The organism is Shewanella sp. SM101, from assembly GCF_025654465.1.
GTDB lineage: Bacteria > Pseudomonadota > Gammaproteobacteria > Enterobacterales > Shewanellaceae > Shewanella > Shewanella oncorhynchi.
Genome location: NZ_JAKKRH010000011.1, coordinates 1 through 57671, shown reverse-complemented (window position 1 = coordinate 57671; position 57671 = coordinate 1). Strand labels below are relative to the sequence as shown.

Here is a 57671-nt window from a genome sequence, read left to right as displayed (position 1 = left end):
AGAATCACTCAAGACGTTGATAGAGATGACTCGAATACCCCATATTCAAATATCGCCGCTAAGTGAAATAGCATTACTCTTCGAATACGTATTTATCTATCATACCGACCATACGACCAATTTCTGGTTTAGTAATGGTATCGTTAGCACCTAATGCCATCGCCTTTGCGCGGTTATCTTCACTCATTAAAGAGGAAAACATCACAATTGGCATTTGTCGATACGCCTTGGATTCTCTTAAGCGTTTCACCAAATGCATGCCATCCATGCGAGGCATCTCAACATCCGTAATAATGGCGCTGACAAAATCAGAGATAGAAGCATTATCTTGGTCAGCAAGATTCTCAAATTCCATCAGCATTTCAAGGGCATCACCACCATCTTTGGCTGTGATAATGTTGTAACCTGCGCTGCGAAGGGTATTTTCGATCATCTTACGAATAAAAGCGGAATCATCGACAATTAAAATCGTTTTCGCTTCACGTTTCGCCAGCATTTTATCATTGATCAGTACACTTCTATCGAGCGTGACATCGTACTTATCCATACTCAGTTCAGGATTAATGTCAGCAATAATTTTCTCAAAATCCAATATCATAATGAGCATGCCATCACGGCGCACTACAGCAACGACACAATCATTTTCACCCGCTTCTAAAAATTGACTCGGCGATTCAACTTGCTCCCACGACACTCTATGGATGCTACGAACACTATCGATTAAAAATCCATTAATCATCTTATTAAAATCAGTCACTATGACCACTTTGTGGGTTAAATCCTCAGGTGTCGATATTCCGAGCCAACCGGCAAGATCGACCAAAGGGATCAACTTTTCTCGCAGCGAGAACACCCCAACCATGTGCCGCTGGGCATTGGGATAATCTGACGTTTCTGGCACCCTAATGACTTCTCTCACTTTGGCGACATTAATACCGTAATGGCACACCTTATGGCCACCGTTAGGAAGTGTCTTATGTAGATGAAACTCAATAATTTCGAGTTCATTTGTGCCACTCTCAGTCAATATTTCTGATTTTTTAATTTCGCTCATATAAAGCTCTCAACCTAGCAAATCAACGTAAGAAAGGGATTGCAGTTATCAGTATAGGAAGGGATTAATGAATTAGGCACGATAGTGTGATTTTACTGCCTGATTAGCGTGATATTTTTTGGGTAACAAGCATTTTATCTATAAGCAGAAAAGCGTCACATAATCGAATCTAATGACGATTTCAGTCGTCACATTGTCAATCATCTCCAGATTAAGCATCGCCGTTGCCGACCTAAAGTAGTCTGCACATTTCCTTTAACAGCGCTTTTGTCTCTCCGCATTAGAGGTTTTGTTTTAAGAGATAAGCCGCTAGACTATTGCGCAATAAAACTATCTAGCATAGCCGTAGCCCATGCCGCAATTTAGCCCGACCTTTTATTTCCCAGTGCAAATCTACTATGAAGATACTGATTTTTCTGGCGTGGTGTATCACCCCAACTTTTTGAAATACTTCGAGCGAGCCCGTGAGCATGTGATTGGTGCTGAGCGTTTAAGTGCATTATGGCAACAAAACCAACTGGGTTTTGCTGTGTATCGTAGCGATATGCTGTGCCATGAGGGGGTGGAATTTGCCGATATTATCGATGTACGGACTAAATTTTACTTTGAGAGCAAGTATCGCACTGTGTGGCAGCAGGAGATTTGGCGCCCACAGGGTAAAAAGCCTGCGGTCACGGCAACCATTGAAATGGTGTGTATGAATCAAGCCCGTCAACTAGCGCCTATGCCGGCAGAGTTAATAGCCGTCTTAAGTGAGGGTTTTCTTTCAAGCGAACAGAACTAAAATTCTTACATACAAGTACACGCACGATTTTCTGAGCTTATTTCGACATCAGCAAAGGCAACAAAAATCACTCAAAGAAGTACAACTCAAATAGCGATAACTGGACAGTATTAAGGCTCGACTGCAAGCCTTAATACTCTTGATTTAACGAGCATTTGATTTAACGAGCGCTTACTTTAATGAGCACAAGGTTTAGATTGTATTATGTAGTTGGGCCCAGTTCATTTCGAGTTCGGCGGCACTCATGGGCTTCGCGTAATACATACCTTGTATAGTATCAACCCCCATAGCCACTAACCTATCTCTAATCTCAAGCGTTTCAATTCCTTCAACAGTTACCTCATAACCGAGTTTTTTGGCAATATTAATACTGGCTTCGAGGATGTATTCCGATGGTTTATCCTGCTCCAGATCCTTTAAAAAGGCTTTATCAATTTTGACTTCATTAACGGGTAAATGCTTTAAATAAGCTAAGGAAGAATGACCCGTACCAAAATCATCAATTGCAAGTCTAACCCCTAAGGCACGTATCTTTCCTAACGTCTCGACCGCCTTAGTCAAATCCGCCATTAAGGTGCTTTCAGTAATTTCGATCATCAAAGATTCGGGTGGGAGCTGGTAATAGGCTAATCTTGCAGCAATTTCTTGGGGTAAGGTTTCACTGTCAAGGTCCCGTGTCGACAGGTTAACTGCAACACACAATTGTATCCCCGCCGCGCGCCATTTTGCCTGCTGTGCTAAAACCTGATCGAGTGCCCATTGGCTGACTAAATCAATCATGCCAGCATATTCAGCCAAGGGAATAAATTCTCCAGGAGAAATAATCCCGAGTTCGTCATGCTCCCAACGCATCAAGGCTTCAACCTGAAAACATCGACCCGTGGCAATATCCTGTTTAGCTTGATACACCATATATACTTGATTACGTTGCAAACCTTTAGGCAAACTATCGATAATTTTCAGTTCCCTTAACTGACGAATATCATCATTTTGGGCATAGTAAGCAATCACACTACGAGAATGGCGGGCTTTCTTCAGCGCCAAATCGACTCGACGTAGCATCTGACTCGTGTCGGCGTGGTGTTCTTGTAAATGCAGACAACCGATTTGAAGCTTAACGCTGACTGGCGTGTTCTTAATGTTAAAAGGCACTTGCAACCGCCCTCTTAGGTGGACTAATTGCTCCTCAGTCAACGCTTGCTCGTAATACAAACAAAATTCATCACCATTGAGGCGTGCGATTAATCTCGGGGATAAACTTAAGCTGTTTAAGCGTTCGGCAAATTGCTTCAGCAGGATATCGCCAAATACAAAACCAAAGAGATCATTTACATAGCGAAATCGATAAATATCAATTAGCACTAATGTCCCTTGAGTCAGCGGCATCATGCCAGTAAGAGTACGTTTCAAGCCGACACGATTAACTAGTCCTGTTAGCTTATCCTTACCCACACTTGCCGGTAACGCCTTTAATAATTCATCTAAGGTATGGTAGAGAGGAGCAAACGCTTGGGGGACGATGCCAATGTCTAAAGCTTGGCGTTCAACCTTTTGCTGCTCTAGCTGGGTACAAAGCTGTGCTAAGAATTTTTGCTGCGACCGTAAAGATCTGTATTTTGCCTGCAGGATATACAATGAGAATATCAATAAAGCGAGAGAAGCGACAACTAACCCGATTACGAACATACCTTGGCCTCTGCCATACCACGTAAGCTTTTTCTCAAATGACACGATAAAAGATATCAGCGCCATTTGAATTCCATTTAGGCCTAACGATTATTGGTAACTTTCTCTAATTGAATGGAATTTATCCATAAACTCATCACTGGCTAAATCATCGGTCGTCACAGGTAATCCACGGGCGACAAACACACCGAGACGTTGCTCTAGTTCAGTGCCCGCTCGCAATTCACCGGTATAAAAGGCCGCTGCACGAATAAAGTCAAGATAGGTGACATGATCGGGTAGATAAGGTAAATCAGCCCAACGCTCAACCACTTCCATCACTTCGGTAGAGAAATCCCAACTTTTCAAAACAGCACGACCCAAAGGCCCTTGCATTTTACGTACGAGCGCGCGTAATTGATCAATGCTAGTGAATAAATGGGGATGCGCCTCTGCTTCTGTCAATACAGGTAAGGCGCCAATGTTATGCACGAGTCCAGCTAAGGTTAAGGTATCAAAATTTAACCGGCTGGTTGAATGACGCTTATTGTACATCTGCAGCATGGCACAAGACGCAGCGGTTACATCGATTGAGGTACGCCACACTTCATCCATGACTTCCCACACCATTTCATTGGTGGAAATGAATAATTGCTCCATCGCCACCGAAGTGGCAATGCTTTTAATCTGGATTAACCCAATACGAGAAACCGCACTGTTGATACTTTCAGCGGGTACGCCTCGGCTATATGACGCGCTGTTGGCGACCTTAATAATACGCGCAGAAATCGCGGCATCTTGGCCAATCACTTCAGCCACTTGTTTAAGGCTCGCATCGGAGCGTCCAACCACTTCTTGCACCCGCATCGCCACTTCAGGCAAGGTCGGTAGTACTAAGGCATCGTCTTTTAGTTTTTTTAATAAACTGACTAACAGTAGATGTTCGGTAGACATCTTAACTCCCATCAATCTGTAAACATCAACATTGGATTGTTGGAGTATATCAGTTGGCTGTCATTAGATGCGTAGAAAAAACAGCAGACGTTAATAATTTGTATGATTGCGTTATCAATTTTGCCTTACTTATCTGTCTTGATCATCGACCTCAATCATCACTCAAGTTGAAATATTCCGCTCCAGTCGATCTAAGTAAAACTCACTATATTCGTAAAATGTGAAGTACTGCTAAAGTTAACTAAGGCAATTTGCATACCCCTACTTTCATTGTGTAAAATGCCGCCCCCGCGCACCGCGTCATTTATTAACCCATTTGAGAGTGATTATGTTTAAACCTGAGCTGCTGTCTCCAGCTGGAACCTTAAAGAACATGCGCTACGCCTTTGCCTATGGCGCAGATGCAGTGTATGCCGGTCAGCCAAGATATAGTCTAAGGGTACGTAACAATGACTTTAAAATGGAAAACCTTGCCACTGGGATTGAAGAAGCCCATGCACTCGGTAAAAAGCTGTATGTGGTGAGCAATATCGCGCCCCACAATGCCAAGCTAAAAACCTATATCAAGGACATGGAACCCGTTGTGGCGATGAAGCCTGACGCACTGATCATGTCCGATCCCGGTTTAATCATGATGGTGCGTGAAGCGTTTCCTGATCAAGTGGTGCATTTATCCGTGCAAGCGAATGCCATCAACTGGGCCTCGGTAAAGTTTTGGCAAACCCAAGGCATCAAACGCGTGATCCTGTCACGCGAATTGTCCTTAGATGAAATCGAAGAAATTCGTCAGCGCTGCCCCGATATCGAGCTTGAAGTGTTTGTGCATGGCGCCCTGTGTATGGCGTATTCAGGCCGTTGTTTACTCTCGGGTTATATCAATAAACGCGATCCTAATCAAGGCACCTGCACTAATGCTTGTCGCTGGAAATACGATGTACACGAAGCGCAGCAAAATGACAGCGGTGACATCATTGCCATACCAAATCCGGTGCAAATTGAAACGCCAACGACCTTAGGCGCAGGCGCCTCCACAGATCAAATTTACCTACTACAGGAAGCTAATCGCCCAGGCGAATACATGCCCGCCTTCGAAGATGAGCACGGCACTTATATCATGAACTCTAAAGACTTACGGGCCATTCAGCACGTTGAACGCCTGACTAAAATGGGCATAGACTCGCTCAAAATTGAAGGCCGCACTAAGTCCTTCTATTACGTTGCCCGTACCGCACAACTTTATCGCCGCGCGATTGAAGATGCTTCATCGGGTAAAGATTTCGACCGCAGTCTAATGAATCAATTAGAAGGCCTAGCCCACCGTGGTTATACCGAAGGCTTTTTACGTCGCCATGTGCATGATGAATACCAAAATTATGACTATGGCTACTCAGTTAGTGACACCCAACAATTTGTAGGTGAACTAACGGGCAAACGTAATCTTGCAGGATTGGCCGAAATTGAAGTAAAAAACAAGTTCTCCGTTGGCGACAGTGTTGAACTGATGACGCCGCAGGGCAATATCAGTTTGACGATTGAACAACTCGAAAATCGCAAAGCTGAAGCGGTTGAAGCCGGTTTAGGTTCGGGGCACACTGTATATCTACCCGTGCCGAAAGAAGTCGATTTGAGCCACGGTATTTTGCTGCGTAACTTGCCCCAAGGTCAGGATACTCGCAACCCACATGAACTAGGTTAAGATCATGGCACTACTGATCGACGATAGCTGCATCAATTGCGACATGTGTGAACCTGAATGTCCTAATCAGGCCATCACTATGGGCGAAGAGATCTATGAAATCGATCCAGACCGTTGCACCGAATGTGTGGGTCACTACGACAAACCGACTTGCGTGTCTGTCTGCCCCATTGATTGCATCGACCCAGATCCAAACCGTGTCGAATCTAACGACGAATTGTTAGTGAAATTTGCCGTGTTAACGCAAAAAGCTTAATCACGTCATCTGGCCGAGTGGCTATAATGCCTCTCGGTCAAATCTGCTCTAATACCTGCAATAACCTGCGCAAAACAACCCGCATAAAAAATCACAATAAAGATGCATTTAACGGTATGAAAAACCTTTAAATCACTTAAATCCAAGCCTTTATTTCAGCGGTGAATGTCAAAAAAGTAGCAGACGGAATTTATCGCTACTGCACGGTTTGTGATTCGGACAAAATGTCGCTTGATAAATAACCACTTTTACAAACTCGGTTGTTTTAATAGACTAATAGTTATTATTTTGACGCTTATTTGTACACCTCACTCTTTAGCTAAGTAAAAATCTACCCACGGTCAAATTGTAAATCAAGTGTTACATTTTAACCTTGTAAATTAGATACGCCTTAAGCACCGAACTGGGCAGGTTGAAAATACCTTCTACATTGAATTATGTCTCGAAGTCCGTGGAGACATAAAAAGAAAATGGAGTTCAACATGCATAAGAAACATTTAATTGCAGTCGCGGTCGCAACTGGACTTGCTTACTTCCCTGTTAACGCTAATGAATACCAAGCGAGTATGGTAAGTGTCCCGCAATCTAAAGCCATCAAAGATACTTACATTGTTGTATTCAATACCCCAAGCGTTCTTAATCTAAGTAATAACAACACCATAGCTGAATTCGCGACGAAACAAGCCGAGAGTTTAGTCAACCAATATGATGTCACTGTGATGAAAAACTTTGGCAATGTGCTCAATGGTGTACTCATCAAGGCCAGCGCCCAACAGATTAAAGCACTGCGTAAAGATCCAAATGTGAAATACATAGAACAAGATCAAATCATGTCAGTAACGCCTATGGTTGAAGCCAATGCCAATCAACCGAGTCCGACCTGGGGCATAGACAGAATCGATCAACGAAACTTGCCATTGGATAGTAACTATCACACGGATTTCGACGGCTCTGGTGTAACCGCCTTTGTGATCGATACTGGCGTGCTTAATACTCACAATGAGTTTGGTGGTCGCGCCAGCAGTGGCTATGATTTTGTGGATAATGATTACGATGCGACTGACTGTAACGGCCATGGTACCCATGTGGCAGGAACTGTTGGCGGCGCTACTTACGGTGTGGCTAAAAACGTCAATCTTGTGGGCGTCAGAGTACTCAACTGTTCAGGTTCAGGCAGTAACTCTGGCGTGATTGCAGGGATAAACTGGGTGAAAAACAATGCTTCCGGCCCCGCCGTCGCAAACATGAGTTTAGGAGGCGGCGCCTCCCAAGCAACTGATGATGCAGTCAATGCCGCAGTTGCCGCAGGGGTCACTTTCGTAGTGGCGGCGGGTAACGACAACAGCAGCGCTTGTAATTACTCACCCGCACGGGCGATAAATGCCATCACGGTTGGTTCAACCACCAGTAACGATTCCCGCTCAAGTTTTTCTAACTTCGGGACTTGCCTTGATATCTATGCGCCAGGTTCGAGCATTACGTCCGCTTGGTATAACTCGAATTCAGCGACTAATACCATAAGTGGTACCTCAATGGCAGCGCCACATGTGGCAGGCGTTGCCGCATTATACTTAGATGAAAATCCAAATCTCTCTCCCGCACAGGTGACAAACTTACTTACGACGCGCGCCACGTCAAATAAAGTTACAGACGCGAAAACAGGTTCACCCAATAAATTACTCTTTTCACTTGCAGGCGATGATGGTGGCTGTGGCAATAATTGTCCCGTCGATGAAACACCACTGCAAAATAATGTGGGTGTCGCAATCAGTGGTGCCACAGGTTCTGCGACGTATTACTACATCGATGTCCCAGTCAATGCGGCAAGTTTAGGGATCAATCTAGCGGGTGGTTCTGGTGATGCGGATATTTATGTCAGCCAAGGGCAAAAACCGACGACAACAAGCTACCAATGCCGCCCCTATCAAAATGGCAACAACGAGAGCTGTAACTTCACCATACCTACGGCGGGTCGATGGTATGTGATGGTGCAAGGCTATAATAATTACGCCAATGCCCAACTGACAGCCAGCTATAACCTGAATGGTGGCGGAAGCTGCACCGATGCAAACTGCTTAACCAATGGCGTACCTGTCACGAATTTAAGCGGGGCAACGGCAACAGAGAAACTGTATAAGATAGTGGTTCCAGCCAATAGCCAACTCAACATTGCTACCAGTGGCGGAACTGGAGATGTTGACCTGTATGTAAAAGCAGGCACTACCCCAACGACCACCAGCTATGATTGCCGTCCCTATAAAAACGGGAACAATGAAAGCTGTTCGATTACCGTGACTCAAGCGGGAACTTACCATGTGATGTTACGCGCTTATTCGAGCTACTCGGGACTACAACTGAGTGCAAGCTACTAACTCATTGACCAAACCATACAATAAAGTTTAAATAAAAATAAGCCCACTAAGATAACAACTTAGCGGGCTTCTTTATGGAATTAGCAGTGTGTAGTCTCACTAAATAACGTTAAAAGCTTGGGGATTTGGCGAGAATAATTGTCGGTTTCGCTTCAATTTGCAGACGCTCAATCACAGCGGCAAGCTTTTCAACACTAAGACGAATTGGGGCAGGCATACTGGCAAATTCGATACTTAACAGCAGATTTTTCACTTCGAGCCCTAATTCAGTATCACCTTGAATACTCAGCTTGCGCTGGAAGAATAGCGTGTCGGGATCTTCCTTCGCCGCCGCCACTAACACTAGCTCAGCAGAGTTGGCACTAAAGGTCACCTGCGCATCCGTGAGCTCTCTGACTTGCCATTTTCCATTAAAACTGACTTCGAAGGCTAAGTTTATATCTTCCACTCGAATTGCGACCCATTTATCCGTCAAAAATCCAAGCTCATCGTCAGCAGCTTGCTCGGCAAGTAAGAGTTCAAGCAATTGGCTGATGGCTTTTGCTTTGAGGCTAAACGGCATCTTAGCAAGGGGAAAGCCGATGGCTTTTGGGGTGAACTCTAAAAGTTGCTGAGCAAATTTTGCGAAAAAAACAGCGGACATGGTGGGAACCCTACAAGAATAAAACATGATATATCCCAGTTTATCGGGATTTTATGATCTTAAACCTGTTTTAAATCAATTCATCGCCATTCAATCTTACCTACACTCAGCGGCTATCATTTTATCGGGAGCATCACTATGGAGCTGTTGTGTCCAGCAGGAAATCTGGCCTCGCTAAAGTCGGCATTACATGCCGGAGCCGACGCTGTGTATCTAGGGTTAAAAGACGACACCAACGCGCGCTCGTTTGCAGGATTAAACTTCACCCCCGCAAAATTGCAAGAAGCCACTGAGCTGACGCAAAAGCACGGCAAGAAAATCTTTTTGACCTTAAATACTTTTCCAAAGCCCGGTGAAGAGCATCGTTGGTATCAGGCTATCGATTTAGCGGCAAAACTGGGTATGGATGCATTAATTGTCGCCGATCTTTCTTTACTCGATTATGCCCATAGGCACTATCCAAACCTGCCACTGCATTTATCGGTGCAGGCCAGTGCAACCAATCTGGGTGCGCTGAGCTTTTATAAGGAAGCCTTTAACATCGCCCGAGTAGTATTGCCACGGGTGTTATCCATGAAACAAGTACGGGATCTTGCTAAAGTCAGCCCAGTGGATTTGGAAGTATTCGCCTTTGGTAGTCTGTGCATTATGGCCGAAGGGCGTTGCCAGCTGTCATCCTATGTAACGGGCCAATCGCCCAACACAGGTGGATCTTGTTCACCAGCAAAACACGTACGCTGGCAAGAAGAAGGACAGAACAGATTAACCCGGCTCAACGATGTGTTAATTGATAAATCGGCCCTCGACGAACAAATGGGTTATCCCGTGGTATGCAAAGGCCGTTACATCACAGCAGATCAAGATTCGCCGCAATATTTACTCGAATCACCAACCAGTTTGAATACCTTAAGCTTACTTCCAGAGCTAGCCAAAGCTGGCATAGTGTCGCTGAAAATCGAAGGACGTCAACGCAGCCCAGCCTATGTTGAACAAGTCACTCGAGTATGGCGTCAAGCCATAGACACCTATCTAAATAATCCAGCGCTGTACTCACAAAGCCAAAATCAACCCCATTGGGAACAAGCCCTAGCGAAAGTATCCGAGGGTCAGATCACTACGCTTGGCGCCTACGAGCGCGATTGGCAATAAAAGGTAAATAGAGAGCAAGATTGACAAAGGACACCTTATGAAGATTTCCCTAGGACCACTGTTGTATTGCTGGCAGAAACAGCAAGTCGCTGACTTTTACCAGCAAGTCGCCGCCAGTCAAATTCCCTTAGTGTATTTAGGTGAGGCGGTTTGTAGCCGCAGACGCGAACTCAAGTGGGGCGATTATCTAGAGCTGGCGCAAATGCTCAAGCAGGCGGGTAAAGAAGTCGTGCTTTCGACGCTCGCCTTAATCGAAGCGCCATCTGAATATACTGAGCTCAAACGCCAGGTCGATAACGGTGAATTTATCGTCGAAGCAAACGATATGGCGGCAGTGTATCTTGCTAAAGAGCATAAGTTGCCCTTTGTCTGCGGCGCGAGTATCAATAACTACAATCGCGCCAGTTTAGACATTTTGCAGCGGTTTGGAATGCAAAGATTTGTGATGCCAGTGGAGCTATCTAAGGCTTGGTTACAACAAGTGATTCAAGAGCAGCCATCATTTGAGGTGGAAGTGCTCGGCCACGGCTATTTACCACTCGCCCATTCGGCGCGCTGCTTTACCGCTAGACACAAACAGCTCACGAAAGATCATTGCGAAACGGTGTGCCGTGAATACAGTAAAGGACTACTCGCGCAAACCCAAGAGCAGCAGCCTTTACTCAGGCTCAATGGAATTCAAACCCAATCCGCTAGCTGTTTAGATTTACGCAGTGAAATAGCGGTAATGACACAAATGGGGGTCGATGTGTTTCGAGTATCACCCAGTAGTCTTGACTGCATCACTAAAGCCAATGCTTTGGTCGATACGATTCAAGCGACTAAAAATACTCAGGATTTTTCGATGAATAGCAAACTTGGTACAACCCAGTGCAACGGTTATTGGTTTGGTGAAGCGGGCCTTGCTGTGCATGTGAATCCATAGCCTAAAGCTGAAGATAAGCCTAAATTTAAAGATAACTCAGCCAATGATTTTGGGATCTTGGCTGAAGCTTAACTGGCTAAAAAGCAGCACACTTGTCCAACATAATAAACTTCCCAGTCCAATCCATTCTAGTAGGGCTGGCCACCACAAAGTAGGACGCGGCAGTTGCAATACCATCTCCTGATAAAACGGTCTATCACCTTCGGTCAAACCTAAATTGAGCTGTGGTGCATACAGAAACGTCAACATGCTACATAAGACTATTAACGCCAACAACCCAGTCCAACGGCCAAAGTTAGACTTGCCGAAACAGACCAAGGCTAAATAGAAGATCGCACTCAAACTCCCCAGATAGAAAAACCATTTCAGCCCAAGAACATGCAAGTGATACACGTTCACCGGAAATAATCCCACGCTCGCTAAAGCCAGAAAAGTGAGAGCCAAACTGATAAAGAAAGGGTATCCCCAGCAAGAAGTCACCTGCTGCAAAGAAGACAAACAATAGAAAACGAGGCTTAAACTGCCAAAAAACAATCCACCGTTAAGAATGACAGCGAAAGACGAATGACCATAAGTCCCTAATTCACTTAGGGTGTGATTCAAAAAATTGAAGCGATGGAATTCAGAATCATCGAACCCCAAAACAGTAATAACAATGCCAATTAAAAGCCCAAAGATCCCCAAAAAACCAAACTTAATGGCCAGTGTTGAGCCGCCTTTAATCGTAACCTTCTGTACTTTTGCGATCATGAATACTAGAGCTGGATGGGAGTAATACTAACTTACATGGAAATGAGAAGATTTAAAGCGGCGGGTATCCGCTTTATGAATAATATTTTTACTTTCATCGTTATTTGCGACTTTTTAGTCAATCACAAAAGCATCAAGATAATGGAGAAGGTCACTTTTAGAGATAAGTCGATTTAAAGGCTTATCGCATAAAAATGTGTCCTAGTGCCCAAGGCTCCTTAACATTACCGCGATATGCACAACAGGTTCTCGCCAACGCTATATAGCCAGAGTTATCTCTATTGCACTTTCAAATCGAACAGAAAACCAGCCAACATAGCGGTAGCGCTAAAGTTGCTGATGTTTTTTTGTGCAGAAATAACATCTAGATAGTTTCACACACATCAGTAAACAAGTAATTAACCAGTCGTTAACCCACCTAAGGCAAATGATGTTAAGGCCATGTTTAATAATGCTTTTACAGTAATGCAAGCCAATATAACCACTCTTAATTTATCGACAACTAAAGTAAAATAACTATGCTGTTTTGCTGCTTATATCAAACTAACTAGCGAATCGTTTTACATAGAGAAGCTAAGCGAGTAATCTTCCCCATTCTCGTTTTTGAGTTGAATTTAAATGCACCTTAATTAGCGTCGACAGCTTGTTACGTGCGGCTATTTATTCAAATTTACCATGTACGACTCGTACTTTAAGGTGTACAACATTGGCTACTGAAAATAAAAACCGAAACATTAAGACGATACTCACCTTTATCGTCCCTTCGCTGATTGGTCTGTTGTTATTTATGACCCCTATCAGCTACAACGATGCGATCACAATTCCTATCGCTATCATATCTAAAGCACTGCAAGGCGCATTGAGCGGTGTGCTAACCCTCATTGTGACTATTATTGTTGTGACTACGGCGCTGGCCTCTTTGCTGTCAAAAGTGTTTAAGCCCACATTCGTTACACAAAATCACTTCCTTAATGGTTTATTGAATGTCAGCCCTATGTGGTTGACGACTCGGATCTTAAGTGCAGTGTTTATCGTACTGACTTACTTAGGTTTAGGTCCAGAGATCATCAACTCCTCGAGCACTGGCGCATTAGTCTTAAACGACTTATTACCTGTGTTGTTCTCGGTATTTATCTTTGCAGGTATGTTACTGCCGCTGCTGCTGAACTTCGGCCTACTCGAGCTCTTTGGCACACTCTTAACGAAAGTGATGCGTCCCGTGTTCAATCTACCGGGTCGTAGCGCTATCGATTGTATGGCCTCATGGTTAGGTGATGGCAGTGTCGGTATTTTGCTGACCAGCAAACAATACGAAGCCCGTTTTTATACCCAGAGAGAAGCCGCAGTTATTGGTACAACCTTCTCGGCGGTATCGATTACCTTCAGCTTAGTGGTGATCTCACAAGTTAAGTTAGAGCATATGTTTGTGCCCTTTTATTTGACTGTGTGCCTCGCGGGTTTTGCCGCCGCTGTGATTGTGCCTAAGTTGCCACCATTATCGTGGAAGAAAGACAACTACATAGATGACACACCACGCATGCCAGATGATGAGCTGATCCCCGCTGGACATGGCGCCTTATCTTGGGGCTTTGATAAAGCCTTAGAAAAAGCCGCCAGTGCTGGTGGCATAAAAGCGGTCTTAAATGAAGGTATTAAAAACGTTGTCGATATGGTGTTTGGTATTATTCCTGTGGTAATGGCCATTGGTACGCTGGCACTGATTATTGCCGAGCACACGCCCATATTTAACTATCTGGGTATGCCGTTTATTCCATTACTCGAATTACTGCATATTCCAGAAGCCACTGAAGCCTCTAAAACAATCGTAGTCGGTTTTGCGGATATGTTTATTCCGTCAATCCTTGCCAGCTCAATTGAATCAGATATGACCCGCTTTGTAATTGCAGCCTTATCTGTGACTCAGTTGATCTATATGAGTGAAGTCGGTGCACTGCTTATCGGCAGTAAAATCCCCGTCAACTTCGTTGAGCTTTTCGTAGTGTTTATTCTACGCACCTTAGTGACACTGCCTGTTATCGCAGGTGTAGCCCATTTATTGTTCTAAAAGCTAACGGCAACAATAGCTCAGCTAAAAGGGGAGTCAGGTTAACTGACTCCCCTTTTTTGTAGTAACTCATACACGAACTGACAGTTTTGATTATATCGCGTGACTTAATCGTACAATCTCCACTCGACACCACACAACTCACTTTTGGACAAAAGATAGTTAGAGTCAGCTCCCCAGAATCCCTCTTTCAGATAACTTCTCGTATCCACAAATGTCAAATTCCACTGCTATCAGCTTTGCCTGATGATGTTTCTTTTACCCAGAACCATGCACCTTTCACAATGCTATCCAAATTCAATTCCAACTCTGTAATAACCAGCTTTGCCTGAAACAACGCCGTTATAGCTAATACAACTGTTAGCCACATTGTCACGTTTGTTCTTCTTCGTTCAGTAGCATCAAGTTGTAACAGTTCCATTGTTGTCAGTGTCTTACCTTTAATCCTGCACTCATATTGATTAACAAGTTCAATATCGCCCGATTCCGCCAATGATCTCATAACTAATAGCGTTGCTTGCTTTAACGTCGGGTATTGAGGGTGCAAGATAGCGTACATCCCATAGATGTTATTCAGAATTAGCATCACATCTAGTGCCTGTGTGTGGTTATTTTCAGACAATTCAATAATCGCACGTAGAACCCTGCTTCTATCAGGTCTCTTATGCTTCTTCTTTGAGTGTAGTAACCTAGGAACAGCGTACCTCCACAGTGCATACTTGGACTGTATCTTATAGAGCCCTGTTACCTCATGTATCAAAAAATCAAATGGGGATTCATATGTGTGCGTAACCAAGCCATGATAATGATGTATGGTAAAGTTCAGCACAGTCAGATTCTGTAGATCTAACAACGTACTTCTGTCATGGGTTCTCTTGGCTTCATCCCACACTTTTACTTTAAGCTTGTTGCCATTATCTACTACGGCATCAGCAAGGTAGAGCCCACTACTATCGGTCACATAAACACTATAACAATCGATCTCCTTGCCACTGTTTCCGCTACGGGGAATTAGTTCAGGAGTAGGTATAGCTAACGCCTTAGTTAGTTTATTTATGAATATTCTATCCAGCCAATTCAGTGCCATAGCCAATCACCCATATGCCTTTAATTTAATTGAATAATACGTCTGTTAGTAACTAACACAAAGTAACCCGACTAATACGTCATTTATAAGCCAAATACCTCGACAACACGCTTTGGGGCATAAACGTGCCAGAACTGATCGGCCTGACACGAGTAGGGACAAAAATGAGTTAGGTTATTAACTCTAACTCGTCATTTTCGGATGAAAATCTCTATGGGCTAACGCCTTGCTTACCGGCCCAACGGAGCAGAGTAAGCTTGTGGTAAAGTTTGCGCAGCAAACCACAAGCTTACGGCGCGTAGTTGAGTCCGAGTACAGCAACTTGTTAGCTGCTGGCCTCGTAATCGAAGCCTTTAAATATACTAATTCCAGCATCAACCTCTTTAAATAAAGAATCTGCGTCCACTTCCAACCTATCTTTCCTAAGACGCTCGACAAAAGTGACAATTGTTTCCCGTACTTTATGTGCAAGATAGTCTCGTAATTCATTCTTGGATCGAACCTCCCAGACTTCGCTGGGAATTTGAATATCAGCGGTTATGTAACGCTGCTTCTTTGCGAATCTCAGCCTGGTTATACCCTCATCGCCAAACTTCTGAAATTCTCCATCTATTCTCAGTACAGGTGCATATTCATCAATTTCTTTGCAATACGTTGATGTGCAACTGCTTCGCAGTGCCTTATATAGGTCAACTTTTATCTTGCCTAGCCCGCCGTCTTTGGGACCGCCACATTGGGCACCAATAGAAATTATGCTCATGACTACCTTTTGCTGCTAACATTTTATTAGTGCGCATGCGCGTTTATCACGTTAGACCAGTAAAAATGCGCACAGTTAACTATCTGTTTATGCAGAAGTTATCAGCTTTTTATAAAATACACCATCTGGAAAAACGCGCATGCGCGTTTTCCAAACCTATTAACTAAAATTCAGTTACTATATTTACCTGATTTTAAAGAGTTTTATTTATTTCGAATGGAATTAGTGCGCACTGATTTTGTCTGAAAATCATACCAAAACACCTAAATTTAAATACGACTGTATACCCATACATTGTTAGTCGATTTCTGGTAAGGCCAAGCATAGGCAAATAGATAAGAATTTGTATGGCAGCAGGAGTGGGAATTTTCGGTTGAGCTAACGAGCCGAAACACGAAATGGGGCAGAAGTAAGTTAAACCAACCTATCGGATCTAATTGCATCCTGATGTGAATCTTGCAGGTTCAGTCCAGGCTAATTCACCTTTTGTCATCTGCATGTCATCTAAACTTCATCATTCGGTCAAAGCCCCCCACTAAGCTCATATTCGTTAACAGCCTAATGGGGTGAATACGAGATGACAGGATTTAATTTCAGGAAACTTGAGAGGTCTACGCGGGAAGAGATAAATGACCCCAGCCTTTCCCCTCCCATCTTTAATCGCTCAACACAAACGCCAACATTAGCACCAACATCCTCAAATCAATCCAATTGTGCCGCTATTACCCCATCCGCATTAACTTCAACCCATACAGCAAGCATCACAGTTAACGCCCTCTGGTTGTCAGATATCCATTTAGGCTGTAAGGATTGCAAGGCTGACTACCTGCTCAGCTTGCTTGAAACCGTGCGTTGTCAGCACTTGTATCTGGTCGGTGACATAGTCGATTTATGGGCGTTGAAACGTAAGCTGCACTGGCCCGATAGCCACAATAAGGTACTGCAGAAATTCATTGAACTGGCACAAAACGGCACCCAAGTGATTTATCTGCCGGGCAACCACGACGAACTGATTAAACCCTACGCCGAGCTAAGCCTGTGGAATATTAAAATTGCCCGCCAACATATTCACCACGGAATTGGCGGCCATAAACTCTTGATGCTCCACGGGGATCAGTTTGATGCCGATGTGTGTGTCGGCCGTTTCTACGCCATATTGGGCGACCATTTATATGACCTATTATTGTTCCTCAATCGCAATCTCCATAGCTTGCGGGAACGCTTAGGTTACCCCTATTGGTCACTGGCAAGTTATATCAAGTCCAAAGTGGGTAAGGCTCAAGCCGCTATTGGACATTACCGTCAAGCGGTACTCAACTATGCCCAGCACTTTGATGTTGACGGTGTGATCTGCGGTCATATCCATCAGCCCGAACTCTCGACTCACCCCAGAGCAGCCCAATATTACTCACCACTCAGTCCCCCTGAAAAGAGGCAGATCATCTACGCCAACGACGGTGACTGGGTCGAAAACTGCAGTTTAATCACAGAAACCTTAAGCGGCGAATTACAACTTTGCCGCTGGAACGAGCAAACGCTCAAGCTCGATATTCTCAACAGTATAGCGCTGGTACAACAGCCGCCTGAGACGCACAAAGACAAGCAACAAAAAACGGCAGCGCAGCAAATGCCAAACATAAATACCGGCGAAACTCGCCCAAGGGATGTTGCCTAACACTATGAATCAATTACATAATGCTATGGAATACAATGAACAAATGCTAAACAGCAGCCTTAGCCATAACAAGCATACTGTGCCGTTCAAGGCGAATAACATGATTTTTACCGTTGATAATGTGGTTGAACAAAATCTGCCAGCGATCAATGACAAACCTTGGCTCGCTAAACCTGCCAAGGCCATGCTGCGTTACCTGCTCAATGAAAAACAGTGCAACGATATCGCCAGTCAATATACCTATTTACAGGGCGTAGACTTTGTCGAACAAATGCTGGCGAGTTTTGACTTTAGTTTTACCGTGCCCGCCAACGAGATAGAAAACATTCCCTGTGAAGGCCGAGTGGTCATATTCGCGAACCATCCTATAGGTTCACTCGATGCATTAGCGCTCATCAAACTCATCAGTGAAGTTCGCCCTGATATAAAAGTCGTCGCGAATGAACTCTTGATGGCGCTGGAACCGCTGCACTCAATCCTACTGCCAGTGCGCAATATGACCGGCGGCACACCGAAACAGCATTTAGAAAAAATCCACCAGCACCTGCGTAACGAAGGCGCAGTGCTGATTTTTCCGTCGGGCGAAGTCTCGCGTCTGCGCCCTAACGGCGTGCGTGATACCCAATGGCACTCAGGCTTTTTAAAGATGGCGATTTCCTGCAATGCGCCCCTACTGCCAATATTTTTAGATGCCAAAAACTCTGCCACTTTCTACGGCGCATCTATGATTTACAAGCCACTTGCGACACTGCTGCTAGTGAAGGAAATGTTCAAGCAGGCTAAACGTAATATGCCGATCCGCATTGGCGAGCTCATTTCTAATGAAGCCGTACGCTCAATGGACTTTCCACTCAAGACCAAGATAAAACTGCTTAAAAATCACTTGTATCGTATTGGCAAAGATAAAGATCCTCTGTTTATCACCCAGAGCGCTATCGCCCACCCCGAATCGCGCCGTGAACTGCAAGCGGCACTGCAACAATGTGAACTTCTAGGGGAAACGCAAGATAACAAGTTGATTTATCTGTACCAACACCACGACAGTAATCCCATCATGCGGGAAATCGGCCGCCTGAGGGAAATCGCCTTTCGCGCCGTAGGCGAAGGTTCGGGCAAGCGCCGCGATATCGATAAATACGATTCCTACTACCAACACTTAGTGTTGTGGGATAAAGAGCAGTTTGAAATTATCGGCGCCTATCGTTTTGCCAGTGGTGAGCAAGTCTTAGCAAAATATGGCAACAACGCACTCTACAGCCAATCCCTATTCCAATACGCCGACAGCTTTATGCCCTTTGTGAAGCAAGGGTTAGAACTCGGTCGCAGCTTTGTGCAGCCTAAATATTGGGGTAAACGCAGTTTAGATTATCTGTGGTTTGGCATTGGGGCTTATCTCGCCAAGCATCCTGAATATCGTTATCTATTTGGCCCAGTGTCCATCAGTAATCAACTGCCTGGAAGTGCTAGGGAAATGCTAGTGCACTTTTATGCGCGGGAATTTGCACCTGCGCAGCAGATGGCAGTTTCCATGTCACCCTTTGGCTTATCTAAATCCCAAAAAGCTAAGTTAGATGACTTGTATTTCTCCGAGGATTATCAGAGTAACTTTAAGCAACTCAAACAAGTGCTCGCGAGTATGGGGGCGGCCGTACCTACGCTCTACAAACAATATGGTGAACTGTGTAAAGCGGATGGGGTTAAGTTTCTCGCCTTTGGTATCGACGCCGACTTTGGCGATTGTATCGATGGCTTAGTGCTGGTGGACACCCACAAACTGAAAGGTAAAAAGTATCAACGCTACATAGGCGCACACTTGCCCGAATCGGAGCGGATGCCAATCACAGCGGATGATGAGCTAGAGGTCCAAGATCTTTGAGTTAAAACTTTGTAATGGGTGTTGGCTAAACTTGCACCACTCTGTTATAAGTAACTGTAATGCAGCGCATTAACAGAGCGCATCCTAGGATGCGCAAGCTTAACAGGGGATCATCATGCCGATCATTATCGCCGATATTATGAGTACCCGAGTCGTCACGGTTGAAATGGACGATCGATTAACTGTGGCGAAGGAAATCTTCGACCAAGCGAGCTTTCATCACTTGTTGGTCGTCGATGAGTATCAACTTGAAGGCGTGTTATCGGAGCGGGATCTATTGCGCGCGATTAGCCCGAACTTGGGCAGTAGCGCCGAAACCGCAAGAGATTTAGAAACCCTACAAAAACGTGTGCATCAAGTGATGACGCGTAATCCGGTTACCGTCGCACCCCACATCAATTTAGACACGGCTACCCGCATGTTACTAGATAACAATATAGGCTGTTTACCCGTGTTAGAGGACGGTAAATTGGTTGGGATTGTTACTTGGAAAGACTTATTACGTGCCTATTGTGAGTACAGAGCACAAAATCAAAGCGAGTGCTAATCCTAAGACTGCACTCGCTTCTGTTCTCAATAACTAAGTTCAACTCACTCAGTTTGCCTAACTTAAATCGCCCAACCACCCATATAAAACACCACTAAACCTAAGGTGATGGCAAGCACGCCTAACTTCAGTTTACGCCATTCGCCACTGCAAATACGGCCTACCACCAGTGTCACAAAACCCAGCATAATACCGGTAACGATATTACAGCTTAAGATGATAAACACAGCGCAGGTTAAGCCCGACATGGCATCAACTTTATCGTCAAAATCGAGTTTCGCCACATTACTCAGCATCAACAAACCCACATACATCAAAGCAGGCGCTGTCGCATAGGCAGGCACTAAGTAGCTTAATGGCGCTAAAAACATCATCAATAAAAACAGTACGCCAACGATAGTCGCGGTTAAACCTGTCTTACCGCCCGCTGCAGTCCCCGCCGCCGACTCGATATACACAGCCGCTGGTGCACCGCCGACTAAACCTGCCACCATACTGCTGACTGAGTCTGAAGTTAAGGCTTTACCGCCGCCGACAATATTGTCGTTTTTATCGAGTAAATTAGCTTGGCCAGCCACAGCACGGATAGTGCCGGTCGCATCGAAAATCGCCGTCATCACTAACGCTAATACGATAGGCAATACCACAGGATTAAAGGCACCCATAATATCGAGCTGACCAATCAGTGAATGCTCTGAGGTAAAATCAGGCAAGGCGAACAAACCTTGGTATTTAACGCTCGGATCGAACACTAAACCAAATACCGATAGCGCGATAATCACCAACAAAATACCGCCAGGTACACCGCGGCGCTCTAAACCAATTGTCGCCGCTAAACCTATAACGGTAGCGATAACAGGTAAGCTGTTAATGTCGCCTAACTTCACAGGTAAGCCTGCGCTATTGGCCACAATCAACTGCACACTGTTAGTCGCAATCAAAAGTAAAAACAAGCCGATACCTATGCCTGTACCGTGGGCTATGCCCTTTGGTAAATTCGCCAGCACCCACTGGCGAATACCTGTCACACTCACAAGTGTGAACGTCACACCCATTAGGAAAATAGCGCCTAAGGTGACTGGAATCGACATTCCCTGACCTAGGACTAAGCTAAACGCAGTAAAGGCCGTGAGCGAAATAGCGCAGCCAATCGCCATAGGTAAGTTAGCCCATAAACCCATGAGCAAAGAACCAAATGAAGCAATTAAACAGGTGGCGATAAACACGGCGCCGGGATCAAATCCCGCTTGGCCTAACATGTTAGGCACCACAATCACTGAGTAGACCATAGCGAGGAAGGTTGTGAATCCCGCAATCACTTCTTGGCGAACTGTGCTGCCACGTTGTTGAATAGAAAAATAACGGTCCAGAAACGAACCAGAGGATACGGCTGTTGAACTCAATTGCTCAGACATAATATTGTTATACCTTGTGATCTCTTAAAATGGGGTCGGTACCAATTACCCTAAAACGCAATTGGCGACGCTGGCTGCGGCAGATTAGAGCCCCAAATCCATCAGACTTGGGTGAGAGATCCACATCATTTTCCTACTGTGGGAAAAATCCATGATCTGCAAGCAGTGATGCCTCGCGATGATTAAAAAGCCATTAACCATGTAGACGCAGCCGTTGTTGGCCGCGGATGATACTGGAATCTCCCAAAGATAGCTAAGACATCGCCTACACTTCGATAAAAAATTAGCGGCAAAAACTGAAATCTGTTGTTTAAAAAAACGCCTAAACCTATGTAATAACTGCTACTTAATATCACATTAATCACGATAAGAGTCTGCCAGTGCCGCGTAAACGTACGCTAACTTCCCCCCTCCTTTATCTCCCAATATTAGAATATGGCAAGTCAACCAAACCTTGATACTGTGTATTGATACTTGGCGTATTAACGTTACAGGGGTTGTTGTACAAGGAGCCACACTTACGCTTTATGTAACGAACACCTCGTCATTCACACCGCCTGCGTGAATATGCGATCTTGGTAGCTTTATTGAACAAAAAATTACTCTGCTTTTACAGTCACATCAATATGACTTATGCTTAGAGGTACTGATGGGACTACACTTAGCTGACTATGAAAGAAAAAGGATTGGGTATGGACGAAAGGCGTAAGTTTTCGCGGATTCTATTTGCCACGAGCGCACATCTACAACAAGGTGGTGCACAGTGGGAGACGACCATTCTCGATTTGAGTCTAAATGGTGCCTTGGTTGAAGAACCGCAAAATTTTATTAATTCGGGTGATGCTATTACCCTCAGTTTTGCCTTACCAGAATCTGACATTGAGATCCGTATGGAAACTGAGTTGGTCCATCAAAAAAATGCCCAATTAGGTTTGAAGTGTAACTTTATCGATGTTGATAGTATCAGCCACCTAAAACGTATGGTGGAACTGAACCTAGGTGATGCTTCTTTGCTGAATCGTGAACTTATGTTGTTTATCGAAAAACACAATATCACAGCTTAAAACACCAGCTCACAAATACAAACAGCGCCTCATGGCGCTGTTTTGCTTGCTGGTGTTAATCTCACTCGCGAGCATTTGATGCTAAATCGCTTCTAGCGCTTCGGATAACTTAGAAACACCCACCACTTCCATCCCAGCTGGAGGCTTTTTCGGCACATTGGCCTTGGGCACGATTGCTCGCTTAAAACCATGCTTAGCGGCTTCGATTAATCGCTCTTGCCCATTGGGCACAGGACGAATTTCGCCGGACAGCCCGACCTCACCAAAGGCAACTAAATCGCTAGGCAAAATATCACCGCGAAAACTCGATACCATTGCAAGCAGCAAGGTTAAGTCGGCACTGGTTTCCGTTACTTTCACGCCGCCCACCACGTTAACAAACACATCCTGATCCGACATCTGCAAACCACCATGGCGGTGCATTACGGCAAGCAACATGGCCAAACGGTTTGCATCCATACCCACAGCCACGCGGCGCGGGTTAGACATAGCTGAGTTATCCACCAGCACTTGCAGCTCCACCAACAAGGGCCGGGTGCCTTCCCAAACCACCATGACAAGCGAGCCAGATGATTCTTCTTCACCACGAGAGAGGAAGATTGCCGAAGGATTGGCGACTTCCTTTAAGCCGCGCTCTGTCATGGCAAATACGCCTAATTCATTGATCGCGCCAAAACGATTTTTATGGGAGCGCAAAGTGCGGTAACGACTATCGCTATCCCCTTCGAACATCACAGAGCAGTCGATACAATGTTCCAATACCTTGGGCCCAGCCAAACTGCCATCTTTGGTCACATGGCCGACCATAATCACGGCAATGCCATTTTCTTTCGCAAAACGGGTTAAGTAAGAAGCGGATTCACGCACCTGCGACACACTGCCAGGGCTCGATGCCACATCACTCATGTGCATCACTTGAATCGAGTCAACGACGATGACTTTCGGCAATTCTTTAAGGGCAACTTCGCAAATTTGCTCGACGCTGGTTTCAGACAACATCCGCAATTTATTGGTTGGTAAACCAAGGCGATGGGCGCGCATCGCTACCTGCTGCAACGATTCTTCACCCGTGACATAAAGTGCAGGCATTTGCTCGGCCAAATGACACAGAGTTTGCAATAAAAGCGTACTCTTACCTGCGCCTGGATGTCCGCCAATCAAAATGGCAGAACCAGGTACAATCCCACCACCGAGCACTCGATCTAATTCGCCAAAATGACTCAAGATCCGCGGTAAGGCATTAAGATCGATTTGATCTAATGTCTTCACTTCATTGCTGCTTGCTCCGGCATAACCGACAAACTTAGTGCTGCGCCCAGGCGACGCTGCACCGAGCCTCACCTCAGTGATCGTATTCCATTCCTGACAAGCGCTACACTGCCCTTGCCAACGGGGAAAGTCTTGTCCACACTCATTACATACGTACGCCGTTTTATTCTTTGCCATAACTCATTAAAATCTGTATAAAATCAATTTAAGTAACTGCGAATACTGCCGACATAAGACTAACAGCCCAATACAAAATAAGCATTAAAAAGAACCCTACATGAGTCTAGATAACCATAGTGCACTCATCGAACAGCTCAAGCCATTGCTCATGGAACCTAACTTCCATGAGATTTTCCAGCAGCTGACGATAGATGAAACCAATTCGACCCGTTTTCTAGTGAAAATGGAACTCAGTCGTTTGGCTTCACCATGCACGCGAATTATCGATCTCAGGGATAAATCTGAGCTTCCTTGTGTTGAAGTGATGTTAGGTCAACAGCGACATTTTTTAGATGAACCCGCCAAAAACAGTATGCATGAGGCCATGTCACTGTTTCGCAACCAATATACCTTGGGAGTATACGAGTATGTGCTCAATGCTCACCAACAACGTCGGTTAAAGTTGCGCCAAAATGTCACGCAGGTAGAGGCCGCAGAATCAGAGCCTTTTATGGTGCCCGGCGTGGTATTAGGCAGTTATTTCAACCGCACAGAAGAGCGAATGAATTACAGTATTCGCATCGCAGCATCGCAAACCGGCCGTGGTGAAGTACAAGGGATAACTGCAGATTTATCCGTAGGTGGTGCCCGTATTCGCCTTGCAGCTAACCATCCCTTCGATCTCGACCATCCCCTAAAAATAAAGTTACTGGAACTCAGTGAAGAGTTTTACTATCCCGATCTCCAGCTCGGTGTTGACTATGAGGTTGTCGATAGCCAAACCAATGGCGAATATATTTGGTTAAGACTCAAGCGTATTGGGGGCAGCGAAGCCTTAAGTGAAATGCTTGGCAATTTAATCCGCGGCTACAAACTGCGTTACAAAGTAGATGTGAATGATGTGATAGTCACAGCAACAGGGCTTGGATTTGAGCGTCATTATTTACCCCATTTGCCGCACTTACCTTTATATTTCAATACTCAAACTCAAGGTTTGAGCCACATGCTACTCAGCCGAGATAACCAGCAGATAGTGCATTATTTTCAAGATGAAAATGATGTGAACCAGTTACCAGCTATGCTGACACCAAGCCGTTTATCTGCGCTACTTAATCATCCTGAAAATCCCGACCATGGGCTATTTTTTAGCTTTACCTATAATGCCCAAGGTTGCTTATATTTTTACTCTGCCACCTTAGCAGAGCTTAAAGCTAAGGGCATGATGCCTTTATTTTTAGGCTTTGCATCGACCAAGCCCAGCTGGCGGATCTTCAAAGTCACCCAAGATAAAATTTATCATGATAAGGGTTATCGACGTGCGACCCTCCCCGGAGATGAAGCAAAATTTAGCCCATTGGTCGAACAACAATTATCACAATTTAGCCATTTGCTTCAGCTCATCGAAATCAGCAACGAAGATACCAGAGGCCATTACAAAGCTTGGCAAGACGATAGTAATGCCAACGCCCTAAAAACCTTTGGTCAACAAAGACTGACCACCAATCAAATTAAGTTAGTTTCCATGCAGTTTAGCGAGCGACGCCAAGAAGCGCGTTTCGCCTTTAAAACCTTAGTCAATGTGACTCAAGACAAGCACAAAGCCACGGGCATTACTTTAGATATTTCAAGCCGAGGCATGCAATTAACCTTGGATAATCCTGCAGATTTTTCATCAAATAAACCACTACTGTTAAGCTTCCCAAAGCTCCAAACCATTGCAGGCAAAACACAGCTAGATAACCTCCCCTACCGCTTAGTGCGTACCCGCAAGAATGGTGTAACCTTGCATTTAACCGCCGTTATGGGTCATACACCCCATATTGGAGTGGAATTTTTAAATAAACTTATTGCCCATAACAAAGAAAAATTAGAGCAACTCACCGAAAACAATAGTGAAATCAAAGAACTTGCCGATGGTTTAAAAAATATTTTGATGCATGATTTACATTCTGTGCCCTATTTTGTTGAAAAAACGACAAAATCTGCCCAAGTCGCTTGTTTAGGCGTTGGTACACAACAGGATGAGATCAGCGATATTTTTGCCGCGGGCACCTCAGATACTCTGCAATATAATTTAGCGCCACTGCTAAAAGACGGTTTTTTTAAGCGAGATATTCTCGAACCTATCCGCCAAATGAAACCCCAACAGGACATGGATTTTATTGAAGTGTTTATTCAGTTAATTCGCCAATCTCGCGGAAAAATCTTTTTAAAGTGCACTCTTGCAACTGAAATCGGTGATGTCGAAGCACAGATAACCTTTATCAATCAGAGCAATGCATTAGGCAGGTTCCTCGCCCTACGCATTTATCGCGGCGCGACAGAGAAGCCAGACATGAACTACCTACGCCGTGAATTGGAATACATTAATATTCATGCAAACCATAAAGCTAAGCAGTTAGAAGAACAGTTATGGCGTGTGATTGGTGTCGGCGAACTGTTAGATATTACCCAAGAAGTCGAATTAAGATACCCAGTACTTCATAAAAAGCAGTCTTAATTGTTCAATACCGCCAGATCAAAACTTAAATACCAATCCCTTATCTTAGGAAAATGATCACTGGTGGCATCTAAATGCGTCAGCATATCTGCATGACCATAGTCATGCTTAAAGCCATTATCCTTAGAGAGAAGCGTCGATTTAGCCAGTTTAAAGCCACACTCTACGACCATATCCGCCACATCTTCTGGATGCCCCAACACAGTATCGTTTTGCCCTGAGATAAACCAAGCCGGTGGCCAATGAGCACGCTTTGCCGCTTTCGCATAATCAAACCCATCATCGTGATCGATCCAATCGCCCCGCACCCAATCGATACTTTGAACTAATGAGGCGCGACTTTCATTGTCCATACCAATGCGCAGCTTATCGGCGGCGAGGTAACCTTGGCCCATCGCTAAACCTGGCGCTAAACGATTCCAAAAAACATCAACCATTAACCACTTTTTGAAGGACTTAACCCGAATTGTCCGTTTGCTACCGAAAGTAAGCAGTGAACGAACGCTTTGCTGCAAATCAGGATATCGGGCCAAACTACTCGCCATCAACACGCCGCCCCATGAATGGGCACACCAATGCACCTGCGAAGGCGCCACGGCTTTACGAGCCGTCTGCTCTTGGCAGACTTTTTGATGTAAATCGAGAATCGCCTGCTGCACTAAAGGTAACTGCTCGCGGATCACTTCACCCTGCCCTAAGGTAAAATCACGATCGATTTTAGGCAAGCTGAGCCCTCTTCCTGCAGTATCCAGCACATACACCACAAATCCCGCCTTCGCTAAATAACAACCAAGACCACGGCCACTCTGGCTATAAAACACTCGACCGTTAGACATAGCACCATGAAGCATGAGGATAGGCGTTTTAGAAAAATCAGGCGCAGCCGGTAATAACTGGCGTAGATGCAGTTGACCATCGCGGTACGGCAGGTAGATTGAAGACTGTGAAATGGTCGAAATTGAGCCTTGGGCGAGCTGAGTCAAAATAAGTCACTGGTAGTTTATCAATATCCCTAAACTACCAGCTCATCAATAAAAGACAAGAGTCATTACTCTAACTCAGTCTCTATCCAGACTTATATTTAAATAAATGAATAACCTAGATTTGTAGCAGGTAAGGTAGAACCCGCAGGTCGAGGTGACGAATATTGGCATCCGCCGCCGCTGCCAGCTTAAGTTTGGCATGGAAAGCGATACCAAAATCCGCTGCCATCACCATAGGAATATCATTCGCGCCATCGCCGATCGCGACTCTTTGGCCTTTTGGAATTTGCCACTGCTCACTGCAACGCTCAACCACATCCGCTTTAAACTGCGCATCCACAACTTTACCTGTTACTTCACCCGCAAGTTTACCGTCAGTGATCACTAACTCATTAGCAAAAGCCGCATCTAAGTTTAGAAGCTGTTTTAAATGGCCAACAAAAGGCGTAAAGCCGCCAGATGCAACCACTAAACGCCAGCCATGTGATTTAAGCTCTAAAAGCATAAGCTCAAGCCCAGGCATCAAAGGCAAGTTGTCGCACAATGTCGTGATAATACTGGCATCGGCGCCCTTAAGCTGTGCCACACGCTGACGCAAACTCTGCTCAAAATCTAGCTCACCTTGCATAGCACGTTCAGTAATCGCCGCCACGCGCTCACCCACGCCTGCCATGGCCGCTAATTCATCAATACATTCAATCTGAATCGCAGTGGAATCCATATCCATCACTAATAAACCGGGATGATTCAAGCGAGGTAAATCAAAATTGATGACATGCAGTTCAGCTAAAGACTGCGGGAATGTCGCTAACTGCGCCTGAGAAGGCAAATTTACCAGTGCCAACTCGATACAATGTAAACCAACTTGTCGTTCGATATGGGCGATACCGATAACGTTAGACTGAGGTAATTGCGCTATCCATGCCGATATTGTCGCCTCTACCACAGCATCTTGATAAATAATTCGCACACGTGAAACACCAGCGGGGTTTGCTGACTCTTGATAACGTTCAAACACTTGCCCTTGGCGTTCAAACCTTGGGGAATGGCCAGAGACTAACCACAAAAAAAGCGCATCTTGGTTCAAGCTTTCCATCGGACTTAAATTCTCCAACTATCGGGCTCACTCAGAATCAATTATGATTAGGCAAGCGCTCTACATTTTAAGGGTCAAAGTGTTATATCTTAAAGGGCTAAAGAAAAGCCATAAAATCAGTAGACTGATCCAAATTGCCGCCGCATTCGCCTTAATATTCGGCTTAGTGCAATTGTGGCAAACAAGCCTACTACAAGGTCAGCTGCTTCTAAAGTCCCAAACTCAAAAGATGGCCAGATTACTGGTACAGCAAACCGCTTATGGTGCCGCACCCGCGCTACAACTGCAAAATGATGAGCAGTTGCAATGGCTCGCCAGCGCTTTAGTGGAAGATCCTAAGGTGATGTCCGCCGCCATCTTCAGTGACCAAGGCATGCGGCTATCCTTCGCTCAAAGCATCACTAAGGATGTAGTTGATCCTGACTCTGAAGATATGAATTTGCTGCTAAGCAAATATCCTCCCTATGTAGAGCCCGTGATCCAAGAAGGGAAAAATCTAGGTTATGTCGAAGTTAGGCTTGATACCAAGTTATTTTTCAACGAAATCAAAGAAGCCCATAATTTAAACATGGAGCAACAACAAATCATGCTGTTGGTTGCAGGCTTGATTGGTATGTTGCTTTCGCGCTCTTTGTCTTTCAAACGTGCCGACTTCGACCGCCGCCGCTTTCGGGTTAAGTTGCGTCAAGCGCCGAAAAAACCTAAGAAACGATCCATAGCTGAAGAGCCATCAGAAAGTGTTAATGATGGTTTGGCGCAAGAGCTAACCGAAGATCAAACAGTGTCGACCACTGATAATCCACAAGAAAAAGCGGCTAAACCCACTAAGGCGCCAAAAGCAGTGACAGAGGCAAATACCGATAAGCTCACTCAGACCAGTGTGCAAACTAAGGCCGAAAAAACGTCAGAAAAATCATTGGAATTACAGGATAATACAACAGTTGAAAACGCGGCAAACGATGCGGAACAAGCGGTACCTGTTAAGGTTAAACCTAAAGTGAAAAGTGTCCGTCGGGTAAAACACGCGACTAAAGCAACAGCCGCTGCAGCCGAAACCTCGACGCCAAAAACACCCAGTGAACCAAGTGATCTCGACACAGATTCAACAGGTTAATCTCTATTTCGATAGATAAGGTAAATCACTAATCTATTGATAGCTAAGCTCTAGATAAGCCATAAACAAGCAATTTCTAATAACCAAACCATTAATTACAAAGTCGAATAGAACAGCCGCTAAAAATTGGCATAAAAAAAGGGTTCGCATTGCGAACCCTTTTTTCAGTAGCACACTCTTACAGAATAACAGTTACAGTGTAATAGCCGCTTCTAATGTCATGATGATCATATCATTGAATGTGGTTTGACGTTCTTCTGCAGAAGTCTTTTCACCGGTGCGGATGTGGTCAGATACAGTCACTACGCACAGGGCACGTGCACCAAACTCATGGGCAACGCCGTACAAACCAGCCGCTTCCATTTCTACGCCTAATACGCCCATCTTCTCCATCACGTCAAACATTTGTGGATCAGGAGTGTAGAACAGGTCCGCAGAGAAAATGTTACCTACGCGAACTTTAGTGCCACGAGCTTTCGCAGATTCGATAACCGCATTCATCAGCTCATAGTTAGCGATAGCGGCAAAATCTTGGCCTTTAAAACGTAAACGGTTAACCGCTGAATCAGTACATGCACCCATACCGATGATCACGTCACGTACTTTAACGTCAGTGCTGATCGCACCACAAGTACCCACACGGATCAGGTTCTTAACGCCGTAATCACGAATTAATTCAGTTGCATAGATAGAGCATGAAGGAATGCCCATGCCAGAACCCATTACTGAAATACGCTTACCTTTGTAAGTACCAGTAAAACCTAGCATGTTTCGAACATCAGTCACTTGCTCAACATTTTCTAAGAATGTTTCAGCAATATATTTTGCACGTAATGGATCGCCTGGAAACAGCATTGTCTCAGCGAATGCGCCCTCTACAGCATTAATGTGTGGTGTTGCCATCGAAATAACCCCTGTTTATTTTATTAAGACTTAAGTCTTTGTTTACTGACGGCAAATGTCAGCCGCCAAATCGAAATAAATGCTAATTTGCCTAAAGGAACGATTCGCCATAGGCCATAGGTTCAAGCTTAAAGTGGCTCGCAATAGATTGGCCGATATCGGCAAAGCTATTACGACGACCCAGCGATCCCGCTTTCAATCCAGCGCCAAAGGCTAATACTGGCACATATTCACGGGTATGATCCGTGCCTTGCCATGTTGGATCGCAACCGTGATCCGCCGTTAAAATCAGCAGATCGTCTTCACCTAATAATGCGAGCATTTCAGGCAAACGGGCATCAAAATATTCTAGCCCTTTGGCGTAGCCAGCAACATCACGGCGATGACCGTAGTGAGAGTCGAAATCAACGAAGTTAGTAAACACTATAGTGTTATCACCCGCAGATTTCACTTCGGCTAAAGTCGCATCGAAAAGTGCTTCTAAGCCGTTCGCCTTCACTTTTTTAGTGATACCACAGTAAGCATAAATGTCGGCAATCTTGCCTACACTCACCACTTCACCGCCAGCCTCTTTCAGCTTATCGAGTACAGTTTTTGCAGGTGGCGCGAGCGAATAATCCTTACGATTGCCGGTACGGGCAAAATCACTTGGACCAGTACCATCAAATGGACGGGCAATGACGCGACCTATGTTGTAAGGCTCTAACTCTTCACGGGTTATTTCGCAAAGACGATAGAGATTGTCTAAACCGAAGGTTTCTTCATGACAAGCGATTTGGAATACTGAATCAGCAGAGGTGTAGAAAATAGGCTTGCCAGAGCGCATGTGCTCTTCGCCTAACTCTTCTAAAATGGTTGTACCTGAGGCATGGCAATTACCTAAGAATCCATCCAGACCTGCACGGGCTAAGATATTATCCGTCAGTTCTTTAGGGAAAGAATTTTGGTGCTCGCTGAAATAACCCCACTCGAATAGTACGGGCACGCCCGCCATCTCCCAGTGACCGCTCGGCGTATCTTTACCCGAACTTAACTCTTGTGCATGACCATAAGCACCAATCAGCTCAACATTATCGCCAAAACCGGGTGCAAAGGCGCCAGTACTTTCCATCGCTGCATGGCCTAAACCTAAGCGCGCTAAGTTAGGTAATTTCAGCGGGCCTTCACGGCCAATATCGGCTTTGCCTTCGGCGCATGCTTTAGCAATATGACCAAAGGTATCGGAACCGACATCACCAAAGCTTGCTGCATCAGCAGAAGCACCGACTCCAAAGGAGTCCAACATCATAATAATGGTACGTTTCATAATTCTTCCTTAAAGGTCCGATGCACGAATATAGGCATAGATCTCAGGTGTTTTTTCTGGAGCGGTTTCACCAATGTGAATCGCTTTTTTCACCGCAAGTTCAGCTTCCGCGAAGGCAGCTTCAGACTGTGCATGGATAACGGCAATCGGAGTCGATGAATCTACTTTATCGCCTAAAGCACACACTTGAGTTAAGCCAACACTATAGTCTAGTGCATCACCGGGCTTACGGCGGCCGCCACCTAAGGTCACAACCGCTAAACCTAATTCACGGGTATCCATGCTATAGGCATAACCTTGCATATCGGCAAAAACTGGACGAATAATTTGTGACTGCGGTAGGTATTTACTGTAGTTTTCAACAAAATCGACTGGACCACCAAGACCCGACACCATCTTGCCAAAAAGTTCTGCAGCGCGACCATTATCGAGCACACGATTCAGTTTAGCGCGAGCGTCGGCTTCATTGCTTGCAAGACCGCCCAGAAGCAACATCTCAGCGCAAAGACCCATAGTGACTTCATATAAACGCGGGTTACGGTAAACACCCGTTAAAAAGTCGATGGCTTCTTTCACTTCAACCGCGTTACCTGCGCAAGATGCAAGCACTTGATTCATATCGGTAAGCAAAGCTGTCGTTTTAGTGCCCGCGCCATTAGCAACAGCTGCAATACTGCGAGCTAATTCTTCCGATGCTTCATAGGTTGGCATAAAGGCGCCGCTACCGACTTTCACGTCCATCGCCAACGCATCTAAATTACAGGCTAATTTCTTAGACAAAATCGACGCAGTGATGAGGGAAATGGATTCAACGGTGGCGGTATTATCGCGGATAGAATAGAAACGTTTGTCGGCAGGAACGAGATCGCCTGTTTGGCCAATAATCGCCACACCGACTTCTTTAACCACTTTACGGAACAATTCACTTGATGGCTCAGTTTGATAACCCGGAATGGCATCAAACTTATCGAGCGTGCCGCCCGTATGACCTAGGCCACGCCCAGAAATCATAGGCACATAACCACCACAAGCCGCAGCCATAGGGCCAAGCATAAGGCTAATCACATCGCCCACACCGCCAGTGCTGTGTTTGTCGATAACAGGGCCATTGAGTCCCAATGATTGCCAATTAAGTACAGTGCCAGAATCACGCATCGCTGTCGTTAAAGCGATTCTTTCATCCATATTCATGTCATTAAAGTACACAGCCATGCCTAATGCGGCAATCTGACCTTCTGAGACTGCGTTAGTAGTGATACCTTGAACAAAAAACTGTATTTCTGCGGAACTTAGCGCTAAACCATTACGTTTTTTACGAATAATCTCTTGAGCTAGAAACATGATACTGCCTCCAAGATAAGCACTAACAACCATGTCGCTAGTGCTTATCTTTGCAATGAAACATCAAAACTGTAGCAATATTACAAGTTCATACTATCGAAGTTTTGAGTTTGCCAAATAGATTTAGGTCACACTTAATTAGGCTCGCTATACGCTGATAGTATTAATCAGCGATAGTTTGCAATTAATAGCCTTGAGTCGGCTTAGGCGCATCAGCTAATTCTAGTGTGTGTAACAAGCTGTTAAGTAAACTTGAAGCACCAAATCTAAAGGTACGTGGTGAAACCCAATCAGCACCTAAAATACGCTCAGCAACACCGAGGAATTCAGCCGCTTGTGCAGCATCACGCACACCACCGGCAGGCTTGAAGCCTACTTGGGTATTCTTCTCGCTGATCACAGTTAACATGATTTCAGCCGCTTCAAGTGTGGCGTTTACAGGCACTTTACCAGTAGAGGTTTTGATAAAGTCAGCACCTGCATCGATTGAAAGCTCTGATGCACGGCGGATAAGTGCAGGATCAGCTAACACGCCAGATTCGATGATGACTTTTAACAAGACTTCACCACAGGCTTCTTTACAGGCTTTAACTAATTCAAAACCAATTGTTTCATTGCCTTCCATCAGTGCGCGGTATGGGAATACCACGTCAACTTCGTCGGCACCATAGGCAACAGCTGCGCGAGTTTCTAGCACAGCAATGGCAATGTCATCATTGCCATGGGGAAAGTTAGTCACAGTGGCGATTTGGATATCTTCAGCACCGATTTCATCTAACGTCTTGCGTGCAATCGGGATGAAACGTGGGTAAATGCAGATAGCGGCAGTATTGCCCGCAGCCGTTTTCGCTTTGTGGCACAGGTCGATCACTTTTTGATCTGTGTCGTCATCATTCAAAGTTGTTAAGTCCATTAACTCAATGGCGCGTTGTGCTGCTTTTTTTAAATCAGTCATAATAGCTCTCCAAAAATAAAAATTAAATGAATAGAAATCAGTCGCATAACAGCAACGCTTGAGAGGTGGCATTATTTTGATTATTTTTATATGGCCGGGCCTTCAGGCGGTGCCGAGTAATTTGCTTGTACAAACTACCTTGTTGTAGGTATTCAATCTTGCCTAAGTCATAAAGAGCAATAGGCATCCTGACACTTAAAATAACTTATAAGTGACCACGACTTGAATCCTTGAAGACCGGAAGAGAGGATACGAATAAAATCTTGCTCCTACTTTTCCGCGAAAAATCCATTTTAGCGCGAGAAAAACACAAACCTTTATATAAACCCGCTTGTTAGCCTAATAGGCTTAGATAAAGACTCATGGTAAAACTAAAGATGGAGCCGCATAATGCGGCTCCAACAGGCAACTAGTATTACAAGAAATTAGAACTTGTAAGTAGCTGACAGGTAGTGTGACCAACCTGTTGATTCTAGAGCTAGTGCACCAGCACCATCTTCTAACAGATAAACGTCTTTGAAGCCTTTCAAGCCATAGCCCAGAGCATAACGATCTGAATGCCAGTATAGGCCGAAGAAGATGTTACCACCGTTTGACGTTTTTGGTACGAAAGCAGCTTGGTCTTCATCTGCACCGAATTGATAATCGATGTAACCTTGGAATGACAGGAAGCTCTTGTTATCAAAGAAGTAGAAAGGTTTGAACCAGTTAGCAGAGAACTGATATCCGTTCCACTCTTTAGCATTCAGGTCGTAGAAACCATATAGGTTCATACCTGTTTTGCCTAACCAAGGCACGTTTACATCAGCACCAACACCCCAGAATGAAGAGTTAACGCCTTCACCATTCAGACCGTCCCAGTTGAACAGAGTAGAGAAGTAAACTTCTTGAACTGGGCCAAAAGATAAGTCTTTACCAGTCAAAGCATCGATAGACACACGTGGAGCAAACTTCATGAAAATTTTGCTTGTGCCAGAACCTGGGTTCTTGTCACCGTTGCTGCTTGATTGGTTTGCTAAGTTGAATACGTCAACATAACCGTATAGATCGAATACGCCAGAACGACCGCCGAATTCCATTTCTAAATAGTTGTGTTGATCGCCTGTTGCTGGGTTATCTGGCTTTTCACCAATAGAGTACATAGCGTTGAACTGCATCCACTTATAATCAGTACCGTGAAGATCAGTACGATCAGCAGCAAATGCGTTGCCAGAGATTGCTGCTACTGCAGTAGCGGCTAAAGCTAAAGTTTTAACGTTTTTCATCATCAACCCCATTTATCTTGTTTGCTACCATCGAGGGTAGCGTTCTTTTTGTGGCGTTCGCATTCTACCTAGATTAAAAAAAATCTCAATAATCTAGCGTAAAATCACAAACACAAAATTCTTAATTGTGAACAAAGTCGCGACTTCTGCATTACGATTAATTAACGTAAGCGTAGACTCACGACATTTAAGACAGAATGACAGCTACACTTCGGTTGCATTCTGTGTCTTTCAATTGGAGAAACTATTCACTACAGGAATCACTACTGGAAAATGGTTGAATTAACTTAGGCCCTGCCCTGCATGGTCAGGACCCAGTTAGTGGGGTTTCCCCCTGCTGTTGTTACTTAGATAGCTAAGAACAAACCAGCAAGTGTTGCGCTCATTAAGTTAGCTAAAGAGCCGGCGATAACCGCACGAATACCCATTGTAGCTAAATCATGACGACGGTTAGGAGCCATAGCACCTAAACCACCAAGCAGAATCGCGATTGAAGACAAGTTAGCGAAACCACACAGAGCAAACGAAATAATCGCTTGTGTTCTATGAGTCATCACAGCTTGAGTTTCAGCAACGCATAACGGCAGGCCTTTAACAACTTCAGCAGCTACTGCTGTACAAGCCGTGGCAGCATCAGAGATATATGGAGCAAAGTTTAAGTAAGCAACGAATTCGTTAACAATGATCTTTTGACCGATGAAAGAACCTGCTACTAATGCTTCATTCCAAGGCACACCGATAAGGAATGCTAATGGCATAAACACATAGCCAAGGATCAGTTCAAGTGTTAAACCTTCAACGCCAAACCAACCACCCACACCACCAATAATGCCGTTGACCATAGCGATCAAACCAACGAAGGCTAACAACATAGCGCCTACGTTTAAGGCTAAATGCATACCAGATGAAGCACCTGCAGCAGCGGCGTCTAATACGTTAGCTGGTTTGTCAGGATCTTCTGGTAAATCGCTCATGTCATTTTTAGCTGCTTCAGTTTCAGGGTGCATCAGTTTAGCCATTAATAGACCACCTGGTGCTGCCATGAATGAAGCGGCAACTAAGTATTCGATAGGTACACCCATCTGCGCGTAACCAGCCAATACTGAACCCGCGATTGATGCCAAACCACCCACCATGATCGCAAACAGTTCAGACTGCGTCATAGTTGGAATGAATGGGCGAACCACTAATGGGGCTTCAGTCTGACCAACGAAGATGTTAGCAGTTGCTGACATAGATTCAGTACGGCTTGTGCCCAATGCTTTTTGTAAACCACCACCGATGATACGGATGATCCACTGCATAACGCCTAAGTAATATAGAACCGCAATCAGAGAAGAGAAGAACACAATAACGGGTAACACGTTAACTGCGAAGATAAAGCCAAGTTTGAAGTTAGCTAAATCACCAAACAGGAAACCGATACCGTTTTGTGCGTAACCAATAACGCTAGAAACCGCATCAGACATCCCTTTCAGAATGTCTTTACCAACTGGAACATACAGTACAAAACCACCGAAGGCAGCTTGGATAGCTAACGCGCCACCCACTGTACGTAAATTAATTGCTTTTTTGTTATTCGATAGGAGGAAACCTATCGCAAGTAGGGTGACCACCCCTACTAAACTCATTAATATATCCATTAACCATCACCCTATTGTTAACACTTTTTAATTATGTTGTTAATCAACCTATTTCCGAGTCAGATTATACCCGAGGCAAAGTCGAAAATCGTCGTTTTGATCATATTTTTGGAGTTTAATTTCAATCGCTTAGTGCAGAATGCTAGTGCGACCTACACCTGTTTATTTAAAAACAGCTAAAGGTCAAACAGTTGCATTACATTCGACACCAAGTGTTCTGATATTAGAACACTTGATTTTTTTTGCAAATTGGCAATTTTGTCTATAAAAAGAACAAGGTTAGCGGGCTGGTTACGTTTTTCAGTAACATTTATCGGTGTCATTGCAGGAGAGTCAGTCTCAAGTATGAAGTGCTGAAGTGGTAATTCGCTGACAGTTTTGAGCAATTTTTTAGCATTAGGGTTCATAATCAAACCACCAATTCCCAGCTTAAAACCTAATTTGATATATTCCAGTGCAATTTCAGTACTGCCAGAAAAAGCATGTATCACACCGCCTCTAGGCAATTGATACTTTTTCAAACACTCTAAAACCTCTGAATGTGCTTTTACGCTATGAATAATAACTGGCAGATTAACGGACTTAGCTAAAGCTAATTGTGCCTCAAAAAATGCGAGCTGCTGAGGCCACGTTGAGGAATAGAGCTTATCTAAGCCACATTCACCAATAGCAACAAAGCGAGGACATTCTAGTAACGCAGAAACTTGAGATGTTAATGCTAAGATCCCAGCATCAACATCCTCTGGACAAAACCAAGGATGAATACCAAGGGCAAAATAAGTTTGGTATTGTTCGGCAACGGCGAGCTGTTTGTGCCAGTGCTGCGGCGACACACCGGGAATAATCAGATTATCTACGCCAACACTGTGCATTCGCAACACCACATCGTCGCGGTCAACATCAAACTCAGCAAAATCCAAATGGGCGTGGGTATCAATCACAGTAAATGCCTCACTCTGCGGTCGATTTACCAATTGAATGAGGTTCAGGTGGCGATACCGTTTCGTCAACCACCAAAGCTTTGACGCATTTTACCGCTAATGGAGGATCTTCAAGGCGCGGCATGCAACAGCGACGATTTTCAGGTGTCAGCCCCATTCGGTCGCACCAATGAATATAAGCCTGCCATGTTTTTGTGATCCAATTCGCCATCATTCACATCCAGAACCGATTTTTAGTTTTCATTAGATACAAAAATGGCGGTGAATTCACCGCCATTTCAACAACTATTCTAGACCGAACCCTATTAGTGTTCGCGGGTTTTCGCAAACTCAATATCAGGATATCTTTCCATCGAAAGATTAAGGTTAACCATAGTTGGTGCTATATAGGTTAAGTTATCGCCACCATCGAGAGCCAAGTTTTGGCTACACTTACGGCGGAACTCTTCAAGCTTACGCTCATCCTTACAATAAACCCAGCGAGCGGTAGACACGCTAATACCTTCGTAAATAGCTTCGACGTTATATTCACTCTTCAGACGACCAACAACCACTTCAAACTGCAGTACACCCACAGCGCCAACAATCAAATCGTTAGTATCAATTGGGCGGAATACTTGTACAGCACCTTCTTCAGATAACTGTACTAAGCCTTTTAAGAGCTGTTTCTGTTTAAGCGGATCACGCAGACGAATACGGCGGAACATTTCAGGGGCGAAGTTAGGTACGCCAGTGAAACGGAATTTTTCACCTTGGGTAAACGTATCGCCAATACGGATAGTGCCATGGTTATGTAAGCCGATGATATCGCCGGGATAAGCTTCTTCAGCACGCTCACGATCGCCCGCCATAAAGGTCAATGCATCGCTAACGTTAACATCTTTACCAATACGCACATGGTGCATTTTCATGCCTTGCTCGTAACGGCCAGAACACACACGCATAAAGGCGACACGGTCACGGTGTTTTGGATCCATGTTTGCTTGGATCTTGAACACGAAACCGGTGAATTTTTCTTCATCAGGCATGATAACGCGTGTATCGCTTTCGCGCGGTAATGGCTTAGGTGCCCACTCGACGATGCCGTCAAGAATATGGTCCACACCAAAGTTACCTAGCGCAGTACCGAAGAACACTGGGGTCAACTCACCTTTCAAAAAAGCCGCATGGTCAAATTCATGCGACGCGCCACGTACTAATTCCATCTCATCACGCAAATCGGCGGCATAACTGCCAATCGCTTTCTCAAGATCAGGATTATTAATGCCTTTAATCACTCGACGCTCTTGGATCGTATGTCCCATGCCGCCTTGATACAACACCACTTCATCACGCAGTATGTGGTAAATACCTTTAAATTCTTTACCGCTGCCAATAGGCCAAGTAATAGGTGCACAGGCAATATTCAGCACGTTTTCGACTTCATCCATCAGATCAATAGGATCACGGATATCGCGGTCGAGTTTGTTCATAAAGGTCACAATCGGCGTATCACGCAGACGTGTCACTTCCATCAACTTGATCGTACGGTCTTCAACACCCTTAGCAGAGTCGATCACCATCAAACATGAGTCAACGGCTGTCAGAGTACGATAAGTATCTTCAGAGAAGTCTTCGTGACCAGGCGTATCGAGTAGGTTAACAAGGGCGCCACCATAGGGGAATTGCATGACAGACGTAGTAATAGAAATACCACGGTCTTTCTCCATTTCCATCCAGTCAGACTTAGCATGCTGACCCGATTTTTTGCCTTTAACCGTACCCGCTTTCTGCAAAGCGTTTCCGAATAACAGCACTTTTTCGGTAATGGTTGTTTTACCCGCGTCGGGGTGCGATATAATAGCAAAAGTGCGTCGCTTATTGATTTCTATAGACATATTTATTAAGTCTTACTCGTTGTTCAATCAGTTTGTACACACGCTTGTACACAAAACTAAAATAATGATTTGTCATTTGATATCTTGGCGCGGAGTATAGCAGAATCACTCAATTAAAATCGCGCTCAAAAATCAACTTGCCATAGATTTTATGAACAGCCGGTATGGCATTGAACAATCGCATACTGATGAATCTCTGAGCTGCCTGTGCGGCGGTGAACGAAGTGGCGCTTGATGGCTTGAATGTCACCTTTTTCTAAGCCGCCTGTGCGGCGGTGAACTAGTGGAATCTGCCACGCTTGAATTTACGCAATTTCTAAGCCGCCTGTGCGGCGGTGAACTGATACTAATCGGGCTGTTAACACTTTAGATATTTCTAAGCCGCCTGTGCGGCGGTGAACTCATTCAATGGTGTAATTCTGATCATGGTGTTTTTCTAAGCCGCCTGTGCGGCGGTGAACTACCCAAAGCTTTACACCTACGTTGAATCAATTTTCTAAGCCGCCTGTGCGGCGGTGAACGTGTTCCTAGATGTCGTTCAAACGAATGCTATTTTCTAAGCCGCCTGTGCGGCGGTGAACTAAACATCACTCGTAATACAGTGACAGCTCAATTTCTAAGCCGCCTGTGCGGCGGTGAACCCACCATGATTATCTGACATCATTCTTCCCCTTTTCTAAGCCGCCTGTGCGGCGGTGAACGAGGGAGAATGGCGAGACTCCTTCCCTCATGTTTTCTAAGCCGCCTGTGCGGCGGTGAACGTGCCAACAATTCTTGGGATGGTTTCACCACTTTTCTAAGCCGCCTGTGCGGCGGTGAACTCAATGATAATTTTAGAATTGCGCTGTGAATCTTTCTAAGCCGCCTGTGCGGCGGTGAACCAATCTCAAGGCTCACCTTTAGCGCCGAGAATTTTCTAAGCCGCCTGTGCGGCGGTGAACAAATCACGGGTAAATTACCCTGTTCCACTTTTTTTCTAAGCCGCCTGTGCGGCGGTGAACATCAGCACGATTTGAGTTGTGATAATCCGTCTTTTCTAAGCCGCCTGTGCGGCGGTGAACGCGCGAATTGCTCTGCACTCGCCCAGCTTGGTTTTCTAAGCCGCCTGTGCGGCGGTGAACTATCCTCATAGACATTCCAAAAACTTGAATCATTTCTAAGCCGCCTGTGCGGCGGTGAACCCTTGGTTAATGGTGGCAGGTCATTCATCACATTTCTAAGCCGCCTGTGCGGCGGTGAACAAATGAAAAACGGTATTGAAATTCGACCTAACTTTCTAAGCCGCCTGTGCGGCGGTGAACTTAGTGCCAAGGTGGTTCGTGCTGGTACGGCTTTTCTAAGCCGCCTGTGCGGCGGTGAACTCTGTATTTGTAAGCGTTGATTCATTGTTATATTTCTAAGCCGCCTGTGCGGCGGTGAACAGATGCAATAGAAGAAAACTCATCTAGTTTGATTTCTAAGCCGCCTGTGCGGCGGTGAACACCCAAAAGCCTTACCGCCGACGACGAATTCTTTTCTAAGCCGCCTGTGCGGCGGTGAACTGGATGAGAATCCAGTTATCGATCCGTTTACATTTCTAAGCCGCCTGTGCGGCGGTGAACTTGCTCCTTTGAATCTGTGATTGCAGCCCTAATTTCTAAGCCGCCTGTGCGGCGGTGAACTTGGAACGGACGTAAACCTTCTTCATTCAGCTTTTCTAAGCCGCCTGTGCGGCGGTGAACTCTACAGGCGCTAATTATCAAAGCTGCACTGATTTCTAAGCCGCCTGTGCGGCGGTGAACGCGTCAGTTACGCGTGAAGGAAACGCACAAGATTTCTAAGCCGCCTGTGCGGCGGTGAACCTTACGCCGATACCGCCATCCCTTGTTTTTATTTTCTAAGCCGCCTGTGCGGCGGTGAACTTTTGAATAGACGAACGCGCCGGGGGCGGTTATTTCTAAGCCGCCTGTGCGGCGGTGAACAAATGGAACGCCGAAGGTCGCGAACTGATTGATTTCTAAGCCGCCTGTGCGGCGGTGAACGCAATGGTCTTGAGCGCAGTCTCTGCCGTAGTTTTCTAAGCCGCCTGTGCGGCGGTGAACGGAGCGATACGGCGATATCGGTAAACTGAGCATTTCTAAGCCGCCTGTGCGGCGGTGAACTTAGCAAGACTGCTATTAGAACAGCGTTTAAATTTCTAAGCCGCCTGTGCGGCGGTGAACCCTAGCCCCAAATGACGGTAAATATCTTGGCTTTTCTAAGCCGCCTGTGCGGCGGTGAACATGATGAATAAAATGGTATGAGCGCCCTTCGGTTTCTAAGCCGCCTGTGCGGCGGTGAACGCAATTTGATATTAGCAACAAAGTTTCGTTTATTTCTAAGCCGCCTGTGCGGCGGTGAACTGCTTAGCACTATGCCAGAAAGCGCCATATCATTTCTAAGCCGCCTGTGCGGCGGTGAACGGGGCAGTATATACTTGCACGTATCCGATATCTTTCTAAGCCGCCTGTGCGGCGGTGAACATCCGTTTTGGACTGGCGACCACTGGCGCAAATTTCTAAGCCGCCTGTGCGGCGGTGAACAAAACCACACCACAATCAATACCCGCCTCGACTTTCTAAGCCGCCTGTGCGGCGGTGAACATGGCACCCGTACCGAGGAACGCTTCGACATATTTCTAAGCCGCCTGTGCGGCGGTGAACCTATATGCTGTGTTTAAACTATTCCACAGTTTTTTCTAAGCCGCCTGTGCGGCGGTGAACCGCCTTTAGGATATCCAGTGATGGTTTTCAGATTTCTAAGCCGCCTGTGCGGCGGTGAACCGCATTTTGTCGCTGGTTTCGCCAATCTTAATTTTCTAAGCCGCCTGTGCGGCGGTGAACAGTAATCAAGCGTCACAGCGATAAGCCGGTTATTTCTAAGCCGCCTGTGCGGCGGTGAACGCGTTACACAATAGATGATTGCAAAATGGCTATTTCTAAGCCGCCTGTGCGGCGGTGAACAACGGCTACGGCGATATCAGTTAGCGGTACTCTTTCTAAGCCGCCTGTGCGGCGGTGAACTTTATAACTGCACTTTTCAGCGACCATAATCATTTCTAAGCCGCCTGTGCGGCGGTGAACAGTTCAATAGCACAGCAATGCAACGCAAACCATTTCTAAGCCGCCTGTGCGGCGGTGAACGCGAACCGTCAACATGCCAAGTCATATCCCTATTTCTAAGCCGCCTGTGCGGCGGTGAACATTAACTGATTCCGATATATCATTATTTGGCGTTTCTAAGCCGCCTGTGCGGCGGTGAACACCAAACTCAAACTTGAATACGTTAATTACAATTTCTAAGCCGCCTGTGCGGCGGTGAACCTCCCAGAGTATGAGCTTCCTAGTCTGCCTCCTTTCTAAGCCGCCTGTGCGGCGGTGAACTTAGGTTTAAAGCAGCAACCGCAAATTAGACGTTTCTAAGCCGCCTGTGCGGCGGTGAACTTGTATTGCAGCACGGCCCACAAGCTCTATTTTTTCTAAGCCGCCTGTGCGGCGGTGAACTTAACTCGTCGCAGGCAGTCGCATCTTTGCCTTTTCTAAGCCGCCTGTGCGGCGGTGAACTCAACGACGCCCGAGTTCCCCCACCACTGCAATTTCTAAGCCGCCTGTGCGGCGGTGAACTTGAACATGCCACTCATATCAAAGCGCCGAACTTTCTAAGCCGCCTGTGCGGCGGTGAACTAGAACGCGGCGTGTGCAATATAAACTTGTATTTTCTAAGCCGCCTGTGCGGCGGTGAACAAAACTGGAACTCAAACCAGCCGTCTCCGATATTTCTAAGCCGCCTGTGCGGCGGTGAACTTTGTTTGTTGATATGCTCGACAACTTCACATTTTCTAAGCCGCCTGTGCGGCGGTGAACGGAAAGTAGGGGGAAATATGCGCTTACAGAATTTTCTAAGCCGCCTGTGCGGCAGTGAACTTTCAATACTGGTTGGTTTAGGTGCTGGTATTTTTCTAAGCCGCCTGTGCGGCGGTGAACACGACGAATTCTGGCACGAGCTCGTCCTCGCATTTCTAAGCCGCCTGTGCGGCGGTGAACTGCCTGGTGAAAAGTTTAAGTTAAATGCCCCATTTCTAAGCCGCCTGTGCGGCGGTGAACAAAAATCATCATAAATGGTGATTATGCAGATATTTCTAAGCCGCCTGTGCGGCGGTGAACGCAAAGAGAAAGGGATTCAGATTATCCCCGTCTTTCTAAGCCGCCTGTGCGGCGGTGAACTTTGGATCAATGGGTTTTGCATCTTCTTCATCTTTCTAAGCCGCCTGTGCGGCGGTGAACATGGCTCAACCGTTATTCGATACGTTCGACGCTTTCTAAGCCGCCTGTGCGGCGGTGAACGCGACATTGTGACAAGCGGCGTGCAATTTACGTTTCTAAGCCGCCTGTGCGGCGGTGAACGCGAGCCGAGCGCTCTATATGACATAATGGCATTTCTAAGCCGCCTGTGCGGCGGTGAACCTTTGAACTAAGAAAACACCAAGAGACCTGTCTTTCTAAGCCGCCTGTGCGGCGGTGAACAGCACGATAAGCGTGAAATGGGCATCGCGGTATTTCTAAGCCGCCTGTGCGGCGGTGAACACCCGTGGAATTTTGCAACGCCCCCACACCGATTTCTAAGCCGCCTGTGCGGCGGTGAACGCGTATGGGTCGACCATCTTGATGCTATGGGTTTTCTAAGCCGCCTGTGCGGCGGTGAACACGCTAATAACATTGCCGACTACGGATTTTATTTTCTAAGCCGCCTGTGCGGCGGTGAACTTTGAACGAATATGAATAATGGAAACAGCCATTTTCTAAGCCGCCTGTGCGGCGGTGAACACAGACCGATGGCCGCTTATTGCGACATATCATTTCTAAGCCGCCTGTGCGGCGGTGAACTCCACAAAATACGTAAAACAACTGCGACAGTTTTTCTAAGCCGCCTGTGCGGCGGTGAACCAAGGGTGAACCCTACTCGGTCTGGGGCGGTATTTCTAAGCCGCCTGTGCGGCGGTGAACAATAAATGGCGTAGTTGATTGAATTGTCTTCATTTCTAAGCCGCCTGTGCGGCGGTGAACAAATGTTATTTTTATGCTAGCTTTGGTTTAATTTTCTAAGCCGCCTGTGCGGCGGTGAACTGACAACAATAATCATCAAGCGCGATTTAGCATTTCTAAGCCGCCTGTGCGGCGGTGAACATTTGATGATAAAAACGTAGCTGCACGTCAAATTTCTAAGCCGCCTGTGCGGCGGTGAACCTGGTAATATTGAAGCGTTGTTTGCTGCTTCTTTTCTAAGCCGCCTGTGCGGCGGTGAACCAAGCGCGATCCTACCGTGTTACTCGCTCATATTTCTAAGCCGCCTGTGCGGCGGTGAACTTCACTGGTGGTTGACAGTGAGATAGTTTTTATTTCTAAGCCGCCTGTGCGGCGGTGAACCTCAGTGTCTACTACAACACCAGCGGCATCAATTTCTAAGCCGCCTGTGCGGCGGTGAACCAGATATCGTGTACCAGTTTCCATCTGTCCGTTTTCTAAGCCGCCTGTGCGGCGGTGAACGTCATTTGTTACAGCACTAAGCTCAAGCTGGTTTTCTAAGCCGCCTGTGCGGCGGTGAACTAGGTGGACGTGAATCAAAGATTAACGTTGAATTTCTAAGCCGCCTGTGCGGCGGTGAACAATGAGTTTAGACCAAATCAAGGTATACCAGATTTCTAAGCCGCCTGTGCGGCGGTGAACGCTTAGCATTTCAGGCCAATCAACCCCAATTGTTTCTAAGCCGCCTGTGCGGCGGTGAACACACTGCGAAGTATCTAGCATTTGAACAATGCTTTCTAAGCCGCCTGTGCGGCGGTGAACATGAATCATAGTTATCAATATCTTTATTATTATTTCTAAGCCGCCTGTGCGGCGGTGAACAATTTTTTGCCCAAACTTTATCTAGAGCTAAATTTCTAAGCCGCCTGTGCGGCGGTGAACGGTATGACGTAGCCCATATCCACCACATGCTATTTCTAAGCCGCCTGTGCGGCGGTGAACCCATTAAACGCTGGTGAGCCAAGTGCTCTATATTTCTAAGCCGCCTGTGCGGCGGTGAACATTTCGGCGGCTCTGGTGACGCGTGTCAATTTTTTCTAAGCCGCCTGTGCGGCGGTGAACCTATTCAAGCGCACATTCTCAGAAATGATGAATTTCTAAGCCGCCTGTGCGGCGGTGAACCATCAGGTGCCACGGCTCAGCAGCAAACAGTTTTTCTAAGCCGCCTGTGCGGCGGTGAACAACCACACTATGATATTTCATAGGCCAAACGTTTTCTAAGCCGCCTGTGCGGCGGTGAACGATGTGTCAAAAAATGGCGGTGGCTCAGTTCATTTCTAAGCCGCCTGTGCGGCGGTGAACCGCCTAAAGGTTTCAACTATGGTCTTTACCTGTTTCTAAGCCGCCTGTGCGGCGGTGAACTGATCCGCGCTGCGATACTACGTTACGCTGCTTTTCTAAGCCGCCTGTGCGGCGGTGAACAGTAATGGAAGTGTTTGCATTGGCATTTTCGACTTTCTAAGCCGCCTGTGCGGCGGTGAACCGCTGCAAAACGACATAGCCAAAGATGCTGCATTTCTAAGCCGCCTGTGCGGCGGTGAACGACGCAGAGAGCATGAATTCCAAGCTTGATAGTTTCTAAGCCGCCTGTGCGGCGGTGAACTTAACACTTTCGATGTAGTACCAAGACCGCAATTTCTAAGCCGCCTGTGCGGCGGTGAACGTGATCCTAGCGCTCTGTATGACTGCATTGCATTTCTAAGCCGCCTGTGCGGCGGTGAACAAACTGTCACTAACTCATCGGTCGCAACACCTTTTCTAAGCCGCCTGTGCGGCGGTGAACGGGTCGACCTAAATATCATCTGTTCACTGACATTTCTAAGCCGCCTGTGCGGCGGTGAACGTAATGGAAGTGTTTGCATTGGCATTTTCGACTTTCTAAGCCGCCTGTGCGGCGGTGAACCAACGTTAGTGTCGGTTCCACCGTCAACGATATTTCTAAGCCGCCTGTGCGGCGGTGAACCGGGTCATAAACTGGTTCCCCATTAAATGCTGTTTCTAAGCCGCCTGTGCGGCGGTGAACAACGTTGCATCGACGGGTGGTTGACGACGGGCTTTCTAAGCCGCCTGTGCGGCGGTGAACACACATTAAAGTCAGTATCAAACAGTGGTGATTTTCTAAGCCGCCTGTGCGGCGGTGAACCAGTTGAACGTAAAGCTGACGAAAGACAAATATTTCTAAGCCGCCTGTGCGGCGGTGAACCCATTAAACGTAGGTGAACCAAGCGCTCTATATTTCTAAGCCGCCTGTGCGGCGGTGAACGGAGATATTTATACTTACTCAGCACAAATTATTTTCTAAGCCGCCTGTGCGGCGGTGAACTCACGATAGGTTACACCAATCAACATACCCTTTTTCTAAGCCGCCTGTGCGGCGGTGAACAATCCCGCAACGAGTGCAACGGCGGCTAATAATTTCTAAGCCGCCTGTGCGGCGGTGAACGTATCAGTCACCGAGGAGTGCGTTATCTTCTTTTTCTAAGCCGCCTGTGCGGCGGTGAACTAGTAACGTATGATACTGTTCAATTCCATTTCTTTCTAAGCCGCCTGTGCGGCGGTGAACTACCAAATTCATCTTGGGATTATTTTTATACTTTTCTAAGCCGCCTGTGCGGCGGTGAACGATGCTGACGCTTTAGGTCATGTATTATTCAATTTCTAAGCCGCCTGTGCGGCGGTGAACTAAGTGGCGAGACTGGCGACATATTTGTTAATTTTCTAAGCCGCCTGTGCGGCGGTGAACGTCATAACGTAGTGATAGGTCATGCTTTAAGTTTTCTAAGCCGCCTGTGCGGCGGTGAACTTATTTGACGCGCACGGGACAGTTGCAACTTTTTTCTAAGCCGCCTGTGCGGCGGTGAACTTGGCTTGTCGTAATCGTTCCATCCCTTAGTCTTTCTAAGCCGCCTGTGCGGCGGTGAACAACAGGTTATGCCGATATTCCAATGTGTTTTTTTTCTAAGCCGCCTGTGCGGCGGTGAACGAAATAGATTTCATCAGTGAAATCGGCAATAGTTTCTAAGCCGCCTGTGCGGCGGTGAACAATAGATTACTAGTTTAAAAGTGAGTAACTACAATTCGTTAGGCTAAAAAACATTATTTTACCTTACGAAAAACACACTGCAGTAACTCACTGTTTCTATTTGATTTGTTAAAGAGCATAAATTATAAGGTCAAAACTTGGGTAAATAGCCTCTGCTTGATAATCCATAACTGTCAAACGAAACACTTCCCTCCTTTACTACAGCACTATGTGTTTGTTGAATAAATAAAGGAAAGCGCGAATCCTTAGTGTAACTTTGCATATAAACGAAGGGCGCTTTGGTCTTTTTAGGCTTAAAACCTTCAAAATGCGCTGTAGCTTGCACTAACGTTTCATTATGACGCTTCATTCTTCGAGCGATTTCCCGCGCTTTATTCGCACGGATTGCTGGGCGCGAATAAGCTACATAAACTTCTATTTTTTCGGGCACGGGACGGATACTACTGATATGCAAGTAGTCGGTAAAATGACGCAGCCAATTGCTTACCTTTAGATCTTCCAAATGCTGAGGTTGAGTTGCCAGCAAGCGTAATTTTGAGCCTAAACTGTTATCCATTTCATTAAACTGTGGAAATGCAGCAGCAATCTCAAATTGCCCTACCCGATTTTTATGCTCGACCAAAGCAAGATGCACTTGATGATAGAGTTTCTCCCAGAGGAAATAATGCCCCACTTCCTCGTTGGGCAATAAGGTAATGTCTAGATAATTATTCATCGCAACTCCTTATTCACCAAACACACCGCCACGGATCAGCATGGCCATGACATAGTGTTGTTGTTCAATGCTAGGGATCTTGTCTTTGAGCATCCAAGCATCTAACAAATTATAAAAATCGTTTTTTTCTTTCGGTTGACGGTAGGCTGCACCGCGGTTAGTCACAGAACCGTAGGGTTCAACCGCAATCGGTCCAATTTCTTCAAAATCGGGATGCCAAGTGTCAATCGTACGCAATGCATTACCGATTTTTTGCGAGTGCATTGCCGCTTGTCCATCAAGTTGATAAAGGAACTTACTCTTATCTCCCTTACCACCGCCCATCACCAATTCCTGTGAAGGGAATACCGCTTGGCCTTGTCCAAGTTGGCTGTATGCCTCGACCTTAATCAGGGCGTGTTTTTCCATTAAGCCAAATTGAATTATTTTCGCCAGCTCGTTTATCTGCTGATCATCGGCAAAATCACGTAGATTGAAATCATAACTATCAAAGGTAAAGTGCTGATTATTGGCTGTTACGACAATTTTCACCGCTTGTGCTCCAACACGGTTGCGCCATAAAAAACGGCCATTAGCGATATTCTGCGCATAGCGTTTTGCCAGTTCACTAAATTGAGTTTCAATTTGATATTGCTTCACTTTTGCGGCTAAGGCTTCCTGATAGGCTGGATCGTTACACGTTGACGGTATGTGTAAGTCACTCAGGATGCGTAGGGTAAACACTAATTTTAGCGTGTCTGTATGGTGGGGAAGCGCAGCAATATCAACCGTTTGTAAATTCGCCTTAGAGACTTCGGCATCAAGTTTTGCAGGATCGTTTGCCGTTGCGGCTTTTAATCGGTTTGAAATCGTTCCTCTTACGGCTTTTTCTCCCACTATGATAGGTTGCCATACATTTTCATCCCAATTGCCCGCAAACATAAGGGCGTCGGATGGAAGCAATTTTGCTTCAAAAGCTAACACTGATGGTGTACTCAGTTTGATATCTGCCATGATTAATGCTCCGTTATTAATTAATAGTCATCTAAATTAAATGAGGTTAATGCAGCGTCAACATCTGCAATGGATGGTATATCTACTTGAAATGGTTCTGTCTTTGCTAAGTACCAAGGATGTTGGTAGCTGTAGCGCCATATTCCCGCGCTAATATCAATTAACCGATGAATACTTAGCCATTCGCCTACGCTGTAAGCGGTTTCGGCAAATGCCACAGGGACTGACTTATCCCGCACATTGGCAACCTGCCCCGCTTCGTATACTGGCGAGATAGCACAATAACCTGTTGCAATAGGGACTAAATAACCCGCTTGAGGCTTTGGCACATAATGCCAATCCGCTTTGATGGTATCTGATGGTCCGCTTATTTCAGGTTCCGTTTCTAAACGAGTTGCCTGATAATTTAGGGTGGCAAAGTCACACCAAGCATCAAACAGGCTTGGCTTAGCACCATGAACGACTTCTTGCTGTAATCCATTAACATAGCTCGCAAGGTAATCGCTACGATCGATTAAGATAAATCCCGGCATTAAACGCCGTAGTGCTTTTTGCTGCTGTTCGTGGTCGCTCAATATCTCAATTTGCCCGTAGTGAGTGATCTGCCCTCCCGCTAGCCTCATTGCAGGTAACAAAGCGTTAATCTGGTCTATGAGCATTTGCTCTGTTTGATTATCGCCTTGAATTAACCCCTTAATTTCGATCAATAAAGAAACTTGCATGTTCATGCGGCCTTCTTCATTGATTGGTGCGGTATTTCCTTGTTGAGTTAATGGATTACGAGTCAAGGCAAAAACATAATCTCCCCAGCCTTTAGGTTGGCGAGCATGCACCCTGTTTTTGTGACTCACGACGCAAACGCCACCTAAGCTCACATCAAGCTCACGAGATAACTTGCGTGATAAAGCATGGGCAAAACCTAAAAAATTCGTTATCGCCGGAAACCCATAGGTCAACCCTGCAATGGCATTCGCATTTTGCACATCGAGTTTTTTAATTAATAAATACTGCGACATTCTATGCATCTCCATGTTTAGGTGTATGACGCTCAAAGGTTTTAAGCTGCACTAGACATAATTTCTTAACATACTGATGTTCAATATCACCTAGCACATATCGTTCTTTATTTTGCAGCTGAGCCAATAACCAAGTTGCAAAATCGTTGGCGATGATGTCTTGCCAATCGCCTTTGGCTCGCTCCTGCTGAAAATGAGGTTCTGGGTTGGCGACATCGAGCCACAGACCGTGAGCGGTTTTTAATTGACACTCAGCCGACGTTGCCCAACCGGCAAATTCAGTCATATTTTGAATAATGGCGGCTTCATTAAGTAGCACATCGATAATTGGCAACACAAAACCATAATCCCGTTGATATCGCGCTTTAAAATTATTTTCTTGCGCGGTTAACCCAGCCAAAAACGCTTTAAATTCGCGAATAAAGCCTGCAGTTTTAAACCGCAATTGGCGGCTAAAAATACTGGCACTCGTGAGCGGCGGCTTGCTTTGAGCTTGATAATGCGGTGGCGCACAATTGAGTAAGAAACTTTGTCCACCCCGCTCGATATTAAGTTGAGAGATATTTTGTGGTTTTGAGCCACCAAAGTTTTGCACTGCTGTTGCCGGGAATATCTTTTCGAGCGATGCGTGGTAATGACCTTTTTTACGCGCCTCTCTAATAGCTTTGGGCTCATCGCCAAAACGAGTTGATGTGACGTGATGATATAACTCATGGGCTAAGGATGAAGAAAACAACGGACACAGTAAGTGATAATGTTGTGATTCATCGCCATTAAGCGCCGTTGATACTGGAAAGTACAATTGCTTAGTTAAGGTATGTCCCGTTAGTTTTTCATCTGCCAATGCTCTAGCAAATCCAAGCTGCCACTCTTTAAGTAACTCAGTATCTTGAGTAAATGCAGTTAAAGCATCGACATGCTGAGCTTGTAACTGTTGAATGAGGTTTTCGCCGTTAACTGTAATGTTTAAAAAAGTAGCAACAGGGAATACAGCTGAATTGCCAGCAAAATCTGCTGTAAAATCATCCAAAGAACTTGTGACTAAATATCGACTATCGGTTTCATACTTAACCATATATACGCTACTAGCTTTAGAGTCACCGTGAGTGTATTTAGGTACATGGGTAGAAAGACTGATTTGCCATGCTTTTTTCGCTTCTTTACTTAACCAATTCACCGGATTAAAGTCCGTTTCAATCGGTGCTGCAACTTCGGCATATTCCCTATTTGCTGTTGCTATTTCGATAGGATCCTGTGTTTTTTCAAGTATCTTATCCCGTGCTTTTTGTAGCGGTTCAAGCTTGGTTTGCTTACGCTGAGCGATATAATCGGCAAGCGCATCGCTTAAAGTTAATTCCATGGGCTGTCCTTATTGTCTTTACATTCGTACACACCAAGTTGTTCGTGCCATGCCCACACTAGGGCGGGTTGATCTTTATTTGCCATTCGAAGGTTAATCTCACCAAATTGCTCACTCACTTTAGTGATCGAACTGTCCAGTAAGTCAGCCAAGTCTTGATATATTTGTTCGGTCGATGGTTTAAACCACCAGAAACATCCTTTAGCTAACGGGACTATTTCAGAGTTAAAACGATGGTTTAACGTGGGATATTGATAGGGTTTATGTGTGGTATCTAATTGACACCAGGTTAATATTTCATCTTCTGGTAATCGCAATAAAAATGCCTCTTGGGGTTGCGATTGGCGAAATGCGGTTTGGCGAATAAACTCCCCACTCCAAGCAACATCATGCTTCCACCACAGATTGGCCTCTTTATAACTGCGATAAAAAATGACTCCAGCTTTGTCTTTGCCAATAGGTCCTAACGCCAGTTGCAAAGCACGATGTTCCTGCCCCCAAAAGGAGTTTACTGCCTGAGCATGTTGTTTTTTGTGCAGATCGCTATATTGAAATTCACTGCCATTAGCACTGGGCACAGGCTCCATAATTCTTGGAATTGCCGAAATGGCATCGAGTTCAGTAGTCAGTAATTGGGTTAAATCATGTTGTAGTAAGGGTAAAGCGGCACTTTCAAACCCTGGCTTACAGTACGCTGGATGCTCATTTTTTAGTGCCCGAATATTTTTATTTAAAACTAATAAATTAGCCGTCTTAGGTACCTGCTGACGATGACGTTGAATACGTCCTGCAAGTTGGATTAAAGCTCGCAATGAACTAGGTTCAGCAATCGCCCAGTCATAGTCATGATCGCGCCCCACTTCAACGACTGAAGTGCCTAACACGATGAAAATATTATTCGAAGTATTGGTCATTGATAATGCCTGCTGAATTTCAGGCTGGCGCCACAAATTGGCTTCATCGTGACGTGATAAGGCATTATCGAGGCGACTTTCTTTGTAAGAGCGATGTGCTAATGGAAACTGCGAATGGTAAACACAGTAATGGATACTGTAATCGGCTTGCGGTGACATGTTAATCAGTAACTTAGCAACAGCGATCATTGGATTAATATTAGCCATACGCACAACACCTAAAGACACCTTACGCCCTGATGGATGTACAACATGGTGCATATCATGTAGCTGGTGTAGACATCTGTGTAGCGTGGCGGCAACACACTCATCAAGGGTGGTTGGCGATGCTAATTCAAGTTTTACCAGCTCTCCCCTACGGACGACTTGTTGGCAAGCGAGCTTTTTAACTCTTTTACTCACAAAAATTTTATGTTGCTCAATATAAGATCTTGAGTTGGATATCTCTAAAGTTTCACTTTTATATTCATCAAACCAAGCACACCAGATTGGAGGCTGTTCGGTCGTGGCGAAATGCGCCTGATTAAAATGCTGGCGGCCAGCATGATAGGCATCAAATAGTGTTTTGATCAACGATGGCGGCAGTGTCGCTGATGATAGTAAAACTCTAGAACCTAACATGCCTGCCCAGTTCACTAAGCGACATAGTGCGGGTAAGTCCTCAAGTCCAAAATCATCCGGCTCATCTAAAATTAAATCAGAGGTGAGTAATCGCAACATAGGCGCAATTTGTTTACCTCCTCGCAAGCTTTCAGTGGCGGGCATTAGATGATCAATAGTGCTAACCAAAATGGGCGCACTCACTAATTGCTCCAATTTAGGACTCGCAGCAAGCCAGTGCTTTAACCGCCCATCATAAATTTGACCTTGATAACTAATAAACAATTGTTCGAAAAGATCCTCTGCCGACTCACTACCAATCTGCTTATGCTGCGGTGTTGCATTGTTCAGTTGATGTAAGGTGCTAACGGCCTGTGAACCAATCAGTACCGCTAGCTCATCATCCCCAAGTTTAAGTAAATCCCGATAAGCATCACCCGTTTGTAAGGTAAGCGTTCGTAAACCTAGTGCGACTGAAAAACGGCAACCTTCTCGTTCATCTGCTAAACCATACATAATGCGGGCATTGGCTATGGTTTTCCCGCATCCGGTTGAGGCCATATTGACCCCGAAAAAACCTTGTCTCTCGCTGCCTTTAGCTATCAACTTAGCTTGAGCAAAAGCCTTATCTTGCCAGCGATACTTGGCGTTTGTCGCGTTCTGACTAAATAACTTATGTTGGGCAATCGCTGGTAAAGTATATTTTAAAGCAGGTAAGTTTTGTGCAAAGCGCTGGGCATTCACCGCCACACCAATATTATGCTCATCAAGCTGTTGCTTTAACGCATTACCCGCCTGTGGCAATCTTTTATGATCAGTATTAGCAAAGGCGTTGTAAGTTTTATCTCGCCACTGAACTTTAGATTTTTCAGCGGGAAGAGAGGAATAATAATGATCGGCGAGCATCAACGACAAGCGCGCCATATGTCCAACAAAGCGTTGCTCAAGCCAAACTTGTTCAGTAAATATCAATGGACAATTCAGCGCACGTTCGGCTAAGTTTCGGGCTTTATGCTGCCAAGGCCGACTTAAGAGTGGCGTACCTTGACTAAACTGCCAATTTTGCCTGATAAGATCCGTATCTATTGCCGTCATGTTTTCTGCATTCGCTGAATTCCAATGGCAACTAAAACAATGAGAGAGCCAGCTGTCTATTTCCTTTGTATTTACGCTACCTACATGGGCGAGCGGTAGTCGGTGGTGCGATACAATCAACCAAGCCACCAATTTGGCAAATGGTGCAAGTTGATCAAAAGGTCGCTGATATCCGGAGTCTTCTTTAAACAACCTAGACAAAACCTGCTGTTCTATTTCAGTACTGTTTTTATCAATGTTGGCCAATTTCTCCAGCCAATCCTTATCCGCTAAACCATTAGCAAAGGCTTCAAATAATCGCAGAGACACCCACTCATGCCGATAGGGTTCCCCCTTAGACTCGGTTAACCCTTTAAGCTTTAGCTGAAATAAATCATTCGCTTTTCCAAAATCATGAAATAATCCAGCAATACTCGACGCAAGGACAATTACTTCATTTAAATGCCAGCCCTGCTCCCATTCTTTATGTTCCAAATTAAGCTGAGTGCGATTCACCGGCACTATGCCTTGTTCATTAAATTTCAATCGATTTCCCACGATCCACAAGAGCTGAGTTCTAGAACGTGAGCGGATCCAGTGGCAACTCACTGCAGTACTTCGACTTGCAGTTTGTTTGAGCATTTTCTTAACCGTTAATAGCCCATCTTCGGTGATCAGAGTTTGCCAAGTGTTATCACCTATGCGATTGGCGAAAGCATCAAGCACGCGGCGGGTCTTTTTCAGGGCATTTTTCTCGCACTGACTGATAAAAGTCACCATCATAGCTGCTGTACCTTATAATCCTTGAGCTGCAATTTGCTCAGCACTGTAGTCCTGAAGTGCAACGTCTTTCACCGTATTAAACATAAAATCTAATGCTTTATGATCTGTAAATGCCTGCAATACTTGCTGACGAAATTCTTGTTCAGTGGCGTTCTCTTTGGCGCAAACAAAAGCCCACGGCAGCACTATGGCGTCTTTGATGAGATCAGCGACATCAAACACTAATGCTCCGCGGCGAGTTTTCCCGTGCATCACGGCAAAACCATGTGGAATGCCCAACACCCAGAGGCAACTAGCTGCAAGTCCATAGGCTAAATAATTGCCGTGGTTTAAAAAGTCATTAGCGATATCAGTGCTTTGGTGTTGACGAGTAAAATCTTTGAGTTGGGTATTATTGGCGGCATGCTTGTACAGCACTTTGGTTAATTGAGCTTCAGTCAGTAGCAGATCCGACTGTTTGGTTGCCACCTCTGTGCGGGCATGAAAAGTCTCAAGCGCAGCTTGGATTGCCGGATCCTTAAAAATAAAGCCTTCCGTTTTGAGTTCGCGATCCCTCTGCCACACTTGCTCGATAAATTGGATGCGGGCTTGCTGGAAGGTTTTCGCGGCGAGTAATCGTTTTTCATCATCGAACCAAAATTGCATCCAACCGTGCAAATATTCAGTGGGCCGGTATTCACTCTGGGGCGTCAGCCATTCCACTTCGCAGGTCATATAAAGTGGCGTGCCGCCACCACCACAAAATCCGACTAACACTCCAGCCTGCGCCAGCATTCGCATGGCAGCTTGAGTGATGGACGTGCCATTGCCTAATAACAGGACAGTGGTATTGGCGATGGGGATATTGAAATATTGGTTTTCGTTTTTTGCTTCGGTTAAGTAAAGCACACGACCGTCTTTCTGCATCACTCGACAGTATTCGAGGTAATAAACATTAGCTCGTTTAGAATGAAGTATCGTTTTTAAATCCGAGGGAGAAAGATCGTCCATAAATACCTCCATGTGGAATGAAAAGCTTTAACTAATCAAAGCTATCGTCCTTACTTCAAGCAATAATAACTTAGAACCGTTTGATTCCCTATGCAGCAATCGATACATCGCTCACATATCAGCAACAACCTCAAAAAAACATACATTGTCAGAACTAAAATCAATAATTAAGAAAGGATCAAAGGATCACAAAATCGATCTGTTAAAGTTGGTATATCCGAGCATACCTAATTTTTGAGCTTCTGAGAAAGTAAGGGGAATAATTATTTATAATCAACACTATAGATAGCGTTCAAAATTATGAACGCCCCTTAAAAGCCCGCTAATAAAACAACAACCAAGCCCTCTAAAATCCTCATATGTAGTGAAGCACTGCGCGTCACTGCCCCCGCAATCAACCGCGCCGGAAGGACCCTCGATGATAATGGTTCGCATCTACATCGAGTTGAGAGCGATTCTCATCATCATAAAGTGTCGCGTTCGGTTTCAATCAAACCGTGAGCATCGGCGAGACACAAAATCCGCCCATCTGAAAATCAAAATTCCTCATAATTGCACATGATCATCGCTCCATTCCTATCCATGCAGGATGACTAATATAGGTAAAGAGAACGAGTCTGGCACTCGGTTAAAATGAGCCAAGGCCTAGACAGCTACTGTTCACATAAAACCGTCAAAAACCGTTTAAAACCTTGGCTTTTACCCTCTTCACCCTATCGTCAATATTTAACACCAAAGTAACAAATGCACGCTATTGCATCCTCCACTAGGGTTGATGCAATGACTCGTCTGTAGCCTTACTGCTGCATGGGCTAGAGTGCTCCCAACTTTTTGAGGCTATCTAGGGATTATCTAGGCCGCATCAAAAAACGGTTGAACCATATTGGTGCAACACATTGAACAACACCCATCAAATTAAAACATATCAATAACAATTCAAACTAAGGCAGCATGAGCCTAAAAACGCGTTCAATCACTCAGAAACAGTGTGCAGA

The 57671-nt window shown here is 45.4% G+C and carries 39 protein-coding genes and 1 CRISPR repeat array; of the genes, 13 read left to right on the top strand and 26 right to left on the bottom strand.

Annotated elements, in window-relative coordinates; genetic code table 11:
* Positions 1-73: 73 nt before the first annotated feature.
* The gene (locus tag L5M38_RS07980) at positions 74-1054 is read right to left on the bottom strand and encodes a chemotaxis protein (RefSeq protein ID WP_028761419.1); all 981 of its coding nucleotides are present in this window, start codon (positions 1052-1054) and stop codon (positions 74-76) included.
* 352 nt (positions 1055-1406) lie between these two features.
* Between L5M38_RS07980 and L5M38_RS07975 the strand changes: the two genes are divergently transcribed.
* Positions 1407-1838 carry a thioesterase family protein gene (locus L5M38_RS07975; RefSeq protein ID WP_131523263.1) on the top strand — a complete coding sequence of 144 codons (432 nt, stop codon included), beginning with the start codon at positions 1407-1409 and terminating at the stop codon, positions 1836-1838.
* Between the two features lie 192 nt (positions 1839-2030).
* Here the strand turns inward: L5M38_RS07975 and L5M38_RS07970 are convergent, their stop codons facing one another.
* A complete protein-coding gene (locus L5M38_RS07970; RefSeq protein WP_263178764.1) occupies positions 2031-3524 on the bottom strand; it encodes a putative bifunctional diguanylate cyclase/phosphodiesterase in 1494 nt (497 codons plus the stop codon).
* 90 nt (positions 3525-3614) lie between these two features.
* The gene (locus L5M38_RS07965; RefSeq protein ID WP_263178739.1) at positions 3615-4457 is read right to left on the bottom strand and encodes an HDOD domain-containing protein; all 843 of its coding nucleotides are present in this window, start codon (positions 4455-4457) and stop codon (positions 3615-3617) included.
* A gap of 328 nt (positions 4458-4785) precedes the next feature.
* On the opposite strand from L5M38_RS07965, the gene yegQ reads away from it, so the two are divergent.
* From yegQ to L5M38_RS07950, 3 genes are all read left to right on the top strand, one after another.
* A complete protein-coding gene (gene yegQ / locus L5M38_RS07960; RefSeq protein WP_263178738.1) occupies positions 4786-6153 on the top strand; it encodes a tRNA 5-hydroxyuridine modification protein YegQ in 1368 nt (455 codons plus the stop codon).
* A gap of 4 nt (positions 6154-6157) precedes the next feature.
* A complete protein-coding gene (locus L5M38_RS07955) occupies positions 6158-6409 on the top strand; it encodes a YfhL family 4Fe-4S dicluster ferredoxin (RefSeq protein ID WP_006082676.1) in 252 nt (83 codons plus the stop codon).
* Positions 6410-6891: 482 nt separating this feature from the next.
* On the top strand, positions 6892-8781 hold the full coding sequence (locus L5M38_RS07950) for a S8 family peptidase (RefSeq protein WP_263178737.1): 1890 nt from the start codon (positions 6892-6894) through the stop codon (positions 8779-8781).
* Positions 8782-8890: 109 nt separating this feature from the next.
* Here L5M38_RS07950 and L5M38_RS07945 read toward each other — a convergent pair whose 3' ends face one another.
* Entirely contained in the window at positions 8891-9424 is a 534-nt protein-coding gene (locus L5M38_RS07945) for an SCP2 domain-containing protein (protein WP_219234640.1), read from the bottom strand.
* Positions 9425-9562: 138 nt separating this feature from the next.
* Between L5M38_RS07945 and L5M38_RS07940 the strand changes: the two genes are divergently transcribed.
* Both L5M38_RS07940 and L5M38_RS07935 read left to right on the top strand, forming a co-directional pair.
* Positions 9563-10573 carry a peptidase U32 family protein gene (locus L5M38_RS07940; RefSeq protein WP_113939322.1) on the top strand — a complete coding sequence of 337 codons (1011 nt, stop codon included), beginning with the start codon at positions 9563-9565 and terminating at the stop codon, positions 10571-10573.
* A 37-nt stretch (positions 10574-10610) separates the two neighbouring features.
* Positions 10611-11498: a U32 family peptidase gene (locus L5M38_RS07935; RefSeq protein ID WP_263178736.1), complete on the top strand. Its 888-nt coding sequence runs from the start codon at positions 10611-10613 to the stop codon at positions 11496-11498.
* A 36-nt stretch (positions 11499-11534) separates the two neighbouring features.
* On the opposite strand, the gene L5M38_RS07930 is transcribed toward L5M38_RS07935, so the two are convergent.
* Positions 11535-12248: a hypothetical protein gene (locus L5M38_RS07930; RefSeq protein WP_028761881.1), complete on the bottom strand. Its 714-nt coding sequence runs from the start codon at positions 12246-12248 to the stop codon at positions 11535-11537.
* A gap of 706 nt (positions 12249-12954) precedes the next feature.
* Between L5M38_RS07930 and L5M38_RS07925 the strand changes: the two genes are divergently transcribed.
* On the top strand, positions 12955-14313 hold the full coding sequence (locus tag L5M38_RS07925; protein WP_263178735.1) for a YjiH family protein: 1359 nt from the start codon (positions 12955-12957) through the stop codon (positions 14311-14313).
* A gap of 217 nt (positions 14314-14530) precedes the next feature.
* Here L5M38_RS07925 and L5M38_RS07920 read toward each other — a convergent pair whose 3' ends face one another.
* Both L5M38_RS07920 and L5M38_RS07915 read right to left on the bottom strand, forming a co-directional pair.
* Positions 14531-15400, bottom strand: a complete 870-nt coding sequence (locus L5M38_RS07920) for a hypothetical protein (protein WP_263178734.1) — start codon at positions 15398-15400, stop codon at positions 14531-14533.
* A 325-nt stretch (positions 15401-15725) separates the two neighbouring features.
* Positions 15726-16160, bottom strand: coding sequence for a hypothetical protein (locus L5M38_RS07915; RefSeq protein ID WP_248085093.1), 435 nt, complete (start codon positions 16158-16160; stop codon positions 15726-15728).
* A gap of 577 nt (positions 16161-16737) precedes the next feature.
* On the opposite strand from L5M38_RS07915, the gene L5M38_RS07910 reads away from it, so the two are divergent.
* The 3 genes from L5M38_RS07910 (at position 16738) to L5M38_RS07900 (ending at position 20258) form a co-directional block, all read left to right on the top strand.
* Positions 16738-17835: a UDP-2,3-diacylglucosamine diphosphatase gene (locus tag L5M38_RS07910; protein WP_263178733.1), complete on the top strand. Its 1098-nt coding sequence runs from the start codon at positions 16738-16740 to the stop codon at positions 17833-17835.
* Positions 17825-19711, top strand: a complete 1887-nt coding sequence (locus L5M38_RS07905) for a lysophospholipid acyltransferase family protein (RefSeq protein WP_263178732.1) — start codon at positions 17825-17827, stop codon at positions 19709-19711. The genes L5M38_RS07910 and L5M38_RS07905 overlap by 11 nt, the downstream gene beginning before the upstream one ends.
* Positions 19712-19826: 115 nt before the next feature.
* On the top strand, positions 19827-20258 hold the full coding sequence (locus tag L5M38_RS07900; RefSeq protein ID WP_113939315.1) for a CBS domain-containing protein: 432 nt from the start codon (positions 19827-19829) through the stop codon (positions 20256-20258).
* 62 nt (positions 20259-20320) lie between these two features.
* On the opposite strand, the gene L5M38_RS07895 is transcribed toward L5M38_RS07900, so the two are convergent.
* Positions 20321-21673 (bottom strand): NCS2 family permease, encoded by a 1353-nt coding sequence (locus L5M38_RS07895; protein ID WP_263146922.1) that lies wholly within the window; start codon positions 21671-21673, stop codon positions 20321-20323.
* Positions 21674-22365: 692 nt separating this feature from the next.
* Here L5M38_RS07895 and L5M38_RS07890 point away from each other — a divergent pair.
* On the top strand, positions 22366-22737 hold the full coding sequence (locus tag L5M38_RS07890) for a PilZ domain-containing protein (RefSeq protein ID WP_105251715.1): 372 nt from the start codon (positions 22366-22368) through the stop codon (positions 22735-22737).
* A gap of 81 nt (positions 22738-22818) precedes the next feature.
* On the opposite strand, the gene radA is transcribed toward L5M38_RS07890, so the two are convergent.
* Positions 22819-24183, bottom strand: a complete 1365-nt coding sequence (radA, locus tag L5M38_RS07885) for a DNA repair protein RadA (RefSeq protein WP_006082696.1) — start codon at positions 24181-24183, stop codon at positions 22819-22821.
* Between the two features lie 100 nt (positions 24184-24283).
* On the opposite strand from radA, the gene L5M38_RS07880 reads away from it, so the two are divergent.
* Positions 24284-26665: a PilZ domain-containing protein gene (locus tag L5M38_RS07880; protein WP_263178731.1), complete on the top strand. Its 2382-nt coding sequence runs from the start codon at positions 24284-24286 to the stop codon at positions 26663-26665.
* Here L5M38_RS07880 and L5M38_RS07875 read toward each other — a convergent pair.
* Together L5M38_RS07875 and serB are read right to left on the bottom strand one after the other, a co-directional pair.
* Positions 26662-27648 carry an alpha/beta fold hydrolase gene (locus L5M38_RS07875; RefSeq protein WP_263178730.1) on the bottom strand — a complete coding sequence of 329 codons (987 nt, stop codon included), beginning with the start codon at positions 27646-27648 and terminating at the stop codon, positions 26662-26664. The genes L5M38_RS07880 and L5M38_RS07875 overlap by 4 nt on opposite strands.
* Before the next feature lie 115 nt (positions 27649-27763).
* Entirely contained in the window at positions 27764-28744 is a 981-nt protein-coding gene (gene serB, locus L5M38_RS07870) for a phosphoserine phosphatase SerB (RefSeq protein WP_263178729.1), read from the bottom strand.
* A 79-nt stretch (positions 28745-28823) separates the two neighbouring features.
* On the opposite strand from serB, the gene L5M38_RS07865 reads away from it, so the two are divergent.
* Positions 28824-29858: a YtjB family periplasmic protein gene (locus tag L5M38_RS07865; protein ID WP_263178728.1), complete on the top strand. Its 1035-nt coding sequence runs from the start codon at positions 28824-28826 to the stop codon at positions 29856-29858.
* A 192-nt stretch (positions 29859-30050) separates the two neighbouring features.
* On the opposite strand, the gene deoD is transcribed toward L5M38_RS07865, so the two are convergent.
* The 15 genes from deoD to cas1f all read right to left on the bottom strand — a co-directional run bounded on the left by deoD (position 30051) and on the right by cas1f (position 56676).
* Positions 30051-30761 (bottom strand): purine-nucleoside phosphorylase, encoded by a 711-nt coding sequence (gene deoD / locus L5M38_RS07860; RefSeq protein ID WP_113939310.1) that lies wholly within the window; start codon positions 30759-30761, stop codon positions 30051-30053.
* Positions 30762-30852: 91 nt separating this feature from the next.
* Positions 30853-32067 (bottom strand): phosphopentomutase, encoded by a 1215-nt coding sequence (locus L5M38_RS07855; protein WP_263176276.1) that lies wholly within the window; start codon positions 32065-32067, stop codon positions 30853-30855.
* A gap of 9 nt (positions 32068-32076) precedes the next feature.
* On the bottom strand, positions 32077-33408 hold the full coding sequence (gene deoA, locus L5M38_RS07850) for a thymidine phosphorylase (protein WP_263178727.1): 1332 nt from the start codon (positions 33406-33408) through the stop codon (positions 32077-32079).
* Between the two features lie 184 nt (positions 33409-33592).
* Positions 33593-34363, bottom strand: a complete 771-nt coding sequence (gene deoC / locus L5M38_RS07845; RefSeq protein WP_006086931.1) for a deoxyribose-phosphate aldolase — start codon at positions 34361-34363, stop codon at positions 33593-33595.
* Between the two features lie 425 nt (positions 34364-34788).
* Positions 34789-35628 carry an outer membrane protein OmpK gene (locus L5M38_RS07840; RefSeq protein WP_113939307.1) on the bottom strand — a complete coding sequence of 280 codons (840 nt, stop codon included), beginning with the start codon at positions 35626-35628 and terminating at the stop codon, positions 34789-34791.
* Between the two features lie 347 nt (positions 35629-35975).
* Positions 35976-37271, bottom strand: coding sequence for a NupC/NupG family nucleoside CNT transporter (locus L5M38_RS07835; RefSeq protein WP_113939306.1), 1296 nt, complete (start codon positions 37269-37271; stop codon positions 35976-35978).
* 176 nt (positions 37272-37447) lie between these two features.
* On the bottom strand, positions 37448-38212 hold the full coding sequence (locus L5M38_RS07830) for a TatD family hydrolase (RefSeq protein ID WP_113939305.1): 765 nt from the start codon (positions 38210-38212) through the stop codon (positions 37448-37450).
* A gap of 10 nt (positions 38213-38222) precedes the next feature.
* On the bottom strand, positions 38223-38426 hold the full coding sequence (locus tag L5M38_RS07825; RefSeq protein WP_168822819.1) for a hypothetical protein: 204 nt from the start codon (positions 38424-38426) through the stop codon (positions 38223-38225).
* Positions 38427-38517: 91 nt separating this feature from the next.
* Entirely contained in the window at positions 38518-40089 is a 1572-nt protein-coding gene (gene prfC / locus L5M38_RS07820) for a peptide chain release factor 3 (RefSeq protein ID WP_263178726.1), read from the bottom strand.
* Positions 40090-40282: 193 nt separating this feature from the next.
* Positions 40283-48231: a CRISPR direct-repeat array (repeat unit 28 nt; unit sequence TTTCTAAGCCGCCTGTGCGGCGGTGAAC).
* Between the two features lie 130 nt (positions 48232-48361).
* Complete coding sequence (cas6f, locus tag L5M38_RS07815) at positions 48362-48946, bottom strand: type I-F CRISPR-associated endoribonuclease Cas6/Csy4 (RefSeq protein WP_263178725.1); 585 nt, start codon at positions 48944-48946, stop codon at positions 48362-48364.
* Between the two features lie 9 nt (positions 48947-48955).
* Positions 48956-49939 (bottom strand): type I-F CRISPR-associated protein Csy3, encoded by a 984-nt coding sequence (gene csy3 / locus L5M38_RS07810; protein ID WP_012089883.1) that lies wholly within the window; start codon positions 49937-49939, stop codon positions 48956-48958.
* Positions 49940-49959: 20 nt separating this feature from the next.
* Entirely contained in the window at positions 49960-50955 is a 996-nt protein-coding gene (gene csy2, locus L5M38_RS07805) for a type I-F CRISPR-associated protein Csy2 (RefSeq protein WP_263178724.1), read from the bottom strand.
* A 1-nt stretch (position 50956) separates the two neighbouring features.
* Positions 50957-52315, bottom strand: coding sequence for a type I-F CRISPR-associated protein Csy1 (gene csy1 / locus L5M38_RS07800; RefSeq protein WP_263178723.1), 1359 nt, complete (start codon positions 52313-52315; stop codon positions 50957-50959).
* Positions 52306-55686: a type I-F CRISPR-associated helicase Cas3f gene (cas3f, locus tag L5M38_RS07795; protein WP_263178722.1), complete on the bottom strand. Its 3381-nt coding sequence runs from the start codon at positions 55684-55686 to the stop codon at positions 52306-52308. Before cas3f ends, csy1 begins: the two co-directional genes overlap by 10 nt.
* 12 nt (positions 55687-55698) lie before the next feature.
* Complete coding sequence (gene cas1f, locus L5M38_RS07790; RefSeq protein WP_012197496.1) at positions 55699-56676, bottom strand: type I-F CRISPR-associated endonuclease Cas1f; 978 nt, start codon at positions 56674-56676, stop codon at positions 55699-55701.
* Between the last annotated feature and the right edge of the window lie 995 nt (positions 56677-57671).

Excerpts from the sequence above, each read along its gene's own strand:
- L5M38_RS07980 (WP_028761419.1), bottom strand. The coding sequence starts at position 1,054 with ATGAGCGAAATTAAAAAATCAGAAATATTGACTGAGAGTGGCACAAAT.
- L5M38_RS07975 (WP_131523263.1), top strand. The coding sequence starts at position 1,407 with ATGCCGCAATTTAGCCCGACCTTTTATTTCCCAGTGCAAATCTACTAT.
- L5M38_RS07970 (WP_263178764.1), bottom strand. The coding sequence starts at position 3,524 with ATGTTCGTAATCGGGTTAGTTGTCGCTTCTCTCGCTTTATTGATATTC.
- L5M38_RS07965 (WP_263178739.1), bottom strand. The coding sequence starts at position 4,457 with ATGTCTACCGAACATCTACTGTTAGTCAGTTTATTAAAAAAACTAAAA.
- yegQ (WP_263178738.1), top strand. The coding sequence starts at position 4,786 with ATGTTTAAACCTGAGCTGCTGTCTCCAGCTGGAACCTTAAAGAACATG.
- L5M38_RS07955 (WP_006082676.1), top strand. The coding sequence starts at position 6,158 with ATGGCACTACTGATCGACGATAGCTGCATCAATTGCGACATGTGTGAA.
- L5M38_RS07950 (WP_263178737.1), top strand. The coding sequence starts at position 6,892 with ATGCATAAGAAACATTTAATTGCAGTCGCGGTCGCAACTGGACTTGCT.
- L5M38_RS07945 (WP_219234640.1), bottom strand. The coding sequence starts at position 9,424 with ATGTCCGCTGTTTTTTTCGCAAAATTTGCTCAGCAACTTTTAGAGTTC.
- L5M38_RS07940 (WP_113939322.1), top strand. The coding sequence starts at position 9,563 with ATGGAGCTGTTGTGTCCAGCAGGAAATCTGGCCTCGCTAAAGTCGGCA.
- L5M38_RS07935 (WP_263178736.1), top strand. The coding sequence starts at position 10,611 with ATGAAGATTTCCCTAGGACCACTGTTGTATTGCTGGCAGAAACAGCAA.
- L5M38_RS07930 (WP_028761881.1), bottom strand. The coding sequence starts at position 12,248 with ATGATCGCAAAAGTACAGAAGGTTACGATTAAAGGCGGCTCAACACTG.
- L5M38_RS07920 (WP_263178734.1), bottom strand. The coding sequence starts at position 15,400 with ATGGCACTGAATTGGCTGGATAGAATATTCATAAATAAACTAACTAAG.
- L5M38_RS07915 (WP_248085093.1), bottom strand. The coding sequence starts at position 16,160 with ATGAGCATAATTTCTATTGGTGCCCAATGTGGCGGTCCCAAAGACGGC.
- L5M38_RS07910 (WP_263178733.1), top strand. The coding sequence starts at position 16,738 with ATGACAGGATTTAATTTCAGGAAACTTGAGAGGTCTACGCGGGAAGAG.
- L5M38_RS07905 (WP_263178732.1), top strand. The coding sequence starts at position 17,825 with ATGTTGCCTAACACTATGAATCAATTACATAATGCTATGGAATACAAT.
- L5M38_RS07900 (WP_113939315.1), top strand. The coding sequence starts at position 19,827 with ATGCCGATCATTATCGCCGATATTATGAGTACCCGAGTCGTCACGGTT.
- L5M38_RS07895 (WP_263146922.1), bottom strand. The coding sequence starts at position 21,673 with ATGTCTGAGCAATTGAGTTCAACAGCCGTATCCTCTGGTTCGTTTCTG.
- L5M38_RS07890 (WP_105251715.1), top strand. The coding sequence starts at position 22,366 with ATGGACGAAAGGCGTAAGTTTTCGCGGATTCTATTTGCCACGAGCGCA.
- radA (WP_006082696.1), bottom strand. The coding sequence starts at position 24,183 with ATGGCAAAGAATAAAACGGCGTACGTATGTAATGAGTGTGGACAAGAC.
- L5M38_RS07880 (WP_263178731.1), top strand. The coding sequence starts at position 24,284 with ATGAGTCTAGATAACCATAGTGCACTCATCGAACAGCTCAAGCCATTG.
- serB (WP_263178729.1), bottom strand. The coding sequence starts at position 28,744 with ATGGAAAGCTTGAACCAAGATGCGCTTTTTTTGTGGTTAGTCTCTGGC.
- deoD (WP_113939310.1), bottom strand. The coding sequence starts at position 30,761 with ATGGCAACACCACACATTAATGCTGTAGAGGGCGCATTCGCTGAGACA.
- L5M38_RS07855 (WP_263176276.1), bottom strand. The coding sequence starts at position 32,067 with ATGAAACGTACCATTATTATGATGTTGGACTCCTTTGGAGTCGGTGCT.
- deoA (WP_263178727.1), bottom strand. The coding sequence starts at position 33,408 with ATGTTTCTAGCTCAAGAGATTATTCGTAAAAAACGTAATGGTTTAGCG.
- deoC (WP_006086931.1), bottom strand. The coding sequence starts at position 34,363 with ATGACTGATTTAAAAAAAGCAGCACAACGCGCCATTGAGTTAATGGAC.
- L5M38_RS07840 (WP_113939307.1), bottom strand. The coding sequence starts at position 35,628 with ATGAAAAACGTTAAAACTTTAGCTTTAGCCGCTACTGCAGTAGCAGCA.
- L5M38_RS07835 (WP_113939306.1), bottom strand. The coding sequence starts at position 37,271 with ATGGATATATTAATGAGTTTAGTAGGGGTGGTCACCCTACTTGCGATA.
- L5M38_RS07825 (WP_168822819.1), bottom strand. The coding sequence starts at position 38,426 with ATGATGGCGAATTGGATCACAAAAACATGGCAGGCTTATATTCATTGG.
- prfC (WP_263178726.1), bottom strand. The coding sequence starts at position 40,089 with ATGTCTATAGAAATCAATAAGCGACGCACTTTTGCTATTATATCGCAC.
- cas6f (WP_263178725.1), bottom strand. The coding sequence starts at position 48,946 with ATGAATAATTATCTAGACATTACCTTATTGCCCAACGAGGAAGTGGGG.
- csy3 (WP_012089883.1), bottom strand. The coding sequence starts at position 49,939 with ATGGCAGATATCAAACTGAGTACACCATCAGTGTTAGCTTTTGAAGCA.
- csy2 (WP_263178724.1), bottom strand. The coding sequence starts at position 50,955 with ATGTCGCAGTATTTATTAATTAAAAAACTCGATGTGCAAAATGCGAAT.
- csy1 (WP_263178723.1), bottom strand. The coding sequence starts at position 52,315 with ATGGAATTAACTTTAAGCGATGCGCTTGCCGATTATATCGCTCAGCGT.
- cas3f (WP_263178722.1), bottom strand. The coding sequence starts at position 55,686 with ATGATGGTGACTTTTATCAGTCAGTGCGAGAAAAATGCCCTGAAAAAG.
- cas1f (WP_012197496.1), bottom strand. The coding sequence starts at position 56,676 with ATGGACGATCTTTCTCCCTCGGATTTAAAAACGATACTTCATTCTAAA.